General features: G+C 72.1%; 46 protein-coding genes, 1 tRNA gene, 1 rRNA gene, 1 pseudogene and 1 riboswitch (1 of these 50 running past the window's edge). Of the genes and pseudogenes, 30 read left to right on the forward strand and 19 right to left on the reverse strand.

What is annotated here, in order from left to right; translation table 11 throughout:
- The 3 genes from rrf to ACZ619_RS29225 all read left to right on the forward strand — a co-directional run.
- Positions 1-87 (forward strand): 5S ribosomal RNA (rrf, locus tag ACZ619_RS29215); the annotation flags it as partial.
- Between the two features lie 113 nt (positions 88-200).
- The gene (locus tag ACZ619_RS29220) at positions 201-863 is read left to right on the forward strand and encodes a DegT/DnrJ/EryC1/StrS family aminotransferase (protein WP_469605345.1); all 663 of its coding nucleotides are present in this window, start codon (positions 201-203) and stop codon (positions 861-863) included.
- A 76-nt stretch (positions 864-939) separates the two neighbouring features.
- A tRNA-Thr gene (locus ACZ619_RS29225) sits at positions 940-1,015 on the forward strand.
- Between the two features lie 78 nt (positions 1,016-1,093).
- On the opposite strand, the gene ACZ619_RS29230 is transcribed toward ACZ619_RS29225, so the two are convergent.
- Positions 1,094-3,847 (reverse strand): SpoIIE family protein phosphatase, encoded by a 2,754-nt coding sequence (locus ACZ619_RS29230; RefSeq protein WP_469605017.1) that lies wholly within the window; start codon positions 3,845-3,847, stop codon positions 1,094-1,096.
- A 398-nt stretch (positions 3,848-4,245) separates the two neighbouring features.
- Here ACZ619_RS29230 and ACZ619_RS29235 point away from each other — a divergent pair, with 398 nt between their 5' ends.
- The 9 genes from ACZ619_RS29235 to ACZ619_RS29275 all read left to right on the forward strand — a co-directional run bounded on the left by ACZ619_RS29235 (position 4,246) and on the right by ACZ619_RS29275 (position 18,742).
- On the forward strand, positions 4,246-9,717 hold the full coding sequence (locus ACZ619_RS29235) for a HAMP domain-containing protein (protein ID WP_469605020.1): 5,472 nt from the start codon (positions 4,246-4,248) through the stop codon (positions 9,715-9,717).
- 274 nt (positions 9,718-9,991) lie between these two features.
- On the forward strand, positions 9,992-10,675 hold the full coding sequence (locus ACZ619_RS29240) for a response regulator (RefSeq protein ID WP_469605023.1): 684 nt from the start codon (positions 9,992-9,994) through the stop codon (positions 10,673-10,675).
- Between the two features lie 124 nt (positions 10,676-10,799).
- Positions 10,800-13,565: a DNA translocase FtsK gene (locus ACZ619_RS29245; protein ID WP_469605025.1), complete on the forward strand. Its 2,766-nt coding sequence runs from the start codon at positions 10,800-10,802 to the stop codon at positions 13,563-13,565.
- A gap of 279 nt (positions 13,566-13,844) precedes the next feature.
- A complete protein-coding gene (locus tag ACZ619_RS29250; RefSeq protein WP_469605028.1) occupies positions 13,845-14,690 on the forward strand; it encodes a helix-turn-helix domain-containing protein in 846 nt (281 codons plus the stop codon).
- Positions 14,691-14,782: 92 nt separating this feature from the next.
- On the forward strand, positions 14,783-16,255 hold the full coding sequence (gene rimO, locus ACZ619_RS29255) for a 30S ribosomal protein S12 methylthiotransferase RimO (protein ID WP_469605031.1): 1,473 nt from the start codon (positions 14,783-14,785) through the stop codon (positions 16,253-16,255).
- The gene (gene pgsA / locus ACZ619_RS29260; RefSeq protein WP_469605033.1) at positions 16,252-17,040 is read left to right on the forward strand and encodes a CDP-diacylglycerol--glycerol-3-phosphate 3-phosphatidyltransferase; all 789 of its coding nucleotides are present in this window, start codon (positions 16,252-16,254) and stop codon (positions 17,038-17,040) included. Before rimO ends, pgsA begins: the two co-directional genes overlap by 4 nt.
- On the forward strand, positions 17,037-17,582 hold the full coding sequence (locus tag ACZ619_RS29265) for a CinA family protein (protein ID WP_469605035.1): 546 nt from the start codon (positions 17,037-17,039) through the stop codon (positions 17,580-17,582). Before pgsA ends, ACZ619_RS29265 begins: the two co-directional genes overlap by 4 nt.
- A 109-nt stretch (positions 17,583-17,691) precedes the next feature.
- On the forward strand, positions 17,692-18,066 hold the full coding sequence (locus ACZ619_RS29270; protein WP_469605037.1) for a helix-turn-helix domain-containing protein: 375 nt from the start codon (positions 17,692-17,694) through the stop codon (positions 18,064-18,066).
- A gap of 205 nt (positions 18,067-18,271) precedes the next feature.
- Positions 18,272-18,742, forward strand: coding sequence for a Dps family protein (locus ACZ619_RS29275; protein ID WP_469605040.1), 471 nt, complete (start codon positions 18,272-18,274; stop codon positions 18,740-18,742).
- A gap of 327 nt (positions 18,743-19,069) precedes the next feature.
- On the opposite strand, the gene ACZ619_RS29280 is transcribed toward ACZ619_RS29275, so the two are convergent.
- The 3 genes from ACZ619_RS29280 to ACZ619_RS29290 form a co-directional block, all read right to left on the reverse strand.
- Positions 19,070-19,834, reverse strand: a complete 765-nt coding sequence (locus ACZ619_RS29280; protein ID WP_469605043.1) for an SDR family NAD(P)-dependent oxidoreductase — start codon at positions 19,832-19,834, stop codon at positions 19,070-19,072.
- Positions 19,835-19,866: 32 nt separating this feature from the next.
- On the reverse strand, positions 19,867-20,712 hold the full coding sequence (locus ACZ619_RS29285) for an Fpg/Nei family DNA glycosylase (protein WP_469605045.1): 846 nt from the start codon (positions 20,710-20,712) through the stop codon (positions 19,867-19,869).
- Positions 20,713-20,893: 181 nt separating this feature from the next.
- On the reverse strand, positions 20,894-25,912 hold the full coding sequence (locus tag ACZ619_RS29290) for an ATP-dependent helicase (RefSeq protein WP_469605048.1): 5,019 nt from the start codon (positions 25,910-25,912) through the stop codon (positions 20,894-20,896).
- A 96-nt stretch (positions 25,913-26,008) separates the two neighbouring features.
- Between ACZ619_RS29290 and ACZ619_RS29295 the strand changes: the two genes are divergently transcribed.
- The 3 genes from ACZ619_RS29295 to ACZ619_RS29305 are packed head-to-tail and all read left to right on the forward strand — an operon-like array spanning position 26,009 to position 27,922.
- Entirely contained in the window at positions 26,009-26,860 is an 852-nt protein-coding gene (locus tag ACZ619_RS29295) for an AraC family transcriptional regulator (RefSeq protein ID WP_469605050.1), read from the forward strand.
- A gap of 10 nt (positions 26,861-26,870) precedes the next feature.
- Positions 26,871-27,617: an AzlC family ABC transporter permease gene (locus ACZ619_RS29300; protein ID WP_469605052.1), complete on the forward strand. Its 747-nt coding sequence runs from the start codon at positions 26,871-26,873 to the stop codon at positions 27,615-27,617.
- Positions 27,614-27,922 (forward strand): AzlD domain-containing protein, encoded by a 309-nt coding sequence (locus tag ACZ619_RS29305; RefSeq protein ID WP_469605054.1) that lies wholly within the window; start codon positions 27,614-27,616, stop codon positions 27,920-27,922. The genes ACZ619_RS29300 and ACZ619_RS29305 overlap by 4 nt, the downstream gene beginning before the upstream one ends.
- Before the next feature lie 8 nt (positions 27,923-27,930).
- Here ACZ619_RS29305 and ACZ619_RS29310 read toward each other — a convergent pair whose 3' ends face one another.
- Complete coding sequence (locus ACZ619_RS29310) at positions 27,931-28,875, reverse strand: hypothetical protein (protein ID WP_469605056.1); 945 nt, start codon at positions 28,873-28,875, stop codon at positions 27,931-27,933.
- 80 nt (positions 28,876-28,955) lie between these two features.
- On the opposite strand from ACZ619_RS29310, the gene ACZ619_RS29315 reads away from it, so the two are divergent.
- Both ACZ619_RS29315 and ACZ619_RS29320 read left to right on the forward strand, forming a co-directional pair.
- Positions 28,956-29,150: a DUF3046 domain-containing protein gene (locus ACZ619_RS29315; protein ID WP_469605059.1), complete on the forward strand. Its 195-nt coding sequence runs from the start codon at positions 28,956-28,958 to the stop codon at positions 29,148-29,150.
- A 60-nt stretch (positions 29,151-29,210) separates the two neighbouring features.
- Positions 29,211-30,473: an AI-2E family transporter gene (locus ACZ619_RS29320; RefSeq protein WP_469605061.1), complete on the forward strand. Its 1,263-nt coding sequence runs from the start codon at positions 29,211-29,213 to the stop codon at positions 30,471-30,473.
- A gap of 54 nt (positions 30,474-30,527) precedes the next feature.
- Here ACZ619_RS29320 and ACZ619_RS29325 read toward each other — a convergent pair whose 3' ends face one another.
- The 3 genes from ACZ619_RS29325 to ACZ619_RS29335 are packed head-to-tail and all read right to left on the reverse strand — an operon-like array spanning position 30,528 to position 33,059.
- Entirely contained in the window at positions 30,528-31,688 is a 1,161-nt protein-coding gene (locus ACZ619_RS29325; protein WP_469605063.1) for an oxygenase MpaB family protein, read from the reverse strand.
- A 50-nt stretch (positions 31,689-31,738) separates the two neighbouring features.
- Complete coding sequence (locus ACZ619_RS29330) at positions 31,739-32,791, reverse strand: polyprenyl synthetase family protein (RefSeq protein WP_469605065.1); 1,053 nt, start codon at positions 32,789-32,791, stop codon at positions 31,739-31,741.
- Positions 32,784-33,059 (reverse strand): polyprenyl synthetase, encoded by a 276-nt coding sequence (locus tag ACZ619_RS29335; protein ID WP_469605068.1) that lies wholly within the window; start codon positions 33,057-33,059, stop codon positions 32,784-32,786. Before ACZ619_RS29335 ends, ACZ619_RS29330 begins: the two co-directional genes overlap by 8 nt.
- Before the next feature lie 431 nt (positions 33,060-33,490).
- Between ACZ619_RS29335 and recA the strand changes: the two genes are divergently transcribed.
- From recA to ACZ619_RS29350, 3 genes and pseudogenes are all read left to right on the forward strand, one after another.
- Positions 33,491-34,618 carry a recombinase RecA gene (gene recA / locus ACZ619_RS29340; RefSeq protein WP_469605070.1) on the forward strand — a complete coding sequence of 376 codons (1,128 nt, stop codon included), beginning with the start codon at positions 33,491-33,493 and terminating at the stop codon, positions 34,616-34,618.
- Between the two features lie 4 nt (positions 34,619-34,622).
- The gene (gene recX, locus ACZ619_RS29345; RefSeq protein WP_469605073.1) at positions 34,623-35,399 is read left to right on the forward strand and encodes a recombination regulator RecX; all 777 of its coding nucleotides are present in this window, start codon (positions 34,623-34,625) and stop codon (positions 35,397-35,399) included.
- 96 nt (positions 35,400-35,495) lie between these two features.
- Positions 35,496-38,023 (forward strand): annotated as a pseudogene (locus ACZ619_RS29350) (ABC transporter permease).
- A 115-nt stretch (positions 38,024-38,138) separates the two neighbouring features.
- On the opposite strand, the gene ACZ619_RS29355 reads toward ACZ619_RS29350, so the two are convergent.
- Entirely contained in the window at positions 38,139-38,897 is a 759-nt protein-coding gene (locus tag ACZ619_RS29355) for a TetR family transcriptional regulator (RefSeq protein WP_469605075.1), read from the reverse strand.
- Between the two features lie 408 nt (positions 38,898-39,305).
- Here ACZ619_RS29355 and ACZ619_RS29360 point away from each other — a divergent pair, with 408 nt between their 5' ends.
- A complete protein-coding gene (locus ACZ619_RS29360; RefSeq protein WP_469605078.1) occupies positions 39,306-40,265 on the forward strand; it encodes a sugar ABC transporter substrate-binding protein in 960 nt (319 codons plus the stop codon).
- On the opposite strand, the gene ACZ619_RS29365 is transcribed toward ACZ619_RS29360, so the two are convergent.
- The 8 genes from ACZ619_RS29365 to ACZ619_RS29400 all read right to left on the reverse strand — a co-directional run bounded on the left by ACZ619_RS29365 (position 40,262) and on the right by ACZ619_RS29400 (position 46,858).
- A complete protein-coding gene (locus ACZ619_RS29365) occupies positions 40,262-40,669 on the reverse strand; it encodes a rhodanese-like domain-containing protein (RefSeq protein WP_469605348.1) in 408 nt (135 codons plus the stop codon). The genes ACZ619_RS29360 and ACZ619_RS29365 overlap by 4 nt on opposite strands.
- A gap of 50 nt (positions 40,670-40,719) precedes the next feature.
- Positions 40,720-41,271, reverse strand: coding sequence for a cupin domain-containing protein (locus ACZ619_RS29370; protein ID WP_469605081.1), 552 nt, complete (start codon positions 41,269-41,271; stop codon positions 40,720-40,722).
- 66 nt (positions 41,272-41,337) lie between these two features.
- A complete protein-coding gene (locus tag ACZ619_RS29375; protein WP_469605350.1) occupies positions 41,338-41,424 on the reverse strand; it encodes a putative leader peptide in 87 nt (28 codons plus the stop codon).
- Positions 41,425-41,527: 103 nt separating this feature from the next.
- The gene (locus ACZ619_RS29380) at positions 41,528-43,165 is read right to left on the reverse strand and encodes an FAD-dependent monooxygenase (RefSeq protein ID WP_469605352.1); all 1,638 of its coding nucleotides are present in this window, start codon (positions 43,163-43,165) and stop codon (positions 41,528-41,530) included.
- Positions 43,166-43,400: 235 nt separating this feature from the next.
- The gene (locus tag ACZ619_RS29385; RefSeq protein WP_469605083.1) at positions 43,401-44,312 is read right to left on the reverse strand and encodes an amino acid ABC transporter permease; all 912 of its coding nucleotides are present in this window, start codon (positions 44,310-44,312) and stop codon (positions 43,401-43,403) included.
- Complete coding sequence (locus tag ACZ619_RS29390) at positions 44,309-44,974, reverse strand: amino acid ABC transporter permease (RefSeq protein WP_469605086.1); 666 nt, start codon at positions 44,972-44,974, stop codon at positions 44,309-44,311. The genes ACZ619_RS29385 and ACZ619_RS29390 overlap by 4 nt, the downstream gene beginning before the upstream one ends.
- Before the next feature lie 190 nt (positions 44,975-45,164).
- Positions 45,165-46,001, reverse strand: a complete 837-nt coding sequence (locus ACZ619_RS29395; RefSeq protein WP_469605089.1) for a glutamate ABC transporter substrate-binding protein — start codon at positions 45,999-46,001, stop codon at positions 45,165-45,167.
- Positions 46,002-46,081: 80 nt separating this feature from the next.
- On the reverse strand, positions 46,082-46,858 hold the full coding sequence (locus tag ACZ619_RS29400; RefSeq protein WP_469605091.1) for an amino acid ABC transporter ATP-binding protein: 777 nt from the start codon (positions 46,856-46,858) through the stop codon (positions 46,082-46,084).
- 294 nt (positions 46,859-47,152) lie between these two features.
- On the opposite strand from ACZ619_RS29400, the gene ACZ619_RS29405 reads away from it, so the two are divergent.
- Positions 47,153-47,839, forward strand: coding sequence for a response regulator transcription factor (locus tag ACZ619_RS29405; RefSeq protein WP_469605093.1), 687 nt, complete (start codon positions 47,153-47,155; stop codon positions 47,837-47,839).
- Positions 47,840-47,848: 9 nt separating this feature from the next.
- A complete protein-coding gene (locus tag ACZ619_RS29410) occupies positions 47,849-49,246 on the forward strand; it encodes a sensor histidine kinase (protein ID WP_469605095.1) in 1,398 nt (465 codons plus the stop codon).
- Positions 49,247-49,352: 106 nt separating this feature from the next.
- Here ACZ619_RS29410 and ACZ619_RS29415 read toward each other — a convergent pair whose 3' ends face one another.
- The gene (locus ACZ619_RS29415) at positions 49,353-50,351 is read right to left on the reverse strand and encodes a TAXI family TRAP transporter solute-binding subunit (RefSeq protein WP_469605097.1); all 999 of its coding nucleotides are present in this window, start codon (positions 50,349-50,351) and stop codon (positions 49,353-49,355) included.
- A gap of 87 nt (positions 50,352-50,438) precedes the next feature.
- On the opposite strand from ACZ619_RS29415, the gene ACZ619_RS29420 reads away from it, so the two are divergent.
- On the forward strand, positions 50,439-50,885 hold the full coding sequence (locus tag ACZ619_RS29420; protein WP_469605099.1) for a pyrophosphohydrolase domain-containing protein: 447 nt from the start codon (positions 50,439-50,441) through the stop codon (positions 50,883-50,885).
- A 235-nt stretch (positions 50,886-51,120) separates the two neighbouring features.
- On the opposite strand, the gene ACZ619_RS29425 is transcribed toward ACZ619_RS29420, so the two are convergent.
- Positions 51,121-51,690 carry a histidine phosphatase family protein gene (locus tag ACZ619_RS29425; protein WP_469605101.1) on the reverse strand — a complete coding sequence of 190 codons (570 nt, stop codon included), beginning with the start codon at positions 51,688-51,690 and terminating at the stop codon, positions 51,121-51,123.
- A gap of 350 nt (positions 51,691-52,040) precedes the next feature.
- Between ACZ619_RS29425 and ACZ619_RS29430 the strand changes: the two genes are divergently transcribed.
- The 6 genes from ACZ619_RS29430 to miaB form a co-directional block, all read left to right on the forward strand.
- Positions 52,041-52,874: an isocitrate lyase/PEP mutase family protein gene (locus ACZ619_RS29430; protein ID WP_469605103.1), complete on the forward strand. Its 834-nt coding sequence runs from the start codon at positions 52,041-52,043 to the stop codon at positions 52,872-52,874.
- A gap of 301 nt (positions 52,875-53,175) precedes the next feature.
- A riboswitch (cobalamin riboswitch) is annotated at positions 53,176-53,352 on the forward strand.
- 55 nt (positions 53,353-53,407) lie between these two features.
- Positions 53,408-54,457: an ABC transporter substrate-binding protein gene (locus ACZ619_RS29435; protein ID WP_469605105.1), complete on the forward strand. Its 1,050-nt coding sequence runs from the start codon at positions 53,408-53,410 to the stop codon at positions 54,455-54,457.
- Complete coding sequence (locus ACZ619_RS29440) at positions 54,454-55,467, forward strand: FecCD family ABC transporter permease (protein ID WP_469605108.1); 1,014 nt, start codon at positions 54,454-54,456, stop codon at positions 55,465-55,467. The genes ACZ619_RS29435 and ACZ619_RS29440 overlap by 4 nt, the downstream gene beginning before the upstream one ends.
- Entirely contained in the window at positions 55,464-56,285 is an 822-nt protein-coding gene (locus tag ACZ619_RS29445; protein ID WP_469605111.1) for an ABC transporter ATP-binding protein, read from the forward strand. The genes ACZ619_RS29440 and ACZ619_RS29445 overlap by 4 nt, the downstream gene beginning before the upstream one ends.
- Complete coding sequence (locus tag ACZ619_RS29450) at positions 56,266-56,655, forward strand: (2Fe-2S) ferredoxin domain-containing protein (RefSeq protein WP_469605113.1); 390 nt, start codon at positions 56,266-56,268, stop codon at positions 56,653-56,655. Before ACZ619_RS29445 ends, ACZ619_RS29450 begins: the two co-directional genes overlap by 20 nt.
- A 55-nt stretch (positions 56,656-56,710) precedes the next feature.
- On the forward strand, positions 56,711-57,671 hold the 5' portion of the coding sequence (gene miaB, locus ACZ619_RS29455) for a tRNA (N6-isopentenyl adenosine(37)-C2)-methylthiotransferase MiaB (RefSeq protein WP_469605116.1). It continues 569 nt past the right edge of the window; only the first 961 of its 1,530 coding nucleotides appear in the window; it begins with the start codon at positions 56,711-56,713; its stop codon lies off the right edge, out of view.

Genomic DNA, 57,671 nt, shown 5'->3' on the forward strand with positions numbered 1-57,671 from the left:
GGTTACATTCCGAACCCGGAAGCTAAGCCTCACAGCGCCGATGGTACTGCAGGGGGGACCCTGTGGGAGAGTAGGACGCCGCCGAACAAATATTGAAAGGGTTGGGCCCTGAACTTCGGTTCGGGGTCCAACCCTTTTTTGTTTTGCGTAACTTGAAGTTCACGTTCCACGCCGAGCATCCAGGCATGGGTACTGCTGCAATGCTCAGGGCCGCCGGTGTCGGAGTCGGTGACGAGGTCATCGTGCCGGCCTTCGGGAACGCCGACGTCGCCGAGGCCGTGACACTGGCCGGCGCGCTTCCGGTGTTCGCCGACATAGATCCGGTCAGCTACTGCCTGGACGTGTCCGACGTGGAAGCGGCCGTAACCGCCCGTTCCGCCGCGGTGGTTGTGGTGCACCGGTTCGGCCGGTGGGCCGATGTCAGGGCGCTGCGGGCGCTGGGACAGCGGCACGGGCTGCTGGTGCTGGAACAGGGCGAGTCCGAGGCTCCGTACGACGAGATCGCGCAGCGTCGGCAGCGGGCCGCCTATCTCGACACGAAGCTGCGGGGCGTGCGGACGCCCGACGGCGGCGACGGGCACACCTACCAGCAGTACGTCGTACGGGTGCCGGGCAACGGCCGGCCTGACCGGGACGCGTTCGCCCGGGCGTTGCGGGGCAAGGGAGTCGACTGCCGGGTGCCGGTGAAGACGCCCGTGCACCGGCTGCCGGAGTTCCGGCGCTACGTCTCGCTGCCGCAGACCGAACTGGCCGCGGACGAGACACTCGCACTGCCCGTGGACGCAGCCCTGACGAAGCGGGAGATGCAGCGGATCGTGTCGGCCTGCAACGCCCTCGGCGGACTCCTTCAGCCCGCCTTCTGAACGAGTTTGGGAACCCGGGCCTGTTCGGGGTATGATCTATTCCGTTGCCGAGGGGGAAACCCCGAAAAAGCAACAGGCCCCTATAGCTCAGTCGGCAGAGCGTCTCCATGGTAAGGAGAAGGTCAACGGTTCGATTCCGTTTGGGGGCTCCACCAAGAAAAGTCCCGCCCTTTCGGGCGGGACTTTTTCGTATCCGCTTCCGTTCTCGCGGCTCGCGGCCGGCCCGGCCCTCAGTCGTTCTGAAGGCCGGGAATCCGCATCGCCAGAATCGCCATGTCGTCCGACGGGGCGTCCGAGGCGAAGCGCTCCACCGCGCGCATGATGCGTGCTGCCACCGCGCCCGCCGTCAGACCCGTGCACGTCGTCAGGACGTCCGCGAGGCCGTCGTCGCCGAGCATCCGGGTGCCCTCGCGGCGTTCCGTCACGCCGTCTGTGACGCACAGGAGGACATCGCCCGGGTCCAGGGTCACCGTCTGCTCGTACAGCTCCAGGTCCTCGATGACGCCCAGGAGGGGCTGCGGTTCGGCAGCGGCCTCCACCGTGCCGTCCTGGCGCAGGCGGAGCGGGAGCGGGTGGCCGGCGCAGACGATCTTCATCTCCGCGCTGCCGTCCGGCAGGGGGCGCATCTCGCCGTACAGGAGGGTCAGGAAGCGGCTGCGGGAACCCTCGTCCAGGATGGCCGAGTTCAGGCGCTCCAGGACCGCGGGCCCGCTGAGGCCCTCCCGGGCCAGCAGGCGCAGGGCGTGCCGGGCGAGGCCCGTCACGGCGGCCGCGTTGGGACCCGTACCGCAGACGTCGCCGATGGCGAAGCCGTACGTGTCCTCGGAGATGGGGAAGACGTCGTAGAAGTCGCCGCCGACCTCGTTGCCCTCGCCGGCCGCGCGGTAGATGACCTCGACCTCGACGCCCTCGATGTGGGGGGTGTCCGGGGGCAGCAGGCTGCGCTGGAGGGCCTGGCTGATGGCCGTGCGCTCCGAGTACAGGCGGGCGTTGTCCAGGGCCAGGGCGGCCCGGCGGGACAGGTCCTCGGCCAGTTCGAGGATCTCCTGGCGGAAGTGCTCGTCGGTGGGCTTGCCGAGGGTCAGCATGCCGATGACGCGGTTGCGGGCGACGAGGGGCAGCACGACCGTCTCGCCGCCGACGGCGGAGGCCGTGGCGAGGGTCGGGCCGATGCCGGAGGAGACCTGCCGGGTGGGGCCGCCGGTCAGGCCGAGGCTGCGCATGGAGCTGCGCAGGGCGGCCTGGTGGGCGTGTTCGCCGGGGGCCGACCAGACGCGGGCGCCGGGCGTGGGCACCGGGTCCGGCGGGGGCACCTTGGAGAGCAACGACTTGATGCCGTCGATGAGTTCCTCGTCCTCGTGCAGGACGTACGACAGGTACGGCTCCGATGCCTGGTCGGCGATCGTGTAGACCGCGCACCAGGTGGCGAGGGTCGGGACCGTCATCTGCGCCATCAGGGCGAGGGTCTGGTCGCGGTCCAGGGTGCCGGCGAGCAGGTCGGAGGCCTCCACCAGGAAGCTGAGCGAGCCGCGGCGCAGCCGTTCCAGCTCGCCCAGGCGGGCCGACTCGACGGCCAGGGCGATGCGGTCGGCGGCGAACTGGAGGCGCAGCGCCTCCTCGTTGGAGTACCGGCCCGCGCCCTCGGCCGCGACGCCCAGGGAGCCCGTGAGGCGGCCCTCGACCTTCAGCGGGACCGTGACGACCGAACGCATCCCGGTGCCGCCGAGGAGGGGCACCGCGCCCGGCACGGCCGCCAGGTCGTCGTGGACGGCCGGCATGCGGGCGGAGCCGTAGCGGCCGGGTCCGGCCTCGACGGGCACGCGCGCGAAGCGCTGCCGTGCGGAGGGCAGGCCGGTGGAGGCGCGGACCTCCAGCTCGGTCTCGTCGTCGGTCGCGAGGAGCAGGAACGCGGAGTCGCCGTCGAGCATGTCGCGGGCGCGTTCCACGGTGCGCTGGAGGAGGCCGTCGAGGTCGTCCGGGGCCGGGGAGCCGATGAACACCTCGAAGGGGTCGGCGCTCTGGCCGTCGGAGGTGCCCGCGGCGTCGGAGGCGGGGACCCGCAACGGGGTCTGGAGGACGGCGCGTTCGTGGTCGCGGACGAGCAGGCAGACGGTGGAGGGCTCGCCGCCCGTGTCGCGGACTCTGAGGTGCGAGGCGTAGACGGGGGTCACCCGGCCGTCGGCGCCGCGGATGCCGTAGCTGCCCTCCCAGCGGGAGAGTTGGAGGGCCTCCGCGATGCCGGTGCCGGTGCCCGGGGTGTGCGGCCAGGCCGCCAGGTCGGTCAGGGGCTTGCCCGTGACGTCGGCGGAGGTGTGGCCGAAGAGTTCCTCGGCGTCCTCGTTCCAGGCCGTCACGGAGCCCTTGCGGTCGATCTGGACGACGGCGACGCGTACCCGGCCGTCGGCGAGCGGCAGCAGGTCGGCGGGGAGGGAGGGGCCGGCGGCGCGGGTGCCGACCGGGCGCTCGGGCAGGTCGAGCTGGAACCAGACGTTCTTGTGCGTGGACGTGTACTCGACACCCCAGCGGGCGGCGAGGGCCGCGCAGAGCTGGAGGCCGCGGCCGCCCTCGCGGTCGGGGCTGCCCATGTTGGCGGGCGATCCCTGGAGCGGGACCTCGCGTTCCGGGTAGCGGTCGGCGACCTCGATGCGTACCCCGTCGTCCGCGCGCAGGCACAGGACGTCGGCGTGGGTGCCGGCGTGCACCACCGCGTTCGTGACGAGTTCGCTGGTCAGGACCACGGCGTCGTCGACGACGTCGGCGAAGCCCCAGCCCTGGAGCGTGTCGCGGACGAAGCCGCGGGCGGTCGCGACGGATCGTCCGACGGGCTCGAAGCTGGCGGCCGCGCGCGCGGTGATCACGGAACTCCTCGACCGGTCGACATGCAGGCTTCCCTGGCCGGCCGGCTCGTGCCGCTGCTGCGGCATCCGCTCGCCCGTCGGCCGTGGCTCCGGGGTGTGCCCCCCGGGAATCACTCCGGTGGTCATGGTCTGCGGTCGCCCCTCCGATGCCCGCTCGTTCTGGTGCCACCGTCCAGGCCGGACGGACCGGTGCGGCTGGACAGCCGCATGCAAGGTTACTTACCTTCGCCGTCCGAGCGGATGCCGGTCGCCAGTGTTTACGCCCCCAGGGTGTGCGGACGATGTGCGAAGCTGCCGAACTGTTATGGCCTGGTTCGGCCAGGGTGAAACACTGGGCAAGCTTCTGGTGAAGGTCCGGTCGGTCTGAGTGCGTTCCGTGTACGGCGGGCAGCAGCCCCTGGTGCGGCCGGTTGTCATCTGGAACAAATACGCAGCAGTAACTGGTACGCCGAAGTAAGCGGTACAGCCGAGTATGGCGGTATCCGAGCACAGCAGTAACGGTCGACCCCTGCGGGAGGGACACAGTGGAGTCTGGCGCAGCGGCGCGGGGCACGAAGGCGCGCGCGAAGAGCGGACCGTCCCTGAGCAGGCAGCGGGGTGGTGGCGGGACCACCGCGGTGGACACCGCTGCCCTGAACCGGCTGCTGGTGGCTCTCACGGCCATGCGGGACGGGAACTTCCGCAAGCGGCTCACGGTGTCCGGGGACGGCGTGATGTCGGAGATCGCGGCGGTCTTCAACGAGGTGGCCGACCGTAATCTCCACCTCACGGGTGAGCTGTCGCGGGTCCGTCGGGTGGTCGGGCGTGAGGGAAAACTCACGGAACGCCTGGAGACGGGTGCCTGCGAGGGCTCCTGGGCGGCCGCGATCGACAACTCGAACGCCCTGGTCGAGGATCTCGTGCGGCCGGTGTCCGAGGTGGGCCGGGTGCTGACGGCGGTGGCCGAGGGCGACCTGTCGCCCCGGATGGAGCTGCGGTCGCCGTCGCCGGACGGGGCCGGGCATCCGCTGCGCGGTGAGTTCCTGAAGGTCGGCCGGACCGTGAACAACCTGGTCGACCAGTTGTCGACGTTCACCGACGAGGTCACGCGGGTGGCCAGCGAGGTGGGCACCGAGGGCAAGCTGGGCGGCCAGGCACGCGTGCGTGGCATGTCGGGTTCGTGGCGGGACCTCACGGACTCGGTGAACACGATGGCGTACCGGCTGACGGCGCAGGTACGGGACATCGCGCTGGTGACGACGGCGGTGGCCAAGGGCGACCTGTCGCGGAAGGTCACGGTCCAGGTCGCCGGCGAGATGCTGGAGCTGAAGGAAACCGTCAACACGATGGTGGACCAGCTGTCCGCCTTCTCCTCCGAGGTGACCCGGGTCGCCCGTGAGGTGGGCACGGACGGCATTCTGGGCGGTCAGGCGCACGTGCCCGGGGTCGCGGGCACGTGGAAGGAGCTGACCGACTCCGTCAACACCATGGCCGGGAACCTGACGGCCCAGGTGCGCGGTATCTCGGAGGTGACCACCGCGGTCGCCAACGGTGACCTGTCGCGCAAGGTGACCGTCCCGGCGCGGGGTGAGGTCGCGCAGCTCGCGGACACGATCAACCAGATGACCGAGACGCTGCGGATCTTCGCGGACGAGGTCACGCGGGTGGCGAACGAGGTCGGTGCGGCCGGGCAGCTGGGCGGTCAGGCGAACGTGCCGGGTGCGGCGGGCACCTGGAAGGACCTGACGGACTCCGTCAACACGGTGTTCCGGAATCTGACCATTCAGGTGAGGGACATCGCGGCCGTCACGACGGCGGTGGCCAACGGTGACCTCTCGCAGAAGGTCACCGTCGACGTGGCCGGCGAGATGCTGGAGCTGAAGAACACCGTCAACGGCATGGTCGACCAGCTGTCGTCGTTCGGTGCCGAGGTCACGCGGGTGGCCCGGGAGATCGGTGTCGAGGGTGAGCTGGGCGGCCAGGCACAGGTGCCCGGGGCCGCCGGCACGTGGAAGGACCTGACGGACTCGGTCAACACCGCGTTCCGCAACCTCACGGGCCAGGTGCGCAACATCGCCCAGGTGACGACGGCGGTGGCCAACGGCGACCTGTCGCAGAAGGTCACGGTCGACGTCTCCGGCGAGATGCTCCAGCTGAAGAACACCGTGAACACGATGGTGGACCAGCTGTCGAGCTTCGCCGACCAGGTGACGCGGATGGCCAGGGACGTGGGCACGGAGGGCCGCCTCGGCGGCCAGGCGCGGGTGGACGGTGTCTCCGGCACCTGGAAGGAGCTCACGGACTCCGTGAACTCCATGGCCGGCAACCTGACCTCGCAGGTGCGCAACATCGCGCAGGTGACGACGGCGGTGGCGCGGGGCGACCTGTCCCAGAAGATCGACGTCGACGCGCGCGGCGAGATCCTGGAGCTGAAGAACACCATCAACACGATGGTCGACCAGCTGTCCGCCTTCGCCGACCAGGTCACCAAGGTGGCCCGCGAGGTGGGTACGGAGGGCCGCCTCGGCGGTCAGGCGCAGGTGCCCGGCGTCGCCGGTGTGTGGCGGGACCTGACGGACTCGGTGAACGGCATGGCCGGCAACCTGACGGCCCAGGTGCGCAACATCGCGCAGGTCGCGACCGCGGTGGCGCGGGGTGACCTCTCCCAGAAGATCACCGTGGACGCGCGCGGTGAGATCCAGGAGCTGAAGAACACCCTGAACACGATGGTCGACCAGCTGTCGTCGTTCGCCCAGGAGGTCACGCGTGTCGCGCGCGAGGTGGGCACGGAGGGCATCCTGGGCGGCCAGGCCGAGGTGCAGGGGGTGGCGGGTACCTGGAAGGACCTCACCCAGTCCGTGAACTTCATGGCGAACAACCTGACCATCCAGGTGCGCAACATCGCCGAGGTCACGACGGCGGTGGCCAAGGGCGACCTGTCGAAGAAGATCACGGTCGACGCGAAGGGCGAGATCCTCGAACTCGTCACGACCGTCAACACGATGGTCGACCAGCTGTCGAGCTTCGCCGAGCAGGTGACCCGGGTGGCCCGTGAGGTGGGCACCGAGGGCATCCTGGGCGGCCAGGCGCACGTTCCGGGTGTCACGGGCATCTGGAAGGACCTCAGCAACAACGTGAACCTGATGGCCAACAACCTGACCATGCAGGTGCGCAACATCTCCCAGGTCTCGGCGGCGGTGGCCAACGGCGACCTGACGCGGCAGGTCACGATCGAGGCGAGCGGTGAGGTGGCCCAGCTCGCCGACACCATCAACCAGATGGTCAAGACGCTGAGTTCGTTCGCCGACCAGGTCACCAAGGTGGCCCGTGAGGTGGGCACGGACGGCATCCTGGGCGGTCAGGCGCACGTGCCCGGTGTGGCGGGCACGTGGAAGGACCTCACCGAGTCTGTGAACGGGATGGCGTCGAACCTGACCGGCCAGGTGCGCAACATCGCGATGGTCACGACGGCCATCGCGAAGGGCGACCTGACCAAGAAGATCGACATCGACGCGCGGGGCGAGATCCTCGAACTGAAGACGACGATCAACACGATGGTCGACCAGCTGTCGAGCTTCGCCGAGGAGGTCACCCGGGTGGCCCGCGAGGTGGGCACCGAGGGGCAGCTGGGCGGTCAGGCACGCGTGCGTGACGTGGACGGCACCTGGCGGGACCTGACCGAGTCCGTGAACGAGATGGCCGGGAACCTGACCCGGCAGGTGCGTGCCATCGCGCGCGTGGCGACCGCGGTGACCCGTGGCGACCTGAACCTGAAGATCGACGTGGACGCGTCCGGGGAGATCAAGGAACTCCAGGACTACACGAACAAGATGATCGCCAACCTGCGCGACACCACGGTCGCCAACCAGGAGCAGGACTGGCTCAAGGGCAACCTGGCGCGTATCTCCGCGCTGATGCAGGGCCGCCGCGACCTGGCGGACGTGGCGTCCCTGATCATGAGCGAGCTGACGCCGGTGGTCTCCGCGCAGCACGGCGCGTTCTTCCTGGGGATGCCGCTGGTCGACGGCAAGGACGCGAGCGCCGAGCACGAGGACGCGTACGAACTGCGCATGCTCGGGTCGTACGGCTACTCGATGGGTTCCATGCCGACGTCGTTCCGGCCCGGTGAGGCGCTGATCGGCACGGCCGCCAAGGAGAAGCGCACGATCCTGGTGGAGAAGGCGCCCACCGGTTATCTGAAGATCTCCTCCGGTCTGGGCGAGGCCCCGCCGGCGCAGGTGATCGTGCTTCCGGTGCTGTTCGAGGGCCAGGTGCTCGGCGTGATCGAGCTGGCGTCCTTCACGCCGTTCACGCAGATCCAGAAGGACTTCCTCAACCAGATCGCCGAGATGATCGCGACCAGCGTCAACACCATCTCCGTGAACACCAAGACCGAGGTGCTGCTGAAGCAGTCGCAGGAGCTGACCGAGCAGCTCCAGGAGCGGTCGGCCGAGCTGGAGAACCGGCAGAAGGCGCTCCAGGCGTCCAACGCCGAGCTGGAGGAGAAGGCCGAGCTGCTGGCCCAGCAGAACCGGGACATCGAGGTGAAGAACACCGAGATCGAGGAGGCCCGGCAGGTCCTGGAGGAGCGTGCCGAGCAACTCGCCGTCTCCATGCGCTACAAGAGCGAGTTCCTGGCGAACATGTCGCACGAGCTGCGCACCCCGCTCAACTCGCTGCTGATCCTGGCCAAGCTGCTCGCCGACAACGCCGAGGGCAACCTGTCGCCGAAGCAGGTGGAGTTCGCCGAGACCATCCACGGCGCGGGCTCGGACCTGCTCCAGCTGATCAACGACATCCTCGACCTGTCCAAGGTCGAGGCGGGCAAGATGGACGTCTCCCCGACACGTATCGCGCTCGTGCAGCTCGTGGACTACGTGGAGGCCACCTTCCGGCCGCTGACCGCGGAGAAGGGCCTCGACCTGTCCGTGCGGGTCTCGCCGGAGCTGCCGGCCACCCTGCACACCGACGAGCAGCGGCTCCTCCAGGTGCTGCGCAACCTGCTGTCCAACGCGGTGAAGTTCACCGACTCCGGTTCGGTCGAGCTGGTGATCCGGCCGGCGAGCGGCGATGTGCCGATGGGCATCCGGGAGCAGCTGCTGGAGGCCGGCTCGCTGAGCGATCCGGACGCGCCGCTGATCGCCTTCTCGGTGACCGACACCGGCATCGGCATCGCGGCCAGCAAGATGCGGGTGATCTTCGAGGCGTTCAAGCAGGCCGACGGCACGACCAGCCGCAAGTACGGCGGCACGGGCCTCGGGCTGTCGATCTCCAGGGAGATCGCGCAGCTGCTCGGCGGTGAGATTTACGCGCAGAGCGAGCCGGGCCGTGGGTCGACGTTCACGCTGTACCTGCCGCTGCACCCCAGCGAGCTGCCGCCGCAGGGCTACCAGCAGTCCGTGCCCGCGCTGGAGGCCGGTGACCTGGTCGCCTCCCAGAACCAGAACCAGAACCAGAACTCGGAGCTGTCCGGGGCGGAGATCGAGACCCCGGCCGAGGTGAAGTCGTACCAGGAGACCCAGAACGGTGCCGCCGCGCTGTTCCGGCGCCGTCGCCGGGGCGCCCCGCAGCCGGCCGAGGCGTGGCCGGTGCTCGCCGAGCAGGAGGCGACGGCGCCGCAGCCGCGCCGGGGCGTGCGGTTCGGCGGCGAGAAGGTGCTGATCGTCGACGACGACATCCGCAACGTCTTCGCGCTGACCAGCGTCCTGGAGCAGCACGGCCTGTCGGTGCTGTACGCCGAGAACGGCCGGGAGGGCATCGAGGTCCTGGAGCAGCACGACGACGTCGCGGTCGTCCTGATGGACATCATGATGCCGGAGATGGACGGCTACGCGACGACGACGGCGATCCGCCGCATGCCGCAGTTCGCCGGGTTGCCGATCATCGCGCTGACCGCGAAGGCGATGAAGGGCGACCGGGAGAAGGCGATCGAGTCGGGCGCCTCCGACTACGTCACCAAGCCGGTCGATCCCGATCATCTTCTGGCGGTGATGGAGCAGTGGATGCGCGCGGAGTGACGCGAACGAACAGGTGTGATGTGAACGTTGCGGGAACCTTCCGTGTGCGCCGGGAGTTGTCGACCGAGGGTTGCCGGACCCGTGTAGAAGTGCGGGATCGGGGGAACCTTCTGGTCTCCTGCCGCGTTTCTGCTACGTGCACAGTGACATCGCGGTGACAGGGTGTGGCGACGGGCGGGGTGCGGCTACCATGACCGGCACAAGGACGGGCGGCGAAACGGAGTCGTCCCCTGGGGCGGCGCCCGGTGCACATCCGGGGCGAGGAGGGCGGGCCATGGTGCAGAAGGCCAAGATCCTCCTGGTCGATGACCGGCCGGAGAATCTGCTGGCGCTGGAGGCCATCCTCTCTGCGTTGGATCAGACACTGGTGCGGGCATCGTCCGGGGAGGAAGCGCTCAAGGCACTGCTCACGGACGACTTCGCGGTCATTCTGCTGGACGTCCAGATGCCGGGCATGGACGGTTTCGAGACCGCGGCGCACATCAAGCGGCGGGAGCGGACCCGGGACATCCCGATCATCTTCCTCACCGCCATCAACCACGGCCCGCACCACACCTTCCGGGGCTACGCGGCGGGCGCGGTGGACTACATCTCCAAGCCGTTCGACCCGTGGGTGCTGCGCGCCAAGGTCTCGGTCTTCGTCGAGCTGTACATGAAGAACTGCCAGCTGCGCGAGCAGGCGGCGCTGCTGCGGCTCCAGTTGGAGGGCGGCGGCAAGGGCGGCGCGGTCGCCGGCAAGGAGTCCGCGGGGCTGCTCGCCGAGCTCTCGGCGCGGCTCGCGGCCGTCGAGGAGCAGGCCGAGGCGCTGTCCAAGCAGCTGGACGACGAGTCCGCGGACGCGGCGGCGGTGGCCACGGCGGCCCATCTGGAGCGCAAACTCACCGGTCTGCGCCGGGCGCTCGACGCCCTGGAGCCGGGCACGGGCAGCGGGGCCTCTCCGCTGCCGTCGCAGAACTGACGTCTGGGCCGACCTCAGTTGCCCATGAGTGCACGTCAGTTCCGCGCCCCGGCAAGGGCGACACGAAAGGGTGAAGCGGTGGGCACACGTGTCCCCTGCCGCATCCCCCGGTAACCTCACACCCATGGCCTCACGTCCCTCGGCAGCCAAGAAGCAGCCCCCGAAGAAGGCCGCTCCCTCGAAGGCTCCGGCGAAGAAGGCCGCCGCGAAGAAAGCCCCGGCCAAGAAGGCGCCCGCCAAGAGGACCGCGGCGAAGAAGCCCGCGCCGGCGCCCAGGCCGGCGCCCAGCCCCACAGGGGGCGTCGTCCGCCTGGTGCGCGCCCTCTGGCTCGGCCTCGCGCACGCCGTCGGCGCCGTCTTCCGCGGCATAGGGCAGGGAGCCAGGAACCTGGACCCGGCCCACCGCAAGGACGGCGTCGCCCTGCTGCTGCTCGGCATCGCCCTGATCGTCGCCGCCGGCACCTGGGCCGATCTGCGCGGTCCGGTCGGCGACCTGGTCGAGATCCTCGTCACCGGCGCCTTCGGCCGGCTCGACCTGCTGGTGCCGATACTGCTCGCGGTGATCGCCGTACGGTTCATGCGCCACCCCGAGCAGCAGGAGGCCAACGGCCGGATCGTGATCGGGCTGTCCGCGCTGGTCATCGGCGTGCTCGGCCAGGTCCACATCGCCTGCGGCTCGCCCGCGCGCAGCGACGGCATGCAGGGCATAAGGGACGCCGGCGGCCTGATCGGCTGGGCGGCGGCGACCCCGCTGACGTACACCATGACCGAGGTCCTCGCCGTACCGCTGCTGGTGCTGCTCACCGTCTTCGGGCTGCTGGTGGTGACCGCCACGCCGGTGAACGCCATCCCGCAGCGGCTGCGCGCGCTCGGCGTGCGCCTCGGCGTGCTGCACGACCCCGCGCCGGACGACGAGTACAGCGAGTACAGCGAGGACGACGAGCGCTACGACGAGCAGTGGCGCGAGGCGCTGCCCGCGCGCTCCCGCGGGCGCTCCGGCACCTCCCAGGGCCAGGAGTACGACCCCGACAACGCCGAGCAGGAGGCCCTGGCGCGGCGCCGGGGCCGCCCCAGGCGCTCCGCGGTGCCCCAGCCCGAGCTGGGCCGCCGGATGGACGCCGTGGACGTCGCCGCGGCGGCCGCCGCCGCGCTCGACGGCGCCGTCCTGCACGGCATGCCGCCCTCGCCGCTGGTCGCCGACCTCACCCAGGGCGTCGGCGTCGGCGACCGCGAGGACACCACCCCCACCCCGCTGCCGGCCCCGGCCCCGAGCCCAGGCGCGGGCGCGGTGCCGGCCGCGCGCCCCAAGCAGGAGAAGCTCAAGGCCGAGTCCGTCGTCGCGGACCTCACCAAACCGGCGCCCGAGCATCCCCGGGACCTGCCCCCGCGCGCCGAGCAGCTCCAGCTCTCCGGCGACATCACCTACTCGCTGCCCTCGCTGGACCTCCTGGAGCGCGGCGGCCCCGGCAAGGCGCGCAGCGCGGCCAACGACGCGGTCGTGGACTCGCTGCGCACGGTCTTCAGCGAGTTCAAGGTCGACGCCGACGTCACCGGTTTCACGCGCGGGCCCACGGTCACCCGCTACGAGGTCCAGCTCGGCCCCGCCGTCAAGGTCGAGCGGATCACCGCGCTCACCAAGAACATCGCCTACGCGGTCGCCAGCCCGGACGTGCGGATCATCAGCCCGATCCCCGGCAAGTCCGCGGTCGGCATCGAGATCCCCAACACCGACCGGGAGATGGTCAACCTCGGCGACGTGCTGCGGCTCGCCGAGTCCGCCGAGGACGACGACCCGATGCTGGTCGCCTTCGGCAAGGACGTCGAGGGCGGCTACGTCATGCACTCGCTGGCGAAGATGCCGCACATGCTGGTGGCCGGCGCCACCGGCTCCGGCAAGTCGTCCTGCATCAACTGCCTGATCACCTCGGTCATGATGCGGGCGACCCCCGAGGACGTGCGGATGGTCCTGGTCGACCCCAAGCGCGTCGAGCTGACCGCCTACGAGGGCATTCCGCACCTCATCACGCCGATCATCACCAACCCGAAGCGGGCCGCCGAGGCGCTCCAGTGGGTCGTGCGCGAGATGGACCTGCGCTACGACGACCTGGCCGCGTTCGGGTTCCGGCACATCGACGACTTCAACAAGGCGATCCGCGAGGGCAAGGTCAAGCTGCCCGAGGGCAGCGAGCGGGAGCTCCAGCCGTACCCGTACCTGCTGGTGATCGTCGACGAGCTGGCCGACCTGATGATGGTCGCCCCGCGCGACGTCGAGGACGCCATCGTCCGCATCACGCAGCTCGCGCGGGCCGCCGGCATCCACCTGGTGCTCGCCACTCAGCGCCCGTCGGTCGACGTCGTCACCGGCCTGATCAAGGCGAACGTGCCCTCCCGGCTCGCCTTCGCCACCTCCTCGCTCGCCGACAGCCGGGTCATCCTCGACCAGCCCGGCGCCGAGAAGCTGATCGGCAAGGGCGACGGCCTCTTCCTGCCGATGGGGGCGAACAAGCCGACCCGTATGCAGGGCGCCTTCGTCACCGAGGAGGAGGTCGCCGTCGTCGTCCAGCACTGCAAGGACCAGATGACGCCGGTCTTCCGGGACGACGTCGTCGTCGGCACCAAGCAGAAGAAGGAGATCGACGAGGACATCGGCGACGACCTCGACCTGCTGTGCCAGGCGGCCGAGCTGGTCGTCTCCACCCAGTTCGGCTCCACGTCCATGCTCCAGCGCAAGCTGCGCGTCGGCTTCGCCAAGGCCGGCCGGCTCATGGACCTCATGGAGTCGCGCGGGGTGGTCGGGCCGAGCGAGGGCTCCAAGGCGCGCGACGTCCTGGTGAAACCCGACGAGCTGGACGGCGTACTCGCGGTGATTCGGGGCGAGTCTGACGGGTAACCGTCTTTCTCCGGGGCAGCGGGCGCTCGTGGGCCGGGTGGAGCAGCGTCGTGATCCACCCGTTAGAGATCTGCGGGCAACCGTTTCCCTTCGACATACGTCAAGTTGAGCGAAAGGTAAGGTGTGTACCCCGTCCCGGGGCGCGCGCCTGGTCAGCCACCGGGATGTCCGGCCATACCGATGGCGTACAAAGTCCCACCGCCCGGTTGCCCCACCCTTTCGTACCCCCCCTAGACTGAACCTCCAGCACAGGTGGCTACACGCTCGAAAGGCGCCCCCGTGTCCATCGGCAGCAACTCCCCTGAAGACGAGCGTCCGTTCAACGACGAGTCCCAGGAAAACCGCCCCTCGGTAGGCCGAGCCCTCAAGCAGGCGCGCATCGACGCCGGCCTGACGGTCGACGAGGTCAGCGGTATCACCCGGGTCCGTATCGCCATCGTGCACGCCATCGAGGCCGACGACTTCGCCCCCTGTGGCGGCGACGTCTACGCCCGCGGGCACATCCGGACCCTGGCCAAGGCCGTCGGCCTCGACCCCGAGCCGCTGCTCGCGCAGTTCTCGGCCGAGCACGGTGGTGGGCGGCCCGCGCCGACGCCCGCCGCGCCGCTGTTCGAGGCGGAACGCATCCGTCCCGAGCGGCGCGGACCCAACTGGACGGCGGCCATGGTCGCCGCGATCGTCGTCGTGGTCGGCTTCGTCGGCTTCACCGCCTTCAAGGGCGGCGACGACAGCGACGGCAAGCAGTCGGTCGCCGAGGGCGCCGCCCCGACGACCAGCGAGCCCGCCGCCTCGCCCACCCCGAAGGAAAGCAAGCCGGACAAGACCCCCGCGCCCTCCGACAGCGCGATCGCCGCCGCGCCCCAGGACAAGGTCACCGTCCAGGTCAGCGCGGTCAACGGACGCAGCTGGATCTCGGCCAAGGACCACAACGGCCGGATGCTCTTCGACGGGCTGCTCAAGCAGGGCGACTCCAAGACCTTCCAGGACAGTTCCAAGATCAACCTGATCCTCGGCGACGCCGGCGCGATCCAGCTCTACGTCAACGGCAAGAAGATCGAGGACCAGTTCCAGCCCGGTGCCGTGGAGCGTCTGACGTACACCAAGGGCGACCCCGAGGTCGGATAACCGTTCGGGCGGAGCACGTACACAAGGGGTTGGCCATGATCGGCCAGCCCCTTCGACGTGGGCTGTCGGTCAGACAAAGTAGTCTTGAGCCCATGCCTGAACGCCGTACCGTCGCACTCGTCACTCTCGGCTGCGCCCGTAACGAGGTGGACTCGGAGGAGCTCGCAGGCCGTTTGGAGGCGGACGGCTGGCAGCTCGTCGAGGACGCATCGGACGCGGATGTCGCCGTCGTCAACACCTGCGGTTTCGTCGAAGCCGCCAAGAAGGACTCCGTGGACGCCCTCCTGGAGGCCAACGATCTCAAGGGGCACGGCAGAACCCAGGCCGTCGTGGCGGTGGGCTGCATGGCCGAGCGGTACGGCAAGGAGCTAGCCGAGGCGCTGCCCGAGGCGGACGGTGTGCTCGGCTTCGATGACTACTCCGACATCTCCGACCGCCTCCAGACCATCCTCAACGGCGGCATCCACGCCTCGCACACCCCGCGCGACCGGCGCAAGCTGCTGCCCATCAGCCCGGCCGAGCGGCAGGACTCCGCCGCGTCCGTGGCGCTGCCCGGCCACGGCCCGTCCGACCTCCCCGAGGGCCTGGCGCCCGCCTCCGGTCCGCGCGCGCCCCTGCGCCGCCGTCTGGACGGCTCCCCGGTCGCCTCGGTCAAGCTGGCCTCCGGCTGCGACCGCCGCTGCTCCTTCTGCGCCATCCCGTCCTTCCGCGGCTCCTTCATCTCCCGCCGCCCCAGCGACGTGCTGAACGAGACCCGCTGGCTGGCCGAGCAGGGCGTGAAGGAGATCATGCTGGTCTCCGAGAACAACACCTCCTACGGCAAGGACCTGGGCGACATCCGTCTCCTGGAGTCCCTGCTGCCCGAGCTGGCCGAGGTGGACGGCGTCGAGCGGGTGCGGGTGAGCTACCTCCAGCCCGCCGAGATGCGCCCCGGCCTGATCGACGTGCTGACCTCCACGCCGAAGGTCGTCCCGTACTTCGACCTGTCCTTCCAGCACTCCGCCCCCGGCGTGCTGCGCTCGATGCGCCGCTTCGGCGACACCGACCGCTTCCTGGAGCTGCTCGACACCATCCGGAGCAAGGCCCCGCAGGCCGGCGTCCGCTCCAACTTCATCGTCGGCTTCCCCGGCGAGTCCGAGTCCGACCTGGCCGAGCTGGAGCGTTTCCTGAACGGCGCCCGGCTCGACGCCATCGGCGTCTTCGGCTACTCCGACGAGGAGGGCACCGAGGCCGCGACGTACGAGAACAAGCTCGACCAGGACGTCGTCGCCGAGCGGCTCGCGCACATCTCCCAGCTCGCCGAGGAACTCGTCTCGCAGCGCGCCGAGGAGCGCGTCGGAGAGACCGTGCACGTCCTCGTGGAGTCCGTCGACGACGAGGACGGCGTGTACGGCCGCGGGGCCCACCAGGCGCCCGAGACGGACGGACAGGTCCTGCTCACGAGCGGCGAGGGGCTGTCCGTCGGCCGTATGGTCGAGGCGAAGGTGGTCGGTACGGAAGGTGTCGACCTGGTGGCCGAGCCGCTGCAGGGCTCGGGTGCGTGGAGTGAGGAGGCCGGCAGATGACCGGAGTCCCGGCGTCCGCCGCGGGCGGCTCCCCGGGTGCGCAGGGCGCCCCGGGCACCGCCGCCACCTCCGGTGCCGCCCCGGACGTCTCCGGTCCGCAGAACGCCGGTCCCCGGGCCCCGGGGCCCGGGAGCTCCGGCTCCCTGGACGGCGAGCGGCCCGCGCGCGGCGGGAAGATCGCCGCGGCCGCCGTCAACCAGGCCAGCCTGTGGAACGTCGCCAATCTGCTGACCATGCTCCGGCTGCTGCTGGTGCCCGGCTTCGTCGCCCTGATGCTGGCCGACGGCGGATACGACCCGGCCTGGCGCTCGCTCGCCTGGGCGGCCTTCGCGATCGCCATGATCACCGACCTGTTCGACGGTCATCTGGCGCGCACCTACAACCTCGTCACCGACTTCGGGAAGATCGCCGACCCGATCGCCGACAAGGCGATCATGGGAGCGGCGCTGATCTGCCTGTCCGGGCTGGGTGATCTGCCGTGGTGGGTGACGATCGTGATCCTCGCCCGGGAACTCGGCATCACGCTCATGCGTTTCGTGGTCATCCGGTACGGCGTGATCCCGGCCAGCCGGGGCGGCAAGCTCAAGACGCTCACCCAGGGCGTCGCCGTGGGGATGTACGTGCTGGCACTGACGGGGTGGCTGGCGACGCTGAGGTTCTGGGTGATGGCCGCGGCCGTCGTCCTGACGGTCCTCACGGGCCTGGACTATGTGAGACAGGCCATTGTGCTGCGGCGCCGGGGAATCGCCGAGCGCACAGCGGTGTCGGAGGAGACAGAAGCGTGAGTTCCACGGCCGCCCAGCTGGTGCGACTACTGACGGTGAGGGGCCAGACCCTCGCTGTCGCCGAGTCGCTGACGGGCGGCCTGGTCGCGGCGGAGATCACCGCGGTCCCGGGGGCGTCCAAGGCGTTCCGGGGCTCGGTCACCGCCTACGCCACCGAACTGAAGCACGGCCTGCTGGGCGTCGACCCCACCCTGCTGGCCCAGCGCGGAGCGGTGGATGCGCAGGTCGCGGCCCAGATGGCGGCCGGGGTGCGCAAGGCGCTGGGCGCCGACTGGGGCCTCGCGACCACCGGGGTCGCCGGTCCGGAACCCCAGGACGGCCAGCCGGTCGGGACCGTTTTCGTCGCCGTGGACGGGCCGTTCGGCCCTGGTTCCGGTTCTGCCGCTGGCGGAAAAGTGGATGCCCTGCGGTTGAACGGCGACCGCGCGGAAATTCGTAGAGAGAGTGTACGGAGCGTACTCGCACTGCTTCTGAGGGAGCTTGCGGGCGAACAGACCGGGAATGAGCGGACACAGGATACGGAACAGAACGGGGGGTTTTGATGTTTGCAGCCCTGAGTGAACACGACATCGCTCCCCGCACGGCCGCGGCGCAAGGCGGTACGGTGGGGCGTGAAGGATGCGGCTACGCGGTCCGAGGAGGGAGCCACCGATGATTCTGCTCCGTCGCCTGCTGGGTGACGTGCTGCGTCGGCAGCGCCAGCGCCAGGGCCGTACTCTGCGCGAAGTCTCCTCGTCCGCCCGAGTCTCACTCGGCTATCTCTCCGAGGTGGAGCGGGGGCAGAAGGAGGCTTCCTCCGAGCTGCTCTCCGCCATCTGCGACGCGCTGGACGTACGGATGTCCGAGCTCATGCGGGAAGTGAGCGACGAGCTCGCCCTCGCCGAGCTGGCCCAGTCTGCCGCGGCCACCGAGCCCGTGCCCGCGCCGGTGCGCCCGATGCTGGGTACCGTCTCGGTGACCGGTGTGCCACCGGAACGGGTGACCATCAAGGCGCCCGCCGAAGCGGTGGACGTGGTCGCCGCCTGACGTCTGCGCGGGCGTGGACCGACGCGGTGCCGACCCGGCGCCCGAGAAGTGCGCGAAGCCCCGGCCGGGGCCCCGCCGGAGAGATCCGGGGAGGAGCGGCCGGGGCTTTCGCGCGCCCGGGGCCGGTGTGCGTCCGTTTGCCGGTGTCCGGCGGTGCGGTCATGGTGGGAGGGACCCGACGGGGGGCCGACACCGGAGTGAGCGCATGTACGTCGTCAAGAGCCCGTTGTCCGACGCGGCCCTGAAGACCGTGGCCGAGGCGCTGCAGGGCGCCCTCGTCGATCTCGTGGACCTGGCGCTGGTCGCCAAGCAGATCCACTGGAATGTGGTCGGCCCTCGCTTCCGGTCCGTCCACCTCCAGCTCGACGAGGTCGTCGACACGGCCCGGGCCCACTCCGACACGGTCGCCGAGCGGGCGTCCGCGCTGGGCGTCTCACCGGACGGACGCGCGGCCACGGTGTCCTCCGGCAGCGGCATCGGAAGCGTGCCCGGCGGCTGGGTCAAGGACTCGGACGCGGTGGGCACCCTGGTGGACGCGCTGGGCGCGGTCATCACCCGGATGAGGGAGCGCGTGACGGCGACCGGTGACGCGGACGCGGTGTCCCAGGACATCTTCATCGGGATCACGGCTGACCTGGAGAAGCATCACTGGATGTTCCAGGCGGAGAACGCGTAGCGGCGGCCGATGTGCGTCGACGGCCGTTGCATCGGTGAGCCCTCGGTGCGCCTATCCGGTGCGCCCGGCGGCGTTCTAGCGTCCGGCTGGAGGTGGCGGCCATGGTGGGGCGGATAGTGCGCTGGGGGGTTGCCCTGGGGCTCACGGCGGTGTGGTGGTGGGCCGTGGCGCGGCTGGTGTTCGCCGACGGCGCCGGGGCGCTGGAGGGGACCGTGGCCGCCGGCGGCTGGGGCCTGAGCCTGCTGCCGGTGAACTGTGTGCCGAGGATCCGGGCGGCGGGGGCCCTGGGGCCCCGGCGGTGGCGGACGGCCTGGGAGGCCGGACGTCCTACCAGGGCATCGCCACCCCTCCGTTCGGACGCAGGATCTGGCCCGTCGTGAACGACGAGGCGTCGGACGCCAGGTAGAGCACGGCATGGGCCACGTCGGCCGCCTCGCCGACCCGTCCCAGGGGCGACAGCCGGGCCATCCACGCCTCCGTCCGCCGCTGTTCCTCCTCGTCGTCGCGGTCGGTCATGGGGGTGCGGGTCCAGCCCGGTGCGACCGCGTTGACGCGGATGCCCTGGGGGCCGACCTCGTTGGCGAGCGTCCTGGTCAGCTGGACCACGGCCGCCTTGGCGGCGCCGTAGCAGAGCAGGCCGGGGCCGCCGGTGTCGATGGCGCCGGACGCCATCGTGACGATGCTGCCCCCGGTCCGCCGGGCCAGCATCAGCCGCGCCGCCTCCTGGCAGGCGTGCAGCACGCCCTTGAAGTTGACGCCCAGCACCCGGTCGAGGTCCTCGTCCCGGGTCTCCAGCACCGGGCTGCGGTGCATGATCCCGGCGATCGCCGCCATCACGTCCAGCCGCTCGCAGGACCGCACGGCCCGCCCGAGCCCGGCCCGGTCGGTGACGTCGACGGTGTGGGTACGGGCGGTGCCGCCCCCGTCCTTGATCAGCGCCGCCGTCTCGTGCAGGCCGTCCGCGTCCAGGTCGGCACAGTGCACGGTCGCGCCCGCCTCGGCGAGCAGTACGGCGGAGGCCCGGCCGATACCGCCGGCGGCTCCGGTGACGAACGCGGTGCGTCCGGTGAGGTCGTACGCCTTCAGGGGCATGAGGGGACGGTACGAGCGTTTCTGACGGGTCGTCAATTGGTTGTGCGCGTTCTCCCGGCGCCGCGGTCCGGAGCCCGGCCGGTCGCGGGGGCCGGGCCGGTCTGGCAGGCGGGGCACCAGTAGGTGGGGCGCTCGCGGGAGCCGTCGCCCTGGTCGGCGGCGCGGATCGGGGTGCGGCAGCGCAGGCAGGGGCGGGGCGCCCGGCCGTAGACGAACAGGCCGTGGTCGCGCAGGCCGGTGGTGCGGCGGACCGGGCGGTCGCGGTTGGCCTCCAGCAGGCGCTGGGCGAGGGCCGGGAGCTGCGCGGCGCGGTCGGCGGGGAGCGCGCCGACCGGGAGCCAGGGGGTGGCGCCGATCAGGAAGCACAGCTCGCTCTTGTAGATGTTGCCGATGCCGGCGAGGTTGCGCTGGTCGAGCAGGGCCTCGCCGAGCTGCCGGGCGGGGTCCGCGAGCAGGTTGGCGAGAGCGCGCTCGGGGTTCCAGTCGGGGCCCAGCAGGTCCGGGCCGAGGTGCCCGACGGCGCGCTCCTCCTCGCCGGTGCGCAGGAACTCCAGCACCTGGAGGCGGTAGCCGACGGCCGCGCGGTCGGCGGTGCCGAGGATCGCCCGGATCTGGTGGGCGGGCCCGCCCTTCCAGCGCTCGCCGCCGCCGTACACCTTCCAGGCGCCCTCCATCCGCAGGTGCGTGTGCAGGGTCAGACCGCCCTCGAAGCGGGTGAGCAGGTGCTTGCCGCGCGCGGTGGTGTCCAGCACCGCACGGCCGGTGAGGTCGACCGTGGCGTACCTGGGCACCCGGAAGTCGCTGCGGGTCAGCACCTGGCCGGCGAGCGCGTCGTGCAGCCGCCGCGCGGCCCGCCAGACCGTGTCACCTTCGGGCATGGGTCAAGGGTGACACGGGGGACCATCGCACGCGGTTCTCGCACCGGCCGCTCCGTGCGGCTCCTCTGCATGGCCCGTCCGTGCGGTTCTTCTGCACTGACTCTCCGTAAGGCCGCTCCCTACGGCCGCTCCGTACGGCTCCTCTGCACGGACCCTTCGCATGGCTGCTCCGCACGGCCGCTCACGCGCGGAGGCGCAGGCCGCGCGGGGTCGCGATGAAGCCCGCCCCTTCCAGCAGGGCGCCCAGCGGGGAGGTCAGGGCCGAGGCGCCGTTGACACGCTCCACGGTCACCGTGCCCAGGGTGCCCGTGCGGGCGGCGTCCGCGAGGGCCCCGGCGGCCGTCCGCAGCCGGGGGTCGTCGGTGGCCGCCGTGTCCGGGGCGGAGGGCCAGGCCAGCAGGGTCTTGCCGCCGCGCTCCATGTAGAGCGCCAGCTCGCCGTCGACCAGCACGACCAGGGAGCCCGCCTTGCGGCCCGCCTTGTGCCCGGCACCGGTCGGCGGCTCGGGCCAGGCAAGTGCGGCGCCGTAGGCGTTGGCGGGATCGGCTGCGGCGAGCACCACGGCCCTGGGGTCGGGGGCGGCGGGGGTACGGGGGTGACGGCCGCCGTAGGCGTAGGGGTTGACGGTGCCGCCGCCCCGGGGGCCGCCGTAGCCGGGGGCGGCGAAGGGGTCGGCGGGGGCCGGGTCCCTGCGGGAGGCGTGGTCGCCCGGCGCGGTGCGGGGGGCCGGGGGCCCGTCGAAGTCGCCGTCGAAACGGCCGTCTAGGCCGGCGTCGAGGCCGGGGTCTAGGGCCGCGGGTTCCGGGAAGCCGGGGGAGTGCGCGGTCTCGAAGGGACCCAGGGGGGTGAAGGGGGCCTCGGGGGCGTAGGCGGCGGGAGAGCCGTGCGGGTCGGGCGCGAAGCCCGCGGAATCGGTCCGGCCGCCGTTCGCGGAGCCGGGGCCCGGCAGGCTCTCGCCGCGGTCGCGGGCGTTGGACACCGCGCGCAGCCGGTCGACCGCGCCGTCCATCGCGAACTGGGCCGCGCCGAGGCCCTCGACGACATAACCCCGCCGTGCCTGGCCGCTCTCCTCGAACGCCGACAGGATCCGGTACACCGCGGAGAAGCCGCCCTCGACGCCCTCCGCCGCGACCGCGCCCCGGGTGACCACGCCGTGCCGGTCGAGCAGGGTGCGGGCCAGGGCGTGGGCACGCACGGTGGTGTCCGGCTCGGGTCCGGGAAGCAGGGACCAGCGGCCCGCGACGGTCGGCGGCCCGGTCCGGGACGCGGTCCGGGCGGCGGCGGTCAGGGAGCCGTAACGGCCGCGCGGCACGCTGCGCTTGGCGCGGTGGGCGGTGGAGCCCGCCGTACGGCCCGAGCCCAGCAGGGCGCGCATCGGGGTCAGCGTGTCGTTGGTGAGCCGGCCGGACCAGGCCAGGTCCCAGACGGCGTCGGCCAGTTGGGGGTCGGTGGCGTCGGGGTGGGTGGTGGCGCGGACGTGGTCGGCGATCTGACGGAAGAACAGGCCGTAGCCGCCGGAGAGCGCGTCCAGGACGGACTGGTGCAGGGCGGTCGGCTCCAGCGGGTGGGGCGGCGGGAGCAGCAGCGGGGCCGCGTCCGCCAGATACAGGGAGACCCAGCCGTCCTTGCCGGGCAGCGCGCCCGCGCCGGCCCACACGATCTCCCCGGCGGCGGTCAGTTCATCGAGCATCGAGGGCGAGTAATGGGCCACGCGGGACGGCAGCACCAGCTTCTCCAGGGCCGACGCCGGCACGGACGCGCCCTGCAACTGCTCCACGGCGCGCACCAGTCCGTCGAGGCCGCGCAGCCCGTGGCCCTTGCCGATGTGCTGCCACTGGGGCAGGAACTGGGCGAGCGCGGCCGGGGCCACCGGCTCCAGCTCGTGCCGCAGCGCGGCCAGGGAACGGCGGCGCAGCCTGCGCAGCACGGTCGCGTCGCACCACTCCTGGCCGATGCCCGCCGGATGGAACTCGCCCTGCACCGCCCGCCCGCCCGCGGCCAGCCGCTGCAACGCGCCCTCCGTGACCGCCACCCCGAGTCCGAAGCGGTCGGCCGCCGCGGTCGACGTGAACGGGCCGTGGGTGCGCGCGTACCGGGCGAGGAGGTCGCCGAGCGGGTCCTTCACGGGCTCGGTGAAGGCCTCGGGGACGCCGACCGGCAGGGCGGTGCCGAGGGCGTCGCGGAGCCGGCCCGCGTCCTCGATCGCCGCCCAGTGGTCGGCGCCGGCGATCCGGACCCTGATGGCCCGGCGGGCGCCGGCGAGTTCCTTCGCCCACTGCGGCTCGGCACCCCGCTCGGCCAACTCGGCGTCCGTGAGCGGCCCGAGCAGCCGCAGCACGTCGGCGACGCCTTCCGGGTCCTTGATCCGGCGGTCCTCGGTGAGCCACTGGAGCTCCCGCTCCAGCTCGGTCAGCACGTCCGCGTCGAGCAGTTCGCGCAGCTCCGCCTGGCCCAGCAGTTCGGCCAGCAGCCGCGAGTCCAGGGAGAGCGCGGCCGCCCGGCGCTCGGCGAGCGGGGAGTCGCCCTCGTAGAGGAACTGGGCGACGTAACCGAAGAGCAGGGAGCGGGCGAACGGGGAGGGCTCGGGGGTGGTGACCTCGACCAGACGGACCCTGCGGGACTCCAGGTCGCCCATCAGCTCGACGAGGCCGGGTACGTCGAAGACGTCCTGGAGGCACTCGCGGACGGCCTCCAGGACGATCGGGAACGAACCGAACTCGCTCGCCACCTGGAGCAGTTGGGCGGCCCGCTGGCGCTGCTGCCACAGCGGGGTGCGCTTGCCGGGACCACGGCGCGGCAGCAGCAGCGCGCGGGCGGCGCACTCGCGGAAGCGGGAGGCGAACAGGGCCGAGCCGCCGACCTGGTCGGTGACCGTCCGGTCGACCTCGCCCTTGTCGAAGACGACGTCCGCCGCGCCGACCGGGGCCTGCTCGGCGTCATACTCCGTGCCGGGCTTCACGGGCGCCTGGTCGAGCAGGTCCAGGCCCATCAGATCGGCGTCGGGCAGCCGCAGCACGATGCCGTCGTCGGCGTGCATGACCTGCGCGTCCATGCCGTAGCGCTCGGACAGCCGGGCGCCCAGCGCGAGCGCCCAGGGGGCGTGGACCTGGGCGCCGAAGGGGGAGTGGACCACGACCCGCCAGTCGCCCAGCTCGTCACGGAAGCGCTCGACCACGATGGTGCGGTCGTCGGGGACGTGGCCGCAGGCCTCGCGCTGCTCGGCGAGGTACGACAGCACGTTGTCCGCCGCCCAGGTGTCCAGGCCCGCCGCCAGCAGGCGCAGGCGTGCGTCCTCCTCGGGGAGCGAGCCGACCTCGCGCAGGAACGCGCCGACCGCGCGGCCCAGTTCGAGCGGGCGGCCCAGCTGGTCGCCCTTCCAGAAGGGCAGCCGGCCGGGGACCCCGGGGGCGGGTGAGACCAGGACGCGGTCGCGGGTGATGTCCTCGATGCGCCAGGAGCTGGTGCCCAGGGTGAAGACGTCGCCCACCCGGGACTCGTACACCATCTCCTCGTCCAGCTCGCCGACCCGGCCGCCGCCCTTCTTGGGGTCGGCGCCGGCGAGGAAGACGCCGAAGAGGCCGCGGTCCGGGATGGTGCCGCCCGAGGTGACGGCGAGGCGCTGGGCGCCCGGGCGGCCCGTCACCGTCCCCGCGACCCGGTCCCAGACCACGCGCGGGCGCAGCTCCGCGAACGCGTCCGACGGGTAGCGGCCCGCGAGCATGTCGAGGACCGCCGTGAACGCCGACTCCGGGAGCGAGGCGAAGGGGGCCGCGCGGCGGACCGTGGCGAGCAGGTCGTCGACCTGCCAGGTGTCCAGCGAGGTCATCGCGACGAGCTGCTGGGCGAGGACGTCGAGGGGGTTGGCCGGGACCTTCAGCGACTCGATGGAGCCGGTGCGCATCCGCTCGGTGACCACGGCCGCCTGCACCAGGTCGCCCCGGTACTTCGGGAAGACCACGCCGGTGGAGACCGCGCCGACCTGGTGTCCCGCGCGGCCGACGCGCTGGAGGCCGGAGGCGACCGACGGCGGGGACTCGACCTGGACGACCAGGTCCACCGCGCCCATGTCGATGCCCAGTTCGAGGCTGGAGGTGGCCACCACGGCGGGCAGCCGGCCGGCCTTCAGGTCCTCCTCGACCAGGGCCCGCTGCTCCTTGGAGACCGAGCCGTGGTGCGCGCGGGCGATGACCGGCGGGGCGCCCTGGGCGGCGCCGGAGCCGCCCATCAGCTCGGCCGGGGCGTGGTGCTCGGCGAGCGGCTCGCCGGTCGCGCGCTCGTAGGCGATCTCGTTGAGCCGATTGCAGAGCCGCTCCGCCAGCCGGCGCGAGTTGGCGAACACGATCGTCGAGCGGTGGGCCTGCACCAGGTCGGCGATCCGCTCCTCCACCTGCGGCCAGATGGAGGGCCGGTCGGCGCCCTCCTTGCCGTCCGTGGCCGGGGAGCCGCCCAGCTCTCCCATGTCCTCGACCGGGACGACGACGGAGAGGTCGAACTCCTTGCCGGACCTGGGCTGGACGATCTCCACCTTGCGGCGCGGCGAGAGGTAGCGGGCCACCTCGTCGACCGGGCGGACGGTCGCCGACAGGCCGATCCGGCGGGCGGGCCGGGGCAGCAGCTCGTCCAGCCGCTCCAGGGAGAGCGCGAGGTGCGCGCCGCGCTTGGTGCCGGCCACCGCGTGCACCTCGTCCAGGATCACCGTCTCGATGCCGGTCAGCGCGTCGCGCGCGGCCGACGTCAGCATGAGGAACAGGGACTCCGGGGTGGTGATCAGGATGTCCGGCGGGCGGATGGCCAGGGCGCGGCGCTCGGCGGCCGGGGTGTCGCCGGAGCGGATGCCGACCCTGACCTCCGGCTCGGGCAGGCCGAGGCGGACGGACTCCTGGCGGATGCCGGTCAGCGGGCTGCGCAGGTTCCGCTCGACGTCGACCGCGAGGGCCTTCAGCGGTGACACGTACAGCACCCGGCAGCGCTTCCTCGGGTCGGCCGGGGGCGGGGTGGAGGCGAGCTGGTCCAGGGCGGCGAGGAAGGCGGCCAGCGTCTTGCCGGAGCCGGTCGGGGCGACCACCAGCACGTCCGACCCCGCGCCGATGGCCTGCCACGCGCCCGCCTGGGCCGCGGTGGGCGCGGAAAACGCCCCCGTGAACCAGCCGCGGGTCGCGGGGGAGAAGCCGTCGAGGGCCTGATGAGCGGATTTCGCCATGCGTCCATCCTGCACCCGGCCACTGACAATCAGGCTGACCTGCGCAGACGCGGTAGCGGGGAGCTGGGCGGGGGCGAGACGACCGATAATGGTCATATGAACGGATCGGGTGAGCGGGCACGGCACTGGCAGTACGAGGCGCTGCCCGGTGTCGATCTGCTGCGCGCCCGGTACATCCGCAAGACGTTCGTGCGGCACACCCACGAGAACTTCGTGATCGCCGCCATCGCGGACGGCGTCGAGGTCTTCCAGCACCGGGGCTCCGACGTGTCCGCGGGAGCGGGGGCGCTCGCGCTCGTCAACCCGGACACCCCGCACACCGGCCGGGCCGGGGTGCCCGAGGGCTGGCGGTACGGCGCCGTCTACCCGTCCCCCGCGCTGATGGCCGAGATCGCCGCGGAGACCACCGCGATCCGGGGCACCCCCGGCTTCGTCGGCCCCGTCCTCGACGACCCGTACTCCGTCGCCCTCGTGCACCGGGTGCTGCGCGCCGCCGACGAGGGCAACGCGCTCGCCGCCGACACCCTGCTGCGGGTGGCGGTGACCCGGCTGCTGCGGCTGAACGGCGGCCCGCTGCCGCAGCGCGAGGTCCGCACCGCGGGCGCCGGGCTCGCCGCACGCGCGCGTGCCGTGCTGGAGGACCGGATGGCCGAGCCGCCCACCCTGGAACGGCTCGCCGCCGACCTGGGCACCAGCCCCTTCGCGCTGCTGCGCGCCTTCCGCGACGCCTACGGCATGCCGCCGCACACCTGGCTGACCGACGCCCGGGTGCGCCGCGCCCGGACGCTGCTGGACGCGGGCACGGCACCCGCCGCCGCGGCCGTCGCCGTCGGCTTCACCGACCAGCCGCACCTCAACCGCCACTTCGCCCGGATCGTCGGCGTCCCGCCGGGCGCCTACCAGCGCGAGCGCAAGAACGTACAAGACACGCGGGCCGTCCGCCCGTAGCGTGCCTGACGTGGCACAGCAGACAGCACTCGCAGACATACGCGACGACGACGGGCCGAAGCCGGACTCCGCCGTGGTCCGGGACGCCCTGGGGGTGGGCGTCGCCGTGGGACTCTCCGGGTTCGCCTTCGGGGTGACCTCGGCCGGCAGCGGACTCGGGCTGCTCCAGACCTGCGTGCTCAGCCTCCTGGTGTTCACCGGCGCCTCCCAGTTCGCCCTGGTGGGCGCGCTCGCGGCGGGCGGCAACCCGCTCACCGCGGCGGCCGGCGCCTTCTTCCTCGGCGCGCGCAACGCCTTCTACGGGCTGCGGCTCTCGCAGCTGCTGGCCCTCCCGCGCGCGGTACGGCCGTTCGCCGCCCAGTGGGTGATCGACGAGACCACCGCGGTGACGCTGGCCCAGCCCACGCGGCGCGCCGCCCGGCTCGGTTTCACCGTCACCGGGCTCAGCCTGTACGTGCTGTGGAACCTCACCACCCTGCTCGGCGCGCTCGGTGCCAAGGCCGTCGGCGACACCGACGCCTGGGGCCTGGACGCGGCCGGACCCGCCGTCTTCCTGGCGCTGCTCGCCCCGATGCTGAAGGGCACCCTCGAACGCGCGGTCGCCGCCCTCGCCGTACTGCTCGGGCTCGGCCTGCTGCCCGTGCTGCCCGCCGGAGTGCCGGTCCTGGTGGCCGCGCTGACCGCGCCCGCCGCCCTGTACGTCTCCGGCCGCCGGTCCGGCCGTACCCGCGACGAAGCAACCGAGGAGTCCCGTTGAACACCTGGATCGCGATCGCCGCGACCGCCCTCGGCTGCTACGCCGTCAAGCTCGCCGGGCTGCTGGTGCCCGCGGGCGTCCTGGAGCGGCCGGTGGTGCGCCGGCTGGCCGCCCTGCTGCCGGTGGCCCTGCTCGCCGCGCTCACGGCCCAGCAGACCTTCGCCGACGGGTACACGCTCGTGCTGGACGCCCGGGCCGCGGGGCTCGGGGCGGCCGCCGTGGCCCTGGTGCTGCGCGCGCCCTTCCTGGTCGTCGTCGGCGTGGCCGTGCTGGTGGCCGCGGGGCTGCGCGCCGTCGCGGGCTGAGACGTCCCTCACCCCACGAAGCGGCCGTACGCCCTGAGCGTGCGCAGGGCGTCGACGGTCACCATGGGGCGGGCCTCCAGGGCGACGGCTGACGTCCACTGACGCCATCGGACGGGCCAGCCGCCGTCCTCGGCCTGCTCGGCGGCGAGGAAGTCCAGCGAGCGGTCCATCTCCTCGTCGGTGAACCACGCGCGCGCGAGCGAGTGCGGGGACTTCGCGAAGTCGTGCGGGAAGTGGTGCTCGCCCGGGGCGTAGCCGGGCGCGACCGGGTACGCGTCGAGCCGCTCCGGGTCCAGCGCGGCCAGCCGGCGCTCGCGCACCAGGCGGCCCAGCCGGTCGGCGGTCGCCTCCGCGCGCGAGCGGTCGGGCACCGCGTCCAGGAAGGCGACCGCGGCCTCGATCTCGTACGGGTGCGACGTCTCCAGGGAGGCCACGGCCGCCCAGCAGAAGTCGGTGGCCCGGAACAGCCAGGCGTGCCACACCTCGTTGCGGTGCAGCAGGCCCACCACCGGACCGGTGGCGAGCAGCTCGCTGGGCGGGTCGTCGACGATCGGGACGAACGGTGCCGCCGGGTAACCGCGCTGGCTCGGATGGACCGCAGGCAGCGCCCCGTCCGCCGTGGAGACGGAGGTCAGATAGCGGCACACGCGCTCCACCCGCTGCCCGCCGCACCGCCCGATGGCGTCCAGGACGCGCAGCGCGTGCCCGGTCGGCAGCGGCTGGCTCACCGGACCCCGCAGATCGGGCTCCAGCGCGTGCCCGTACCCGCCGTCCTCGTTGCGGTACGCGTCCAGCGCCGTCTCGACCGGATCGGGTCCGCCGTTCAGGAAGTGGTACGAGAAGAGGCGCTGCTCCAGCACGCGCGCGGTGAGCCACATGAACTGCTCGGCGCGGAAGAGCGGGGAGTGCGCCGGGGGCGTGGGAGGGAGTGGGGAAGCTCCGGTTTCGGCCATGCGAAAGACCGTAGGGCGGAAAGCGGTCTCGGAACGCGGACCCGGGCAGGGCCCACCCTCAGGGGCGGGATACTGGTGTCATGCGGTTGACGGTCTTCTGGCAGCGGATGGCGGAACACTTCGGTTCCGGGTACGCCGACACCTTCGCACGTGATCACGTGATGACGGAGCTCGGCGGTCTCACGGTGCACGAGGCGCTGAACTCCGGCTGGGCGGCCAAGGACGTGTGGCGGGTGGTCTGCACGGTGATGAACGTTCCGGGGGAGAAGCGCTGAGCGTGCACGCGGATCGGATACGGGCCACGCGTTGTCAGTGGCGTGCGCGAGGATTGCACCGTGGCAGCCACTGACGAGGGCGGACGGACCGCCCAGGACGCATCCCCGGCCGGCGCGACGCCGGACGGCACGACGCCGCCCGCCGTACCCCCGGCCGGCGCCGCCGTGCCGGGCGCCCGCATGCCCCGCTGGCTGCCGCGCGCCATGGTGCTGGCGCTCGCGCTGGTCGCCACGTTCCAGCTGGGCAGCTGGGCCTTCCACCAGCTCACCGGGCTGCTGATCAACGTCCTCATCGCGTTCTTCCTGGCGCTCGCCATAGAGCCCGCGGTGAGCTGGATGTCCGCGAAAGGGATGCGCCGGGGCCTCGCGACCTTCCTGGTCTTCCTCGGCCTGGTCATCGCCGTCGCGGGCTTCGTCACCCTGCTCGGTTCGATGCTGGCCGGCCAGATCATCAAGATGGTCGAGGGTTTCCCCGACTACCTGGACTCGGTCATCAACTGGATCAACGAGACCTTCCACAGCCGGCTGAGACCGGTCGACGTCCAGGAGGGCCTGCTCCACTCCGACTGGCTGCGCAAGTACGCGCAGAACAGCGCGGCCGGTGTCCTCGACGTCTCCGGGCAGGTGCTCGGCGGTCTGTTCCAGCTGCTGACGATCTCCCTGTTCGCTTTCTACTTCGCCGCCGACGGCCCCCGGCTGCGCCGCACCCTGTGCTCGGTCCTGCCGCCCGCCCGGCAGGCCGAGGTGCTGCGCGCCTGGGAGATCGCCGTCGACAAGACCGGCGGCTACCTGTACTCGCGCGGTGTGATGGCGCTGATCTCCGGCATCGCCCACTACATCCTGCTGGAGGCCCTGGGCGTCCCGTACGCGCCCGTGCTCGGAGTCTGGGTGGGGCTGGTCTCGCAGTTCATCCCGACCATCGGCACCTATCTCGCGGGCGCGCTGCCGATGCTGATCGCGTTCACCGTCGACCCGCTGTACGCGGTGTGGGTGCTGGTGTTCGTGGTGATCTACCAGCAGTTCGAGAACTACATGCTCCAGCCCAAGCTCACCTCCAAGTCCGTCGACATCCACCCGGCGGTCGCCTTCGGCTCGGTCATCGCCGGCACCGCGCTCCTCGGCGCCGTCGGCGCGCTGATCGCCATCCCGGCGGTCGCCACCCTCCAGGCGTTCCTGGGGGCCTATGTGCGGCGGTACGACGTCACGGACGACCCGCGCGTGCAGGGGCACCGCCGGCGCGGCACCGGCGGCCAGGGGCTGCTCGCGCGCGTCCGCCGGCCGGAGGTCCGGCCCGCGGACGACTCCGCGGAGAGCTCGGTCTGACGGTGGAGCTCGCCTCTGACGGCCGCCGGCGGTGGTCGGGCGATCGTCGCGTGGTCAGGCGATCGTCGCGGCCGGCGGGGCCCAGCGCCGGGTGCGGGGCACCGTGTCCGAGACGCCGTAGTCCTTCTTGAGGTGCTCGGGGATGGCGTAGTGCATGACGCGGCCCCGGGTCAGGGAGGACAGTTCGAGGACGGTGGTCAGATGGCCGAGCCGGTCCAGGGCCCAGGCGCCCAGCGGGGAGCGGTCCTCGATGGTCTCCAGGACGCCGAGGAGGTGCGGTACGGCCTTGACGGCGGTGTCCCACGGGGTACGCGGCACCTCCAGCCAGTCCGCGCAGGTGTCGCCGACGAGATAGCGGATCAGGGCCGAGACGACCGGGTCGAAGAAGGTGCCGGGGACGACCTCCTCGTAGAGGTCGATGAGCTGCCGGGTCAGGACCGCGCCCTCCTCGGAGGGGCCCATGTACCGGAGCATGTACAGGTCCAGGAACCGCCGCGCCTCGTCGAGGGTCTTGGGCACGGCCTCCTGGTCGACGCCGAGCATGGCGCCCACCACCCGCCACGCGTAGTAGTACGCCTCCGCGCCCTCCGTGGACAGATGGATGCCCAGCCGGTGCAGGCTGTCGAGGACCAGCATGGAGAAGAACATCTGCCCGCCGATCATGTCCTCCTGGCAGATCGGCGTGCCGAGCGCCCCGGTGTCCCAGCGGTTCTCCCGCCTGAGGTGGTGCCGGATCGAGGCGTGCAGCAGGCGCACCTTCTGGGCGGCCGGGACGAAACGGCTGCCGGCCTCGAAGGCGTCGGGCTGCATCAGGTAGACGGTGAACTGTCCGGTCTCCGCCATGCGCTTGGAGGGGTACTTCAGCCCGTGGGTGGCCGACAGCAGCTTCGCCACGCGCGGGACGACGTAACAGGCGGGCATGGAGGCGAAGGAGAGCGCGGTGGAGATGTGCACGTTGTTGTCGATGAAGAACAGCCGGGCCTTCTCCATCTCGCCCCAGTCCACCCAGGACGGCGGTACCCGGGTGGCCTCCAGGTACTCCCGCGCGACGTCGGGCAGCCCGTCCGGCAGGGGAGCGCCGGCGGTCGACACGTAGCGCATCAGGGTGTTGAACGTGCCCACCTCCCCGCGCTCGAAGAGGGCGGCGACCGTGGCGTCGGCGAGTTCGTCCCCCGCGTCCCGCAGGGTGTCCATCGAGGCCTCGGTGTGCATCACGGCAGGGCTCCTTGTCTTCGCGGTGCCTTCCGGGCACCGCACGGGCGTCGTCAGGACAGGCGGACGGCGGCCGAGTGCGCCAGCGCGGTCAGCGCGCCGGTGGCGGGGGCCGGTACGTCCAGTTCGTGGAGGGCGTCGAGCGCTTCCGCGACCCGCGCGCCGATCATGCTCTCGATCCGGTCGGGCGCCCCGAGCCGGCACATCACCTCGCGGACCGCGTCCAGGCCGGCCGCGTCCAGGCCGGGGCTGCCGAGCAGGGTGCGCAGCCGCTCCCGGTCGTCGTCGCCGGCCAGCCGCCAGGTCTCCGCCAGCAGGGCGGTGGGCCGGTGGCCGCGCACGTCGTCGGCGTTGGCCTTGCCGGTGTGCTCGGGCGCCCCGAACAGGCCCAGCAGGTCGTCGCGGAGCTGGAACGCCTCGCCCAGCGGCAGCCCGTACGCGGAGTAGCCCTCACGCAGCGCTCCGCCCGCCCCGGCCAGGGCGCCGCCGATCAGCAGGGGCTGCTCGACGGTGTACTTGGCGGTCTTGTAGCGGATCACCTTGAGCGAGGCGGCGGTGTCCGGGCCGGCTCCGGTGCGCAGGATCTCCAGGCACTCGCCCGCGATCAGCTCCCGGGCCAGCAGCGACCACAGCGGGCGGGCCCGGGCGAGGTAGGCGGCGGGCAGCCCGCAGGTCGCGAACAGCTGCCCGGCCAGCGACATCAGCAGATCGCCCACGAGCATCGCCAGCGACCGCGCGGTCTCCTCGGCGCCCGGGCGGCCCTCCAGGGCGGCGCGCAGGGCGATGTGCGTGGTGGGGCGGCCGTGCCGCAGCGGGCTGTCGTCGATGAGGTCGTCGTGCACGACGGCGGCGGCGTGCACCAGCTCCATGGAGGCCGCCGCCCGCACCAGCGCGTCGCTGTCGGGCTGGCCCACCGCGCGCCAGCCCCAGTAGCAGAACGCCGCCCGCAGCCGTTTGCCGTCGGCCGCCGCCGCCTCCAACTGCCCGGCCACCGGGCCGAGGAGCGGGTCGACCGCCGCGAACAGGTCGGCCTCCTCGGCGACGAACCGGCGTAACACCTCGTCGACGCGGTGCTTGAAGGGGGCCGGGTCCCACCGGTCAGCCATCGGCGGTGGTTCGCCGGGCGAGGGCGTGCCGGGCGAGGATCTCCAGGTGGGCCGGCGGGACGGTCGCGTACCGGTCCAGGACCAGGCGCCCCCGTGCGGTCAGGTCGTGCTCGGCCTCCGCGGCGAGCGCGGTGGCGTCCGAGCGGCGCAGCAGCCCTCGGACCGTCCCGAAGGCGGTGCCCACCGTGCTCACCGCCAGATCGGCCAGTCCCGCCGCCAGCAGCACGGCCTGCCCGTCCAGACCGCGTCGTCCCGAATCACGTGTCATGCGCTCTCCCACCCACGGCCTCCAGGGCCACCGCTTGTCGGCCGCCTCGTCGAGCATCGCGGCCCGATAGGCGCGACATGCGGAAACTCACGATCGGGTGAACGCGTCGGCGTATCGGCGGACCCCGTGGATCACCACGGCCGGGCCCGTGGATCACCACGGCCGGGCAGGGCGGTCCGGGGGCGGTGTGCGGGCCGTGTCGGGAAGTGCGGGAGTACCGCGTGGTGCGCTTGACACAAAAATCGAACATCCATTCTTATAGAGGCTCCGGTGCGGCTCACGGCGGGGATTCCGGCGGTGGTCGGGCATGGTTTCGGTGGACATGTCCCCTGGTTGTCCACAGGCCGGACCGGCGTCGGGGCGCATTGTCAGTGGCAGGCGTTAGCGTCTTTGACGTGAAGCGATCGACTCAAGCAAACCGGGTGGAACCCATGGCAGGAACCGACCGTGAGAAGGCGCTCGACGCCGCACTCGCACAGATTGAACGGCAATTCGGCAAGGGCGCGGTCATGCGCATGGGCGAGCGGTCGATGGAGCCCATCGAGGTCATCTCGACCGGGTCGACCGCGCTCGACGTCGCCCTCGGTGTCGGTGGCCTGCCGCGCGGCCGCGTCGTGGAGATCTACGGACCGGAGTCCTCCGGTAAGACGACCCTGACCCTGCACGCCGTGGCCAACGCGCAGAAGGCCGGCGGCCAGGTCGCGTTCGTGGACGCGGAGCACGCCCTCGACCCCGAGTACGCGAAGAAGCTCGGCGTCGACATCGACAACCTGATCCTCTCCCAGCCCGACAACGGCGAGCAGGCCCTGGAGATCGTGGACATGCTGGTCCGCTCCGGCGCCCTCGACCTCATCGTCATCGACTCCGTCGCCGCGCTCGTGCCGCGTGCGGAGATCGAGGGCGAGATGGGCGACAGCCACGTCGGTCTCCAGGCCCGACTGATGAGCCAGGCGCTGCGGAAGATCACCAGTGCGCTCAACCAGTCCAAGACCACCGCGATCTTCATCAACCAGCTCCGCGAGAAGATCGGCGTGATGTTCGGCTCCCCGGAGACCACGACCGGTGGCCGCGCGCTGAAGTTCTACGCCTCGGTGCGCATCGACATCCGCCGCATCGAGACCCTGAAGGACGGCACCGAGGCGGTCGGCAACCGCACCCGCTGCAAGGTCGTCAAGAACAAGGTCGCGCCGCCCTTCAAGCAGGCCGAGTTCGACATCCTCTACGGCCACGGCATCAGCCGCGAGGGCGGTCTGATCGACATGGGCGTGGAGCACGGCTTCGTCCGCAAGGCCGGCGCCTGGTACACGTACGAGGGCGACCAGCTCGGCCAGGGCAAGGAGAACGCGCGCAACTTCCTGAAGGACAACCCCGACCTGGCCAACGAGATCGAGAAGAAGATCAAGGAGAAGCTGGGCGTCGGTGTCCGCCCGCAGGAGCCGGCCGCCGAGCCGGGCGCGGACGCGGCCACCACCGCGGCCACGGACGACGCGGCGAAGACGGTGCCCGCCCCGGCCACCGCCAAGGCGACCAAGCCCAAGGCCGCCACCGCCAAGAGCTGACGCCGTGACACGACGAACCGACTGGGCCGAGCACGAGTACACGTCCCCCGGCGCCCCACGGGGGAGGGGCACCGGGGGCCACTCGGACCCCGCCGGTGACGGTGACGGCCACTACGGGCAGGACGGCGCGCACGACGGCCCGGACGGACCCCGCGGGGACGGGGCACCCGGCCGCGGCCCGCGCAGACCCGGGGCACGGCGTCGGCGCGGCTTCGGTGAACCGTCCGGTGAGGACGGGGGTTCCCCCTCCTCGTCGAGGGCCGAGCAGGGGGAACCTCCAGCGGACCCGGCTGAGCGGGCGCGGGCGATCTGTCTGCGCCTGCTCACCGGGACCCCGCGCACCCGCAAGCAGCTCGCGGACGCCCTGCGCAAGCGGGAGATCCCGGACGACGTCGCCGAGGAGGTGCTGTCGCGGTTCGAGGAGGTCGGGCTGATCGACGACAGCGCGTTCGCCGACGCCTGGGTGGAGTCCCGGCACCACGGCCGGGGCCTGGCCCGCCGGGCGCTCGCCCAGGAACTGCGCACCAAGGGCGTCGCCCCGACCCTCATCGACGAGGCCGTCGGCCAGCTCGACTCCGAGCAGGAGGAGGAGACGGCCCGCGAACTCGTCGCCCGTAAACTCCGCTCCACCCGCGGCCTCGACCGGGACAAGCGCATCCGCCGCCTCGCCGGCATGCTCGCCCGCAAGGGGTACGCCGAGGGCATGGCCCTCAGGGTCGTCCGGCGGGCACTGGAGGAAGAGGGCGAGGACACGGAGTTCCTGGAGCACGGGGACTTCTGACGGACCGACAGGCCTGAGGGGGTGGGGTTAACCCCCGCCCAAGACGCCGGACCGCCGCAGTGCTCGCCGCCCCGTGCGTGGACGACCGTGTACGCCATGATGCTGCGCTACGCACTCAAGACCGTCCGCGCCCGCAAGGCCGGCTTCCTCGGAGCCTTCCTCGCCCTGCTGTGTGCCGCCGCCCTGATCACGGCCTGCGGCACCCTCCTCGACACCGGCCTGCGCGGCACGATCCGTACCGAGCGCTACGCGGCGACTCCCGTCGTGGTCTCCGCCGACCAGTACGTCCACCGGACCACCGTCAAACACAAGCACGGCAAGACCAAGGTCAAGCACAAGGCGAAACCCGTCGCCGAACGGGCCTGGCTGCCGGCCGGTCTGGAAGCCAGGCTCGCCCGCACCCCCGGAGTCGCCCGGGTCGTGCCCGAACTGACCTTTCCGGCGGCGCCGTCGACTCCGGCCGGCACCGGTGACCGCACCGCCTACGGACATGCCTGGGCATCCGCCGTGCTCACCCCGTACCGCCTGGTCTCCGGCACCGCGCCCCGGGCCGCCACCGATCTGGTCGTCGACCGCGACCTGGCCGCACGCGCCCGTCTGCGGACCGGCGACCCGCTCACCGTGCAGTCGACGCAGGCCCCGCGCACCTACCGGATCACCGGAATCGCCGCCCCGGCCACCGGCGTACGGCACCAGACCTCCCTCTTCTTCTCCGACGGGGAGGCCCGCCGGCTGGCCGCGCACCCCGGGCAGGTCACCGCGTTCGGTGTGCTGCCCGAGCACGGCACCGACCCGGACCGGCTGAAGCGGGCCGTGGCCCGGGCACTGCACGGCACCACCGCCCAGGTCTCCACCGGGGACGACCGCGGCCCCGTCGAGTTCCTGGACGCGGCCGCCGCCCGGGTCAGGCTGGTCAGCATGGGCGCCGCCATGGGCGGGACCTCGCTGCTGGTGGCGGTCCTGGTGGTCGTCGGCACCTTCGCCCTCGCCGTCCAGCAACGCCACCGCGAACTCGCCCTGCTGCGCGCCATCGCCGCGACCTCCGGTCAGATCCGCCGGCTGCTCGGCCGCGAGGCGCTGATCGTCGGCGCCGTCGCCGGCACGCTCGGCGCACTCCTCGGACTGCCGCTGGGTACCTGGCTGCACAGCAGGTTCGTCGCGCTGGGCGCCGTACCGGCCACACTTCGGCACACCACCGGCATCGTCCCGCCGCTCGCCGGGCTCGCCGCCACCCTGGTCGGTGCCTGGGCCGCCGCCCGGATCGCCTCCCGGCGGATCAGCCGGATCCGGCCGACCGAGGCGCTGGCCGAGTCCCGGACCGAGCCCGCCCGGCCCGCCTGGGGACGGATCGCCGCCGGTCTGCTGCTGCTCGCCGGTGGAGTCGTCCTCGTCGTCCTGCTCACCTCCCTGCGCACCGAACCCGCGTCCACCCCCGTCACCTTCCTCGCCGTCGTGGTCCTCTCGGCCTCCGTCTCCCTGCTCGGCCCGCTGCTGGTCAGGGCGGCCGCGCTGCTGTTCGCCGGGCCGCTGCGGCTCACCGGGCACGGCGGCCGGCTCGCCACCGCCAACCTGCGCGGCAACGCCGCCCGGATGGCCTCCGTCGTCACTCCCCTCACCCTGCTCATCGGTATGACCTGCACCGTGCTGTTCGTCCAGTCGACCCTCGGCGACGCCGCCCGCGCCCAGGCCCGCGCCGGGGTCACCGCCGACTGGGTCGTCGCCGCCCAGGGACCCGGCGTACCGGCCGAGGCGGCGCGGCAACTGCGCACGGGGCACGACGCCGTCACCGAAGTGGTCCGCACGACCGTCCGCGTCGGACTCGACAAATACGCGGCGCAGGGCGTCACCCCCGAGGGCCTCACCCGCACCTGGGACCCCGAGGTCACCGCCGGCTCACTGGACCGCCTCACCGACGGCACCGTCGCCGTCAGCGAAATCACCGCCGATCAGCACCACTTGAGCCCCGGCTCCCCCTGAGGCTCACCCTCGGCGACGGCACGCCCGCCAGCCTCACCGTCGCCGCCGTCTACGCCCGGGGTCTCGGCTTCGGCGACCTCACCTTCGCCCACGACCTCGTCTCGCACCACGTGGACAACCCGCTCGCCTCCTCCGTCCTCGTCAGCACAGCCCGTACACAAGCACAACTCGCGACTATGCTCCGTAAGTTCCCGGGGGTCAGGATTCTTTCGCCGGACGCCGCCGACTCCCTCCGGGCCGACCGGCAGCAGGACAACGCCGAGGCCGGCTACCTGGCCATGGGGCTGGTCCTGGCCTTCACCGCGATCGCCGTGGTCAACACGCTCGCCATGTCGGTCGCCGAGCGAGTCCGGGAGTTCGCGCTGCTCAGGCTGGCCGGCGCCACCCGCCGCCAGGTCCTGCGGATGCTGCGCACCGAGGTGCTGTCGGTGCTGACGCTCGCCACGGCCCTCGGCAGCGGCATCGCGCTCGCCGTACTGACCGCCTTCAGCGTCGGCATGACGGGCCGGGCCGCGCCCGCGGTCACGCCGTTGCTCTACGTGACGATCCTCGCGACCGCCGCGCTGCTCGCCCTGGTGGCCTCGGCTCTTCCCGGCCGGATGGCGCTCCGGGTGCCGGCGGTGACCGTCGCGACGGCGAAGGACTAGGCGCACTCACCGCGGACGTTGCCGACGGCGAGGTTCCGCGCCGCGGACGACGAAGGCCAGGGCCGAGGTTGCCAGTGCCGAGGTCGCCGGTGCCGAGGTTGCCGGTTGTTGCGGCTTACCGCGGCGGCGGTCCGTCCTGGTCGACGCGGGGATCGCCGGGCAGTCCGTGCGGGTGTGCGGCGTCGCCGCCTGCGCCGGCAGAGGTGTCCAGGCCGCCCAGGAGCATGTCGAGGCCGGTGATGAACTGGTCGCGGTCCGCGTGGTGGCGCAGGTCCTCGGCGGTGCGGGTCAGGAAGGGGTAGTCGGCGGGGTCGAGGTTCTGCCAGCGTTCGGCGGTCCGGGCGAGGTAGGCGTCGCGCCCGGTGGCCGCGTCGAGAGGGACGCGAGGGGTGATGATCTGGGCGCTGACGCCGGTGATGTAGTAGGAGATCACCGTCGAGACCGCGAACTGCCGTTCGGCGGGCAGTCCGGTCCGTGCGACGAGGGTGCCGATGCGGTCCAGCAGACGCAGGGCGTTCGTCAGCGTGGGCGGCGCGGACACGTGGGGCGCCGCCCACGGGTGCCGGTCAAGGGCGTCGAAGACGGCGATGGCGAGTGCGCGCAACGCGGCACCGGCGCTCTGCGCGGGGTCCGGGTCCGCCGCGACGGCGTGGCCGAGTACCTGGTCGGCCGCCAGGTCGACGAGTTCGTCCTTGTTCGACACGTGCCAGTACAGAGCCCCGGGGCCGGTGCTCAGGCGCTCGGACAGCAGCCGGAAGGTCAGTCCGCGCACACCGCGCTCGTCCAGCAGGGCGACCGCGGCGTCGACGATCAGCTCCTGTGAGAGGGCGTCCGCGCGTCCCTCGGAGGGCGCCCGCCCTCGTGTCCGTGGCATGGCCTCATTTTGGCATGGGCGGGCCCGTGACCCGTATGCGATGTGGAACGCGGGACCACATGGTGACGGTGGGGGCGACATGGGTACGCGCGCGGCCGAACCCCCGACCGGTCGCTTCGCGGGGGCGCCCGAGTTCCCGCTCGAAGGGTCGGCGCCGGCGGAGGGCTACGCGGTGCGTGACCCGCCCGCGTGACGGCCGAAGCCCTGGCCCGGTTGCCCCTCTGACCGGCACATCCCCAAGGGTCTCGGATTGCGTGGTCCGCACGCTTAGTGTGCGTGCGCGGGCGGGATCGATTCGTTTGGGGTGGCGGTAGCTTCGGCCGGTCCCGCCACCCGCCGGGAGATCCCTTGCGCCGGTGACTCCGCCGAGAGACCGGCCGGTCCGTACGCCCGAAAGGCGGCCTCGCCATGCCCGGAACCGCTCGTACCCGAAGAGCCCTGGCCGCCTTCGGACTTGTCGCAGGGCTGGGACTGAGCGGCTGTGTCTTCGACTCGAACGCCGCGAGCGGCAGCGACGGGCCGCTGGTCGTCGGGTTCGTGAACGGGGGATCCACCCGGTTCCACACCTGTCTCCAGCGGGCCGTCGTGACCACCGCCAAGAACAACTTCGCCAAGATCGTCACGGCCGACTCGCACCAGGACGCGGCACAGGAACTGGCCAACATCAAGGACATGATCGCCCGCAAGGTGGGTGTGATCATCATCCAGACGGTCAGCACCGACGCCCTGAAGAAGGACATCGACAGGGCCCGCAGCGCGCACATCCCCGTCTTCCTGACCTCCGTCGACGCCGACCCCTCCGACATCCTCGGGGCCGTCGTGGTGAACCTGCGGGAGGTGGGCGAACTGGACGCCGAGTGGATCGGCGACGACGCGGCCGGCCGCCGGGTGCGGGTCGGGGTGATCGCCGGAGCGCCCGGCGCCGCCTCCGACCTGCTCGTCGGGGGCTTCGGCAAGGCGCTGCCGGACAACGCCGAGGTGGTCGCCGACCAGCCCGGCATGTTCGACGCGGCGAAGGCGGGGAGCGTCGCCGCGAACATGATCAAGGCGCATCCCGGCCTGGACTACGCGTTCGTCGCCAACGAGGAGATGGCCTTCGCCGCCCGCAAGGCGTTCGACGCGGCCGGGGCCACCCGCGTGAAGATCGTCACCGTCAACGGTACGGACGAGGGACTGGCCGCCCTCAAGGACGGGCGGTTCGCCGCCACGGTCTCCAACTCCGCCGCCGACATGGGCCAGTTGGCGGTGGAGAACACGATCGCGCTGCTCCGCGACGAGAAGGTCGACAAGATCTCCAAGGCGCCGGTCCGGCTGGTCACCAAGGACGACGCGGACACCGCCCCCGTGTACTGCCCCTCGGACGACTAGGGGGTGACCGGCAGGCCCGCCGCCTTCCACGCCTGGAAGCCGCCGATCAGGTCGGTCGCCTGGTGCAGCCCCAGCTGGTGCAGGGAGGCGGCGGCCAGGGTGGAGGCGTAGCCCTCGTTGCAGATGACGACGATCCGGAGGTCGTGGCCGGTGGCCTCGGGAGTTCTGTGGCTGCCCTGCGGGTCGAGCCGCCACTCCAGTTCGTTGCGCTCCACGACGAGGGCGCCGGGGATCACCCCGTCCCGCTCGCGCAGGGCCGCGTACCGGATGTCGACCAGGAGCGCGCCGTCGGCCCGCGAGGCCTCGTACGCCTCGTGCGCCCCGATGCGCCGGTAGCCCGTGCGTACCCGCTCCAGCAACTCGTCTATGCCCAAGGGCGGTTGCTCGACCGGCTGCTGTCCCACCGGTTCCGAAGGCGCCGTCTGCTCGGCCCGACCCGTCTGCTCGGTGTCACTCACTGCCAGTCCTCCGGGCGTTCGACCTGCTCCAGGCGCAGCACCTGGTCGGTGCGGCTGTAACGGCGGATCCGCGGCAGCGGCGGGTAGTAGGCGTGGACGGAGATCGCGTGGTGCTCGGTGGACTCGTTGAGGACCTCGTGGACGTGGTCGCGGCCGAAGGTGCGGCCCTTGCCGGTCGGCAGCAGACGCTCGCGGTCGACGCCCTCGGAGAGCTCCAGCGTCTTCCAGCCGTCGGTGGGCAGCCGGGTGGCGAGCGAGTTCTCCCGCAGTTCACCGGTCGCCGTGAGGAACGCGCCGACCGACTCGGCGTGGTCGTGCCAGCCGGTGCCGGTGCCGGGCGGCCAGCCGATCAGCCAGGCCTCGCTGCCACCGGGACCGTCGAGCCGTACCCAGGTGCGGCCCTCGGGGTCGAGCGGGAGCGAGGCGATCAGCTCGGTGTCGGCGGCCGTGCGCCGGACGAAGTCGAGGAGGTCCGCCTGGGTGGGCCCGGCGCCGGGCGCGGAGGCGGACGGGGAAACGGGGGAGGAAAGAGAGGCAGACACGTGCACCGCTCCTGATGAGAGTTCGCAGACGAAGGCGCTGACCGCGCCCGAAAGAAGAGGTGAGATGCGAAATCAACAGGCCGGAAGACACACGCAGCCCGCATAGCGGACAAGGTCCACATGGACCTTCCGCCACAGGCGCACAGTGGTGTCGTTCACGATCCGGAGTACACCATGCCGGTGCAGACCGGTCAACTCACTGTCACTATGTGGACCGCAGGGTGACCGCGGTCACCGTGATCACCCCGCGGGCCGGCCGCGGTCACCGCACGGCGGAACCCGCCCCGGCCTCGGCGTCCGCCGCCTCCGCCGCCGGTTCCGTCCGCTCCTTGTCCTTGCCGCCCAGGGTCGCCTCGGCCGCCGCGTAGAGATCGGCCGGGCGCACGCCGTTGAGGGCGGTGACCAGATGGCCGTCGGGGCGCACGAGGAGCACGCTGTGCGCCGGTGCGCCCGGGTATGCCTCCGCGACCAGCAGCTCCGCGGGGTGCGGGAGCGCGGTCACGGCCGCCGCGAGCCGGGGCATGAGCCCGGCGGAGACCCAGTGCTTGCGGTCCCACACGCCCGTACCGGGCGCGACGAGGACGACCAGGAGTGCGCCGCGGCCGAGCCGTGAGCGCAGCCGGACGAAGGTGCCGTCCTCCGCGGTGACCCGGACGTCGGTGACCGGGGCGCCGGGCGGGGTGTCGACCGGGACCTCGTGTTCCAGCTGCCGCGGCGCCAGCGGGGAGTCGGCGTACGCCCCCGGAGCGCCCAGCGGGCCGTGCCCCAGGTGACCGTCGGTGAGGAGCGCGTCGTGCCCCCGGGTCGTGCCGGGCACGATGCCGCGCAGCCCGCCACCGCCGCGCAGCACCGGCAGCACCTGGTCGGCGGCGCGCAGCCGGGCCGCGACCGCCGCGCGCCGCTCGGACTGGTAGCTGTCGAGCAGCGCCTCGTGCGGGCCGTGGTGCCAGGCCGGGGCCAGCTTCCAGGCGAGGTTGTCGACGTCCCGCAGCCCCTCGTCCAGCCCGTGCGTCCCCAGCGCGCCGAGCAGGTGCGCGGCGTCCCCGGCGACGAACACCCGGCCCACCCGCCAGCGGCGGGCCAGCCGGTGGTGCACGGTGTGCACCCCGGTGTCGAGCAGGTCGTACGGCGGTGTGGTGCCGTTCGTCCAGCCCGCGAGGGTCTCGCGGATGCGGGCCACGAGCAGCTCGGGCGTGACCAGGTCCTTGCCGGGCGGCAGCAGCCAGTCCAGGCGCCACACGCCGTCCGGGAGGGGGCGGGCGGTCACCTCCCCGGCCGAGGGCCCGGACATCCGCCACGGCGGTGTCCGATGGAGCAACGCCCGACCGGGCCACGGAAGTTCCGCACGCAGCGCGGCGACGGCGTGTCGCTCCACCGCCGTACGGCCCGGGAAGCGGATGTCGAGGAGTTTGCGCACGGTCGAGCGCGGGCCGTCGCAGCCCACCAGGTAGCTGCCGCGCCACCAGGTGGCCCGGGGGCCGCGGGTGTGCGCGGTGACGCCGGAGCGCTCCTGCTCGATGGTGTCCAGCCGGCTGTCCGTGGCGATCCTGACCAGCGGCCGGCCGGCGATCGCCGTCCGCAGGGCGTCGGTCAGGACGTGCTGCGCGATGTGCAGCGGAGCGGGTTCGGCCGTGTCGTCGAAGACGACCTCGCGCATCACCTGCCGGCGCCGCATCGACCGCCAGCCGGTCCAGCGGGCGCCCAGGTCGTCCAGCGGGGCGCCGGTCAGCCGCGCCACCAGGTCGGCGGTGTCCTCGCGGAGCACCACCGTGCGCGCGGGGCGTGGTTCGTCGGCGCCGGGGGTCTCGTCCAGGACCACGGACGGCACCTCCTGGCGCGCCAGCGCCAGGGCGAGCGTGAGGCCGACGGGCCCCGCGCCGACGATGATCACCGGGTCCACGGCGCGGCGCCCCCTGCCCGTACGCACGTCCCTACGGACACAGGTGAACAAGTCGTCGGAGCAGGGTGCACGATCACAGAACGTATGCAACAGACTGGGCGCCACCCGGTCAAGCGGCGCACCCGGGGACACGTCAGCATGGCGGGCGCGCGGAGGCCGTGACGCCGTGGAAAACGGCGGAGGCAGCGGTCGTAGGACCGCTGCCTCCTTGTGCGCCCATCGGGTTGACCGGGAGTCAGGCGTTGGCTCCGCCCGCGCCCGTGGCGAAGGTGCCGGCGATCTCGGCCGGGTTGATGTCCTCGACGTCCCCGGAGCCGAGGACCGCGCCGGTGCCGCGCTTGCTGCGCCGCAGCCGGCCCTCCAGCCAGGAGGCGAACGTGGTGAGGATCAGGTTCAGCACGATGAAGATGATCGCCACGACGATGAAGCTCGGGATGACGTTGGCGTAGTTGGCGGCCAGCGTGCCGCGGGCGGTGAGCAGCTCGGAGAACTGGAGCATCACGCCGCCCAGCGCCGTGTCCTTCACGACCACCACGAGCTGGCTGACGATGGCCGGGAGCATCACGGTGACCGCCTGCGGCAGCAGGATGCTGGTCATCGTCTGCCCCTTGCGCAGACCGATCGCGTACGCCGCCTCGGTCTGGCCCTTCGGCAGGGCCATCACACCGGCCCGTACGACCTCGGCGAGCACCGAGGCGTTGTAGAGCACCAGGCCGGTGATGACCGCGTACAGGGGACGCTCGTCGCTGCCGACGTCGGTGGAGCGGACGTAGAACTCGTTGGCGAACACCATCAGCAGCAGGACCGGGATCGCGCGGAAGAACTCCACGATCCAGCCGGCCGGGACACGTATCCACGTGTGGTCGGACATGCGGGCGATGCCGAAGACCGCGCCCAGCGGGAGGGCGATGACCATGGCGAGCGCCGCGGCCTTGAGCGTGTTGCCGAGCCCGGGCAGCAGATACGTGGTCCAGGCGTCGGAGGTGGTGAACGGCTGCCACAGGGACCACGTCAGCTGGCCCTTGTCGTCCATCTTCTGCCAGACCCAAAGGGCCAGCAGGGCGAGCAGCAGGAAGAAGAGGACGGAGAGGAGGACGTTGCGCCGCTTGGCGCGGGGCCCGGGGGCGTCGTAGAGGACGGAGGTCATCGCTTCACCGCCAGGCGATCGGCGAGCCGGCCGAGGAGCAGGCCGGTCGGGAGGGTCAGGACCACGAAGCCGAGGGCGAAGACCGCGCCGATGGCCAGCGTCTGGGCCTCGTTCTCGATCATGGTCTTCATCAGGGCCGCGGCCTCGGCGACGCCGATCGCCGCCGCCACCGTGGTGTTCTTGGTGAGCGCGATCAGGACGTTGGCCAGCGGGCCGATCACCGCGCGGAAGGCCTGCGGCAGCACGATGAGCCGCAGGGTCTGGATGAAGCTCAGACCGATCGCACGGGCCGCCTCGGCCTGTCCGACGGGGACGGTGTTGATGCCCGAGCGGATCGCCTCGCAGACGAAGGACGCCGTGTAGCCGACGAGTCCCAGCACCGCCAGCCGGAAGCCCTGGATCTTGAAGTCGGAGGCGCCCAGGGTCATGCCGAAGATGTCGGCGAGACCGAGCGAGGAGAAGATGACGATGACCGTCAGGGGGATGTTCCGGACGATGTTCACGTAGACGGTGCCGAACCCGCGCATCAGCGGGACCGGACTGACCCGCATCGCGGCCAGCACGGTGCCCCAGACCAGGGAGCCGACGGCGGAGAAGACGGTCAGTTTCACCGTCATCCAGAACGCCCCTAGGACGTCGTAGCCTTGAAGAAAGTCGAACACTGTTTCCCGCGCTTCCGGGTGTGTGGCGTAGATGGGGGGCATGACGCGCCGCCGCCGGGGAAGCGGTGACGGCGGCGCGCCCGAGGGACCGTGCGATGGCCTGCCCGGTCCGTGCGTCGGCGGAGTTCCGATCCGCGGTACCGCGTACCGCGACACGCGGTACGCGCGGACCGTCGCCTTGCGTGCGGCCTTACTTGACGATCACGCCGATCTTCGGGGCGGGCTCGTTCTTGTAGTCGGCCGGCCCGAAGTTCTTGGTGACGGCCTTGTCCCAGGAGCCGTCGCCGACCATCTTCTCCAGCGCCTTGTTGATCTTGTCCAGGGTCGTGGAGTCGCCCTTCTTGACGCCGATGCCGTAGTTCTCGTTGCTGAGCTTGAGGCCGGCGAGCTTGAACTGGCCCTTGTACTTGTCCTGCGCGGCGAAGCCCGCGAGGATCGAGTCGTCCGTGGTCACGGCGTCTACGGCGCCGCTCTGCAGGCCCGCGATGCACTCGGAGTAGGCGCTGTACTCCTTGAGGTTGGCCTTCGGGGCGATCGTCTGCTGGACGTTCTGCGCCGACGTCGAACCGGTCACGGAACACAGCTTCTTGCCGTTGAGGTCCGTGCCCTTGGCGATCGTCGAGTCCGCCTTGACCAGCAGGTCCTGGTGGGCCAGCAGGTACGGGCCGGCGAAGTCCACCTTCTCCTTGCGCTCGTCGGTGATCGAGTAGGTGGCCGCGATGAACTTCACGTCACCGCGCGCCAGGGCGTTCTCCCGGTCCGCGCTCTTCGTCTGCACGAACTCGATCTGGTTCGCCTTGTAACCGAGCTGCTTGGCGACGTAGGTGGCCACGTCCACGTCGAAGCCCGAGAAGGAACCGTCGGGCTCCTGGAGACCGAGACCGGGCTGGTCGTACTTGATGCCGATCTTGATCTTGCCGCCGCCGGACGAACCGCTGTCGTCCTTGTCGCTGCCGCCGCACGCCGTGGCGGACAGGGTGAGGGCGAGCACGGCGGCCGAGGCGGCGGTGACCTTGCGAAGCTGCATGATGAACATCCTTTGAGTGGTGAAGGCGAGGTCCGTGCGGGGACAGATGACTGACGCGGGCCGTCGGCTGCGCCGTGCGGTCAGTGGTGCAGGATCTTCGACAGGAAGTCCTTGGCCCGGTCGCTGCGCGGGTTGCTGAAGAACTGTTCGGGCGAGGCCTGTTCGACGATCCGGCCGTCGGCCATGAAGACCACCCGGTTCGCGGCCGAACGGGCGAAGCCCATCTCATGGGTGACGACGATCATCGTCATGCCGTCCCTGGCCAGCTGCTGCATGACCTCCAGGACCTCGTTGATCATCTCGGGGTCGAGGGCGGAGGTCGGCTCGTCGAAGAGCATGACCTTCGGCCCCATCGCCAGCGCCCGCGCGATGGCCACACGCTGCTGCTGGCCGCCGGAGAGCTGCGCGGGGTACTTGTCGGCCTGGGTGCCCACACCGACCCGGTCGAGCAGGGACCGGGCCTTCTCCTCGGCCTGCTTCTTGTCCGCCTTGCGGACCTTGGTCTGCCCGAGCATCACGTTCTCGAGCACGGTCTTGTGCGCGAACAGGTTGAACGACTGGAAGACCATGCCGACGTCGGCACGCAGCCGGGCCAGCTCCTTGCCCTCCTGGGGCAGCGGCTTGCCGTCGATCGTGATCGTCCCGGAGTCGATGGTCTCCAGACGGTTGATGGTGCGGCACAGCGTCGACTTGCCGGACCCGGAGGGGCCGATCACCACGACGACCTCGCCGCGGGCGATCGTCAGGTCGACGTCCTGAAGCACGTGCAAAGCGCCGAAGTGCTTGTTCACGTTCTTCAGGGCGACCAGTTCGTCGGTCGCGGCCAAGTCCTCCTTGGCCACCGATACTTCGGTCATCGCTATCGGGCTCCGTCCACCTCGGTTGCGGAGGAATGTAGTGAGCGCGAACGATCAGCGTCATCACATCTGAGCGAGATCTGAGCATCACGATCCGATAGCAGCCGGACACGTCTCGTAGCAGCGGTGACCTGGCCGCGTATCGGCCGGGTAACGGAACCGGCGGGCGGCCGGAACCCCCTTGACGCCGTCCTCGTCCATCAGCGTGACTGCCTTGATGCACGCGCGCGTGCCCGCCGTCCACACACCGGCGGCGAACCAGGAACGTACGAACACCGAACCGGAGGGGGCCGGATGAGACTGCTGCTCGTCGAGGACGACAACCATGTCGCGGCCGCGCTCTCCGCGATCCTCGCCCGGCACGGGTTCTCCGTCACCCACGCCCGCAGCGGCGAGGAGGCCCTTCGGGCCCTCGTCCCCGAGAGCGACGGCTTCGACGTCGTCCTGCTCGACCTCGGCCTGCCCGACCAGGACGGCTACGAGGTCTGCGGGAAGATCCGCAAGCGCACCAGCACCCCGGTGATCATGGTCACCGCCCGCTCCGACGTCCGCTCCCGCATCCACGGCCTCAACCTCGGCGCCGACGACTACGTGGTGAAGCCGTACGACACCGGGGAACTCCTCGCCCGCATCCACGCGGTCAGCCGGCGCACCCACCACGACGAGGCGGCGGGCGGCGGCGACGGCGCGCTGCGGCTGGGTCCCGTCCAGATCGAGCTGCCCACCCGCCGGGTCAGCGTCGACGGCAAGGCCGTCCAGCTCACCCGCAAGGAGTTCGACCTGCTCGCGCTGCTCGCCCAGCGGCCCGGCGTGGTCTTCCGCCGCGAACAGATCATCAGCGAGGTCTGGCGCACCAGCTGGGAGGGGACCGGCCGTACCCTGGAGGTGCACGTCGCCTCGCTGCGCGCCAAACTGCGCATGCCCGCGCTCATCGAGACCGTACGCGGCGTGGGTTACCGGCTCGTCGCACCGGCCGCGTAGCGGGGACGGGTGCGCACTCGACTCCTCCCGCTGCTCATCGTCCTGATGGCCGCCGTACTGCTCGCGCTCGGCGTCCCGCTCGCCGTCAGCACGGCCGCCGCCCAGCAGCAGAAGGTCGTCGTCGACCGGATCGACGACACCGCGCGGTTCGCGGCCCTCGCCCAGTACGTGACCGACACCCCCACCGCCTCGCGCCCCATGCGCACCGACGACCGGCTGGAGACCCTGCGCCGCGAACTCGCCAGCTACTACGGCGTCTACGGCATCCGCGCGGGTGTCTTCTACCGCAACGCGTCCTCCATGGCCAACGCGCCCGACGACTGGGTGCTGCCGAGGACGGGCGAGGTCCGGGAGGCGTTCGACGAGGCGCTCCTCAGCCGCCGCAGCCACGATCCCGCACAGGTGTGGCCCTGGCAGCACAGCCGGCTGGTCGTGGCCTCGCCGGTGATCCGGGACGGCGACGTCGTCGCGGTGGTGGTCACCGACTCGCCCACCGACTCGATGCGCTCCCGCACCCTGAGCGGCTGGCTGTTCATCGGCGCCGGCGAGATCGCCGCGATGCTCCTCGCCGTGGGCGCGGCGCTACGGCTGACCGGCTGGGTGCTGCGGCCGGTGCGGATCCTGGACGCCACCACCCACGCGATCGCCAGCGGGCGGCTGAAGTCCCGGGTCGCGGCGGCCGGCGGTCCGCCGGAACTCAGACGGCTGGCCCGTGCGTTCAACGAGATGGCGGACAACGTCGAGGACGTGCTGGAGCAGCAGCGCGCCTTCGTCGCCGACGCCTCCCACCAGCTGCGCAACCCGCTGTCCGCGCTGCTGCTGCGCATCGAACTGCTCGCCCTCGAACTCCCCGAGGACAACGAGGAGATCGCCTCGGTCCGCACCGAGGGCAAACGGCTCGCCCAGGTCCTGGACGACCTGCTGGACCTGGCGCTGGCCGAGCACGCCGAGGCGGACCTCATGCTCACCGACGTCGGCCGGCTGGCGGAGGAGCGGGTCGCCGCCTGGGCTCCGGCCGCCGCGGCGAAGGGCGTACGGCTGACCGGTGAGTGCGCGCCGACCACCGGGTGGGCCGACCCGATCACCCTGTCCAGCGCGCTGGACGCGGTGATCGACAACGCGGTGAAGTTCACGCCGGAGGGCGGTGTGGTGGAGGTGTCCGTGACCGCCGACGGCGATGTGTCGACGGTCGTGGTGACCGACACCGGACCGGGGCTGACCGACGAGGAACTCACCCGGGTGGGCGACCGGTTCTGGCGCAGCGGACGCCATCAGAACGTGAAGGGTTCGGGGCTCGGGCTGTCGATCACCCGGGCGTTGCTGGCGACGGGCGGGGGCGAGATCACCTACGAGCACCACGAGCCGCGGGGGCTGCGGGTGAGGGTGGCCGTGCCGCGGAGCGGGTGACGGGTGGCGCGTGACGGGTGGCGGGTGTCGAGCGGCGGGTGACGGGTGGCGGGTGACGAGCGGCGGGTGACATGCGGCCGGGGCGCGGACGGGTGCGCCCCGTGCCTCAGGGCTTGACGGAGCGGTAGTAGCGCCGGGCGCCCGCCTGGAGCGGGAGGGGGTCCGTGTAGATCGCCGTGCGCAGGTCCACCAGCTGGGCGGAGTGGACGTGGGCGCCGATGTCGTCGCGGCTCTTGATGACCGTGCGGGTCACCCACTCGGTGAGGCGCGGGTCCATGTCCTCGCGGGTCACGAGGATGTTGGAGACCGCGATCGTGGCGACCGTCGTGCCCTGCTGCACGGACGGGTACGCCGACTCGGGCATGTTGGTCGCCCGGTAGTACAACGCGGCCTCGCTCTCGGAGTGCAGCTTGGTGACGAGGCTCCCCTCGATCGGCACGAACGAGAACCGGAACTTCTTCGCGAGATCCTGCAAGCCCTTGGTCGGCAGCCCGCCCGACCAGAAGAACGCGTCGATCTTGCCTTTCCGGAGCCGGTCCGGACCGGTGTCTATGCCGTCCGACACGGGTGTGACGTCCTTCGTGGGGTCGATCCCGGCGGCCCTGAGCACCCGGTTGGCGATCAGCCGCACACCCGAGTTGGGCAGGCCCGTCGCCACCCGCTTGCCCCGCAGCTGCGCCACGCTCGTGATGCCCGAGTCACGCGCCACCACGAGCTGGACGTAGTCGTCGTAGAGCCGCGCCACCCCGCGCAGCCGGTCGGCGCCCCGGCCGCCGTTCTGCTCGTACGTCTCCACCGCGTCGGCGGCCGCGATGGTGAAGTCGGCCCCGCCGTTCGCCACCCGCCGCACGTTCTCGTACGACCCCGCGCTCTGCTTCAGTTCCACCCGCAGCCCCGGCATGTCCTTGCGCAGCTCGTTGCGCAGCCGCTCGCCGTACTCCTGGTAGACCCCGCTCAGCGATCCGGTGCTGAAGGTGATCGTCCCGGTCGGCGGCTTCTCGCCCAGCGGCAGCAGCCACCACAGCAGCAGGCCGAACGCGACGAAGCAGGCGGCGGCGCCCTGGAGCGCGCGGCGCCTGCCGATACGGGGGAACACCATGGGCATGCGCGCGATCCTGCCAGCCGGTCACCGTCCTGGCCAGGGGCACCGTGCCGGGCCGGACTGTCAGAGGCGGCGGTTAGAGTCGTTCGCATGACCAGTTCCTCGACCAGTTCCTCCACCGGCACCACGACCGACTCCTCACCCTCCGGACTCGTCCGGGAGTTCCACCGCGCCTTCGGCCTCGACGCCCGCACCACGCCGACCGAGGTGTCCCCGGAGCTGGCCGCCCACCGGGGGGAGCTGCTCGCCGAGGAGGCCGCGGAGGTTGCCGAGGTCGCCGTCGCCGGGCCGCTGGACCGGCTCGCGCACGAGCTGGCGGACGTGGTCTACGTCGCGTACGGCACCGCGCTGGTGCACGGGATCGACCTCGACGCGGTGATCGCCGAGGTCCACCGGTCCAACATGAGCAAGCTGGGGCCGGACGGACAGGTCGCCCGCCGGGCCGACGGCAAGGTCCTCAAGGGCGAGCACTACCGGGCGCCGGACGTCTCGGCGGAGCTGCGCCGCCAGGGCTGGATACCCGGGGGCGACGCCTGAGGGTCCGGGACGGCCGACGGGCCTCGGCGTCCGTCTGCCCGTGACGTGACCTGAACCACGGCGGTGTCAGGTCGCGTGGCCGTGGCCTTGAGTGCGGGTGTGGGCGCCGGCGTGGCTGTTATCGGGGCGGGTCAGCCCTGTCGGGCGGCCGCGCGGCGCTGGGGGGTCATGCCGGCGACCCTAGGAAGAGGCCGGGCGGCCGCTCCACCGTTTTTCCGGCGCCCGGCGCCCGGCTTTAGGCCTCGCCCGTCGGCCCGACGCCGGCCTGGCCGAGCCGGAGGTTCCAGCGGCCGGCCCGGCCCGTGACCTCCGTCGCCGCGAGCGGGGGGACGTCGACGCGCCAGAACGCTGCCTCGGGAGCGCCGAGCGCGTGCAGCACCACCGCCCGGACCACCTCCGGTTCCACCACGGCGAGCGTCCTGCCGTCCGCCGGGCCCGCCGACTCCAGCCAGTGCACCACCCGCGCGCACAACTCCCGTACGGATTCGCCTCCGTGGGGTGCGGCGCCCGGATCGGACAGCCAGCGGACGACCGCCTCCGGCTCGGCGGCGCCGACCTCGTCCAGGGTGCGGCCCCGCCAACGGCCCATGTCCAGCCCGGCCAGGCCCGGTTCGACGGAGGCGTCCAGACCGAGCGCGACCGCCGTCTCCGTGCAGCGCACACTGGCGGAGCTGACCGCGCGTCCTGCGCCGGGCAGGGAGAGCCGCACCGCCCCCGGGTCCTCGATCGAGTCACCGTCGTCGAAGCGGGCCCGCCGCAGCGAGGGGGTGATCGCCGGGGCGATGAGGATGACTCGGCTGGTCACGGGGGTGTTCCTCCTACGTCGCACAACGAACGCGCACACCGGGCCCGCACGACGGTACGCGCCCCACGGACACACTCCCGCCTCCGCACCCGCCCCCGCACTCGCCTCCGCCCCCGACCCGCACTCGCCCCGGCGTCCGGATGCGGCTCCGCCTCTCGTCCAGGCCCGGTATCCGGCTTCGACCAGTTCGGTACCGGAGAACGCCGGCAGCGACTTGCCGCTCCCGAAGGAGGCGGAGACCGCCGGAAGCCGGTCGGTGGGCAGGAGGGCGTGATCACCTGCGTCGCCCTGGACCGCGCCGGGAGCCGATGAGCGGCCGGTTGTCAGTGCCGGCTGACACACTTTTCGACGTGGACACCCAACGCCGAGAACTGGCCGCACGCTTCGTGGAGGCGCACCGCGAGGGCTGCTTCCTGCTCCCCAACGCCTGGGACGCGGGCAGCGCCCGCGTGCTGGAGGCCGTCGGCTTCCCGGCCGTGGCCACCACCAGCGCGGGCATCGCCTTCTCCCTGGGCCGCCCCGATCACGACTACGGCGGCGGCCGGGTGGACCGGGCGACCATGATGGGCCGGATCCGTGAGATCGCCGCCGAGGTGCGCGTCCCGGTGAGCGCGGACCTGGAGGACGGCTTCGGCGAGTCCCCCGAGGCCGTGGCCGAGACGGTCTCGGCGGCGCTCGCGGCCGGAGCGGCGGGCGGCAACATCGAGGACTTCACGGGCGACCGCTCCCGGCCGCTGCACGACCCGGAACTCTCGGCGGACCGCATCCGTGCCGCACGCCAGGCGGTCGACGCGGCCGGTGAGCCGTTCGTCCTGGTCGGCCGCACCGACGTGCTGCTGACCGGCGGTCCGCTGGCGGAGGCTGTCCGCCGGGCCAACTCCTTCCTCGCGGCGGGCGCGGACTGCGCGTTCGTGCCGGGCGCGGCCGACGCGGAGACCATCGGCACGCTGGTGAAGGAGATCGACGGGCCGCTGAACGTGGTCATGGGGCTGACGGGCGGCGCCCTGTCACTGGCCGACCTGCGCGAACTCGGGGTGCGCCGGGTCACGGTGGGCGGCAGCATCGCGCGGGCGATGTACGCGCAACTCCTCGGCGCGGCCCGGGAACTGGTGGACCGGGGGACCTTCTCCTACGCCGAGAACCAGATCTCGCAGACGGATCTCAACGACCTCTTCCGGAGGTGAGGCACCACCTTTTTCGGTGGTGAGGCACGACCTCTTCCGGAGGTGAGGAGGGAGACCGGCAGGGTCGGAGCGCAGGCTGCGGTCAGCCGGTCAGCCGGTCAGCCGGTCAGCCGGTCAGCCGGTCGGGCGCCGACCATGTCAGGTCGGCCTAGGCGGCGTTCACGCGACCCCGCCGACCCCGCCGACCCCGCCGATCCCGCCGACCCCGGCATCCCCGAGCGGGCCCGGGGCACCGTCGTCCGCGCCGGGTTCGCCCTTGGAGAGCCTGGTGCGGTCTCCCGGTCCGACCGTACGACGGGCTTGATAGCCTCGGTGAGCCAGTCGAGCCACACCCGAGGCCAGGGAATCCGGTGCGAATCCGGAACTGACGCGCAGCGGTGAGGGGGACGGGCGGGGCACGCTAGCCACTGGGAGACCGGGAAGGCGCCCCGGCCGGACGAACCCGAGTCCGAAGACCTGCTGGCACCTTCGCGCCCCGGCGCGCAGGGACGTCCGTAGGCCAGGCTCCGCGTACGAGCCCCGACCCCAGAGGCATGCCCGTGCTCAGCACCCCCGCCCCGCTCCGCATCCCCACGCTCCTCCTCGCGTCCGCCCTCCTGCTCACCGCCTGCGGCGGCACCGGGAGCGGCGCCGCCACCGAGACGTCTGCCGCCGCGGGCTATCCGGTGACCCTCCACAACTGCGGCCACGCGGTCACCCTCAAGTCGGCGCCGAAGCGGGCCGTCTCCCTCAACCAGGGCACCACGGAGATCCTGCTCTCCCTCGGACTCGCCGACCGCATGGCCGGCACGGCCACCTGGACCGACCCGGTGATGAAGGGCCTGGAGAAGGCCAACGCGTCCGTTCCCCGCCTCGCCGACAACAACCCCTCCTTCGAGAAGGTGCTGGACGCCGAACCCGACTTCGTCACCGCCTCGTTCGTCTCCACCCTCGGCAAGGGCGGGGTCGCCACCCGCGAGCAGTTCGAGAAGCTCGGCGTGCCCACGTACGTCTCGCCGTCCGACTGCTCCGCGGGCAAGGACAACGACAGCGGCGGCGACGGATCGCGCGGCGAACCGCTCACCCTCGACGCCGTCTACGGCGAGATACGCGACCTGGCCCGCGCGTTCGGCGTCGAGGAGCGCGGCACCGAACTCGTCGCCTCGCTGAAGAAGCGGGTGCGCGCGGCCACCGCCGGACTGCACGCCTCGGACGTGTCCCTGATGTACTGGTTCGCCAACTCCCAGTCGCCCTACCTGGCCGGCTGCTGCGGCGCGCCCGGCGCCATCACCCGGGCGGTCGGCGCGCAGAACGCCTTCGCCGACACCCACGACGAATGGCCCCAGGTCAACTGGGAGACGGTCGCCGACCGCGACCCCGACATCATCGTGATCGGCGACCTGACCCGCAAGCAGCAGACCGCCGAGACCGCCGCGGCCAAGATCCGCTTCCTGGAGTCCAACCCCGCCACCCGCAATCTGACCGCCGTGAAGAAGAAGCGGTACGTCCTGCTGAGCGGGCAGGCGATGAACCCGTCCATCCGCACCATCGAGGGGATCGAGAAGGTCGCGGCCGGTCTGCGTGACTTCGGGTTCGCCAAGTGAGCGTCCGCTCGCTGCTGTTGACGGGCGGGGGCCTGGCCGCGCTGCTCGTGTCGGTCGCCGTGGCCGTGACGATCGGCCCCGCCGACATCTCCACCGGTGACGTCTGGGCCTCCGTCGCGGCCCATCTCGGCCTCGGCGAGAGCGGGCTGGCGCCGCTGCGGGACGGCATCGTGTGGGACCTGCGGATGCCGCGCACACTGCTGGCCGCCGTGTGCGGGGCCGGACTCGCCGTCTGCGGCGCGGTCATGCAGTCGCTGCTGCGCAACCCGCTCGCCGACCCCTTCGTGCTCGGGGTCTCCTCCGGCGCGTCCACCGGCGCGGTCGCCGTGGTCGTGCTCGGCGTCGGCGGGGGAGCGGTGTCCCTGTCGGCGGGCGCCTTCGTCGGCGCGCTGCTCTCCTTCGGCCTGGTGCTGCTGCTCAGCCACACCCTCGGCCCCAGCACCGACCGGGTCGTCCTGTCCGGGGTCGCGGCCATGCAGCTGTTCTCCGCGCTGACCTCGTTCACCGTGCTCACCTCGGCGGACGCGGAGACCACCCGGGGCGTGCTGTTCTGGCTGCTCGGCTCGCTCAGCGGCGCCGACTGGGGACAGGTGCTGCTCTGCGCGGGCGTCCTGGCGGCCGTCCTCGTCGTCTGCCTCGGGTACGCCCGCACCCTCGACGCGTTCGCCTTCGGGGACGAGGCCGCCGCCGGGCTCGGGGTCCGGGTCGCCCGCACCCGTCTGGTCCTGCTCTGCGCGACCGCGCTGCTCACCGCCGCCCTGGTCAGCTGCGCGGGCGCGATCGGCTTCGTCGGCCTGGTCCTGCCGCACGCCACCCGCGCCCTCACCGGCTCCGGGCACGCCCGGCTGCTGCCGGTCACCGCGCTGACCGGTGCCGTCTTCCTGGTCTGGGTGGACACCCTCGCCCGGACCGTCCTCGACCCGCAGGAGGTCCCGGTGGGCGTGGTGACGTCCCTCATCGGCGTGCCGGCCTTCGTGGCCGTGCTGCACCGCGGCCGGAGCAGGGCATGACCAGCCTGGAGGCGGACCGCGTCGGACGCCGTATCGGCGACCGGGTCGTCGTCGACGACGTCACCCTCATCCTGCGCCCCGGTGAGACCGTCGGCCTGCTCGGCCCGAACGGCTCGGGGAAGTCCACGCTGATCAGGCTGCTGTCCGGGGTCCTCGCCCCCACCGCCGGAGTCGTGTCCCTGGACGGCCGCCCGCTCGCCGAGGCCGGCCGCCGCGCCACCGCCCGCCGGGTCGCCACCGTCGACCAGCACGCCCACACCCAGACCGAACTCACCGTCCGGGACGTCGTCGCCCTCGGCCGTGTCCCGCACCGCCGCGCCTGGACGCCCCCGACGGCGGCCGACGCGGCGGCCGTCGCCGAGGCGCTCGCGCGCACCGGGCTGACCGACCGGGCCGGCCAGTCCTGGCACACCCTCTCCGGCGGCGAACGCCAGCGCACCCAGATCGCCCGTGCCCTCGCCCAGGAACCCCGCGAGCTCCTGCTCGACGAACCCACCAACCACCTCGACATCCAGCACCAGCTCGACCTGCTGGAACTCGTCGCGAGCCTGCCGGTCACCACCGTGATCGCCCTGCACGACCTGAACCTCGCCGCGATGTACTGCGACCGCCTGCTCGTGCTGCGCGAGGGCCGCGCGGTCACGGAGGGCACCCCCGCCGAGGTGCTCACGCCCGCCCTCGTCGAACAGGTCTACGGCGTCCGCGCCGAGGTCACCCACGGCCCCGGCCACCCCGTGATCCGCTTTCTCCGCCCCGCGAACCGGGACGGGTCCCCGTGCGAGAGGAGTACGACGAGCGATGCCCCGACGCCCGACTGAGGAGGACCCCCTCGGGCACCCCTCCGGCCGCTCGGCACCGTGCCGGATCGTGGTCTGCCGCGACTGCTGCTGCGGAACCCCGAAGGTCACCGGGGTCGATCACGAGCGGCAGACCGCGCGCCTGGCGGAGAGCGCCCCCGTGCGCGTCTCGGACTGTCTCGACGTGTGCGAGCACGCCAACGTGGTCGTCGTCCAGCCCTCCGCCGCCGCGCGCGCCGCGGGCGCCCGCCCGGTCTGGCTCGGCCTCGTCAACGACCCCGACGCCACCGAGGACATCGCCGCCTGGGTCCGGGCCGGCGGCCCCGGTGTCGCCCCCTGCCCCGACATCCTCGACCTGTACGTCTTCACCCCGCCGCGCAGAGCCCGCTGAGCCGGGGACACCGGTCCGAGACGGACCCCCGTTCACGACCGCCTACCCTTGATGCATGACCAGCAGCAGTGACCGGAGCCTCGCAGTGGACGTTCAGGGATCCAAGACCTACGAAGTGCGCACCTACGGGTGCCAGATGAACGTCCACGACTCCGAGCGATTGTCCGGGCTGCTGGAGGAGGCCGGGTACGTGCGCGCGCCCGAGGGCTCCGACGGGGACGCGGACGTGGTGGTGTTCAACACGTGCGCCGTCCGGGAGAACGCCGACAACCGGCTCTACGGCAACCTCGGCCGGCTGGCGTCGAAGAAGGCGAGCCGGCCCGGTGGCATGCAGATCGCGGTCGGCGGCTGTCTGGCCCAGAAGGACCGCGACACCATCGTGACCAAGGCCCCCTGGGTCGACGTCGTCTTCGGCACGCACAACATCGGCAAGCTGCCGGTGCTGCTGGAGCGCGCGCGGATCCAGGAAGAGGCCCAGGTCGAGATCGCCGAGTCGCTGGAGGCGTTCCCCTCCACCCTGCCGACCCGGCGCGAGAGCGCCTACGCGGCCTGGGTGTCGGTCTCCGTCGGCTGCAACAACACCTGCACCTTCTGCATCGTCCCGGCCCTGCGCGGCAAGGAGAAGGACCGCCGTACCGGCGACATCCTCGCCGAGATCGAGGCGCTGGTCGCCGAGGGCGTCTGCGAGATCACCCTCCTCGGCCAGAACGTCAACGCCTACGGCTCCGACATCGGCGACCGCGAGGCGTTCGGCAAGCTGCTGCGGGCCTGCGGGAACATCGAGGGACTGGAGCGGGTGCGGTTCACCTCCCCGCACCCCCGTGACTTCACCGACGACGTGATCGCGGCGATGGCCGAGACGCCGAACGTGATGCCCCAGCTGCACATGCCGCTCCAGTCCGGCTCGGACACCGTGCTCAAGGCGATGCGCCGGTCCTACCGGCAGGACCGCTACCTCGGGATCATCGAGAAGGTCCGGGCCGCCATCCCGCACGCCGCGATCACCACCGACATCA

The sequence above is a fragment of the Streptomyces sp. NPDC104367 genome (assembly GCF_055583825.1).

What these genes read in the sequence shown, in the direction of transcription:
- ACZ619_RS29220 (WP_469605345.1), top strand. Translation starts at nt 201, where the DNA reads ATGCTCAGGGCCGCCGGTGTCGGAGTCGGTGACGAGGTCATCGTGCCG.
- ACZ619_RS29230 (WP_469605017.1), bottom strand. Translation starts at nt 3,847, where the DNA reads ATGACCACCGGAGTGATTCCCGGGGGGCACACCCCGGAGCCACGGCCG.
- ACZ619_RS29240 (WP_469605023.1), top strand. Translation starts at nt 9,992, where the DNA reads ATGGTGCAGAAGGCCAAGATCCTCCTGGTCGATGACCGGCCGGAGAAT.
- ACZ619_RS29245 (WP_469605025.1), top strand. Translation starts at nt 10,800, where the DNA reads ATGGCCTCACGTCCCTCGGCAGCCAAGAAGCAGCCCCCGAAGAAGGCC.
- rimO (WP_469605031.1), top strand. Translation starts at nt 14,783, where the DNA reads ATGCCTGAACGCCGTACCGTCGCACTCGTCACTCTCGGCTGCGCCCGT.
- pgsA (WP_469605033.1), top strand. Translation starts at nt 16,252, where the DNA reads ATGACCGGAGTCCCGGCGTCCGCCGCGGGCGGCTCCCCGGGTGCGCAG.
- ACZ619_RS29270 (WP_469605037.1), top strand. Translation starts at nt 17,692, where the DNA reads ATGATTCTGCTCCGTCGCCTGCTGGGTGACGTGCTGCGTCGGCAGCGC.
- ACZ619_RS29275 (WP_469605040.1), top strand. Translation starts at nt 18,272, where the DNA reads ATGTACGTCGTCAAGAGCCCGTTGTCCGACGCGGCCCTGAAGACCGTG.
- ACZ619_RS29280 (WP_469605043.1), bottom strand. Translation starts at nt 19,834, where the DNA reads ATGCCCCTGAAGGCGTACGACCTCACCGGACGCACCGCGTTCGTCACC.
- ACZ619_RS29285 (WP_469605045.1), bottom strand. Translation starts at nt 20,712, where the DNA reads ATGCCCGAAGGTGACACGGTCTGGCGGGCCGCGCGGCGGCTGCACGAC.
- ACZ619_RS29290 (WP_469605048.1), bottom strand. Translation starts at nt 25,912, where the DNA reads ATGGCGAAATCCGCTCATCAGGCCCTCGACGGCTTCTCCCCCGCGACC.
- ACZ619_RS29295 (WP_469605050.1), top strand. Translation starts at nt 26,009, where the DNA reads ATGAACGGATCGGGTGAGCGGGCACGGCACTGGCAGTACGAGGCGCTG.
- ACZ619_RS29310 (WP_469605056.1), bottom strand. Translation starts at nt 28,875, where the DNA reads ATGGCCGAAACCGGAGCTTCCCCACTCCCTCCCACGCCCCCGGCGCAC.
- ACZ619_RS29315 (WP_469605059.1), top strand. Translation starts at nt 28,956, where the DNA reads ATGCGGTTGACGGTCTTCTGGCAGCGGATGGCGGAACACTTCGGTTCC.
- ACZ619_RS29330 (WP_469605065.1), bottom strand. Translation starts at nt 32,791, where the DNA reads ATGGCTGACCGGTGGGACCCGGCCCCCTTCAAGCACCGCGTCGACGAG.
- ACZ619_RS29335 (WP_469605068.1), bottom strand. Translation starts at nt 33,059, where the DNA reads ATGACACGTGATTCGGGACGACGCGGTCTGGACGGGCAGGCCGTGCTG.
- recA (WP_469605070.1), top strand. Translation starts at nt 33,491, where the DNA reads ATGGCAGGAACCGACCGTGAGAAGGCGCTCGACGCCGCACTCGCACAG.
- ACZ619_RS29355 (WP_469605075.1), bottom strand. Translation starts at nt 38,897, where the DNA reads ATGCCACGGACACGAGGGCGGGCGCCCTCCGAGGGACGCGCGGACGCC.
- ACZ619_RS29360 (WP_469605078.1), top strand. Translation starts at nt 39,306, where the DNA reads ATGCCCGGAACCGCTCGTACCCGAAGAGCCCTGGCCGCCTTCGGACTT.
- ACZ619_RS29385 (WP_469605083.1), bottom strand. Translation starts at nt 44,312, where the DNA reads ATGACCTCCGTCCTCTACGACGCCCCCGGGCCCCGCGCCAAGCGGCGC.
- ACZ619_RS29395 (WP_469605089.1), bottom strand. Translation starts at nt 46,001, where the DNA reads ATGCAGCTTCGCAAGGTCACCGCCGCCTCGGCCGCCGTGCTCGCCCTC.
- ACZ619_RS29400 (WP_469605091.1), bottom strand. Translation starts at nt 46,858, where the DNA reads ATGACCGAAGTATCGGTGGCCAAGGAGGACTTGGCCGCGACCGACGAA.
- ACZ619_RS29405 (WP_469605093.1), top strand. Translation starts at nt 47,153, where the DNA reads ATGAGACTGCTGCTCGTCGAGGACGACAACCATGTCGCGGCCGCGCTC.
- ACZ619_RS29415 (WP_469605097.1), bottom strand. Translation starts at nt 50,351, where the DNA reads ATGCCCATGGTGTTCCCCCGTATCGGCAGGCGCCGCGCGCTCCAGGGC.
- ACZ619_RS29420 (WP_469605099.1), top strand. Translation starts at nt 50,439, where the DNA reads ATGACCAGTTCCTCGACCAGTTCCTCCACCGGCACCACGACCGACTCC.
- ACZ619_RS29435 (WP_469605105.1), top strand. Translation starts at nt 53,408, where the DNA reads ATGCCCGTGCTCAGCACCCCCGCCCCGCTCCGCATCCCCACGCTCCTC.
- ACZ619_RS29445 (WP_469605111.1), top strand. Translation starts at nt 55,464, where the DNA reads ATGACCAGCCTGGAGGCGGACCGCGTCGGACGCCGTATCGGCGACCGG.
- ACZ619_RS29450 (WP_469605113.1), top strand. Translation starts at nt 56,266, where the DNA reads ATGCCCCGACGCCCGACTGAGGAGGACCCCCTCGGGCACCCCTCCGGC.